The sequence below is a fragment of the Hyphomicrobium facile genome (genome assembly GCF_900116175.1).
Lineage (GTDB): Bacteria > Pseudomonadota > Alphaproteobacteria > Rhizobiales > Hyphomicrobiaceae > Hyphomicrobium_B > Hyphomicrobium_B facile.
Window position 1 is genome coordinate 338667 of sequence record NZ_FPCH01000002.1, and the last position, 57671, is coordinate 396337.

The 57671-nt window shown below is 57.4% G+C and carries 50 protein-coding genes and 1 tRNA gene (2 of these 51 cut by a window edge); 16 read left to right on the forward strand and 35 right to left on the reverse strand.

The window, feature by feature from the left end:
- Positions 1–1243, reverse strand: partial view of a DUF262 domain-containing protein gene (locus BM399_RS08660; protein WP_177228095.1) — the 5' portion only. Its footprint begins 476 nt before the window's first position; the window shows 1243 of its 1719 coding nt (coding positions 1–1243); the start codon lies at positions 1241–1243; its stop codon lies off the left edge, out of view.
- A 235-nt stretch (positions 1244–1478) separates the two neighbouring features.
- On the reverse strand, positions 1479–5519 hold the full coding sequence (locus BM399_RS08665) for a CHAT domain-containing protein (RefSeq protein ID WP_092867125.1): 4041 nt from the start codon (positions 5517–5519) through the stop codon (positions 1479–1481).
- Between the two features lie 245 nt (positions 5520–5764).
- On the opposite strand from BM399_RS08665, the gene BM399_RS08670 reads away from it, so the two are divergent.
- Positions 5765–6817 carry a tyrosine-type recombinase/integrase gene (locus BM399_RS08670; protein WP_092867127.1) on the forward strand — a complete coding sequence of 351 codons (1053 nt, stop codon included), beginning with the start codon at positions 5765–5767 and terminating at the stop codon, positions 6815–6817.
- Between the two features lie 192 nt (positions 6818–7009).
- Here the strand turns inward: BM399_RS08670 and BM399_RS21355 are convergent, their stop codons facing one another.
- On the reverse strand, positions 7010–7273 hold the full coding sequence (locus BM399_RS21355) for a hypothetical protein (protein ID WP_092867129.1): 264 nt from the start codon (positions 7271–7273) through the stop codon (positions 7010–7012).
- Positions 7274–8399: 1126 nt separating this feature from the next.
- Entirely contained in the window at positions 8400–9395 is a 996-nt protein-coding gene (locus tag BM399_RS08685) for a hypothetical protein (protein ID WP_092867133.1), read from the reverse strand.
- A gap of 410 nt (positions 9396–9805) precedes the next feature.
- Here BM399_RS08685 and BM399_RS08690 point away from each other — a divergent pair, with 410 nt between their 5' ends.
- The 7 genes from BM399_RS08690 (at position 9806) to BM399_RS08725 (ending at position 17955) form a co-directional block, all read left to right on the forward strand.
- A complete protein-coding gene (locus BM399_RS08690) occupies positions 9806–10087 on the forward strand; it encodes a hypothetical protein (RefSeq protein WP_143111385.1) in 282 nt (93 codons plus the stop codon).
- 34 nt (positions 10088–10121) lie between these two features.
- The gene (locus BM399_RS08695; RefSeq protein WP_177228096.1) at positions 10122–11183 is read left to right on the forward strand and encodes a tyrosine-type recombinase/integrase; all 1062 of its coding nucleotides are present in this window, start codon (positions 10122–10124) and stop codon (positions 11181–11183) included.
- A 333-nt stretch (positions 11184–11516) separates the two neighbouring features.
- The gene (locus tag BM399_RS08705; protein ID WP_092867139.1) at positions 11517–12854 is read left to right on the forward strand and encodes a tyrosine-type recombinase/integrase; all 1338 of its coding nucleotides are present in this window, start codon (positions 11517–11519) and stop codon (positions 12852–12854) included.
- 247 nt (positions 12855–13101) lie between these two features.
- Positions 13102–13950 (forward strand): DNA adenine methylase, encoded by an 849-nt coding sequence (locus BM399_RS08710; RefSeq protein WP_092867141.1) that lies wholly within the window; start codon positions 13102–13104, stop codon positions 13948–13950.
- Entirely contained in the window at positions 13937–15217 is a 1281-nt protein-coding gene (locus BM399_RS08715) for a metallophosphoesterase family protein (protein WP_092867143.1), read from the forward strand. Before BM399_RS08710 ends, BM399_RS08715 begins: the two co-directional genes overlap by 14 nt.
- The gene (locus tag BM399_RS08720; protein ID WP_092867145.1) at positions 15195–17018 is read left to right on the forward strand and encodes an ORC-CDC6 family AAA ATPase; all 1824 of its coding nucleotides are present in this window, start codon (positions 15195–15197) and stop codon (positions 17016–17018) included. Before BM399_RS08715 ends, BM399_RS08720 begins: the two co-directional genes overlap by 23 nt.
- 1 nt (position 17019) lies before the next feature.
- Positions 17020–17955 (forward strand): hypothetical protein, encoded by a 936-nt coding sequence (locus BM399_RS08725; protein WP_092867147.1) that lies wholly within the window; start codon positions 17020–17022, stop codon positions 17953–17955.
- Here the strand turns inward: BM399_RS08725 and BM399_RS08730 are convergent.
- The 5 genes from BM399_RS08730 to BM399_RS08740 all read right to left on the reverse strand — a co-directional run bounded on the left by BM399_RS08730 (position 17927) and on the right by BM399_RS08740 (position 20519).
- Positions 17927–18421: a hypothetical protein gene (locus tag BM399_RS08730; protein ID WP_092867149.1), complete on the reverse strand. Its 495-nt coding sequence runs from the start codon at positions 18419–18421 to the stop codon at positions 17927–17929. The two genes, BM399_RS08725 and BM399_RS08730, sit on opposite strands and share 29 nt — an antisense overlap.
- Positions 18418–18588, reverse strand: coding sequence for a hypothetical protein (locus BM399_RS21130; protein ID WP_177228097.1), 171 nt, complete (start codon positions 18586–18588; stop codon positions 18418–18420). Before BM399_RS21130 ends, BM399_RS08730 begins: the two co-directional genes overlap by 4 nt.
- Positions 18589–18756: 168 nt before the next feature.
- Entirely contained in the window at positions 18757–18924 is a 168-nt protein-coding gene (locus BM399_RS21135) for a hypothetical protein (protein ID WP_177228098.1), read from the reverse strand.
- Positions 18908–19411: a hypothetical protein gene (locus BM399_RS08735; RefSeq protein ID WP_143111386.1), complete on the reverse strand. Its 504-nt coding sequence runs from the start codon at positions 19409–19411 to the stop codon at positions 18908–18910. Before BM399_RS08735 ends, BM399_RS21135 begins: the two co-directional genes overlap by 17 nt.
- A 358-nt stretch (positions 19412–19769) precedes the next feature.
- Positions 19770–20519, reverse strand: coding sequence for a recombinase family protein (locus BM399_RS08740; RefSeq protein ID WP_092867153.1), 750 nt, complete (start codon positions 20517–20519; stop codon positions 19770–19772).
- A gap of 179 nt (positions 20520–20698) precedes the next feature.
- On the opposite strand from BM399_RS08740, the gene BM399_RS20910 reads away from it, so the two are divergent.
- Positions 20699–21181 carry a transposase gene (locus BM399_RS20910; protein ID WP_143111387.1) on the forward strand — a complete coding sequence of 161 codons (483 nt, stop codon included), beginning with the start codon at positions 20699–20701 and terminating at the stop codon, positions 21179–21181.
- Positions 21182–21377: 196 nt separating this feature from the next.
- Here BM399_RS20910 and BM399_RS08745 read toward each other — a convergent pair whose 3' ends face one another.
- The 7 genes from BM399_RS08745 to BM399_RS08775 all read right to left on the reverse strand — a co-directional run bounded on the left by BM399_RS08745 (position 21378) and on the right by BM399_RS08775 (position 31920).
- Positions 21378–22868, reverse strand: coding sequence for a VapE domain-containing protein (locus BM399_RS08745; RefSeq protein ID WP_092867155.1), 1491 nt, complete (start codon positions 22866–22868; stop codon positions 21378–21380).
- Positions 22865–24211, reverse strand: coding sequence for a PriCT-2 domain-containing protein (locus tag BM399_RS08750; RefSeq protein WP_092867157.1), 1347 nt, complete (start codon positions 24209–24211; stop codon positions 22865–22867). The genes BM399_RS08745 and BM399_RS08750 overlap by 4 nt, the downstream gene beginning before the upstream one ends.
- Positions 24212–24532: 321 nt before the next feature.
- Positions 24533–24748, reverse strand: coding sequence for a hypothetical protein (locus BM399_RS08755; RefSeq protein ID WP_143111388.1), 216 nt, complete (start codon positions 24746–24748; stop codon positions 24533–24535).
- Positions 24749–25285: 537 nt separating this feature from the next.
- Complete coding sequence (locus BM399_RS08760; RefSeq protein ID WP_092867161.1) at positions 25286–26347, reverse strand: RNA-binding domain-containing protein; 1062 nt, start codon at positions 26345–26347, stop codon at positions 25286–25288.
- 12 nt (positions 26348–26359) lie between these two features.
- Entirely contained in the window at positions 26360–30379 is a 4020-nt protein-coding gene (locus tag BM399_RS08765) for an XRE family transcriptional regulator (protein ID WP_092867163.1), read from the reverse strand.
- 221 nt (positions 30380–30600) lie between these two features.
- Positions 30601–30678 (reverse strand) — tRNA-Pro (locus BM399_RS08770).
- A 210-nt stretch (positions 30679–30888) separates the two neighbouring features.
- On the reverse strand, positions 30889–31920 hold the full coding sequence (locus BM399_RS08775; RefSeq protein ID WP_244531167.1) for an alpha/beta fold hydrolase: 1032 nt from the start codon (positions 31918–31920) through the stop codon (positions 30889–30891).
- Positions 31921–32222: 302 nt separating this feature from the next.
- Here BM399_RS08775 and BM399_RS08780 point away from each other — a divergent pair, with 302 nt between their 5' ends.
- A complete protein-coding gene (locus tag BM399_RS08780) occupies positions 32223–33581 on the forward strand; it encodes an APC family permease (protein WP_092867165.1) in 1359 nt (452 codons plus the stop codon).
- An 8-nt stretch (positions 33582–33589) separates the two neighbouring features.
- Positions 33590–34879: a hypothetical protein gene (locus tag BM399_RS08785; RefSeq protein WP_092867167.1), complete on the forward strand. Its 1290-nt coding sequence runs from the start codon at positions 33590–33592 to the stop codon at positions 34877–34879.
- 28 nt (positions 34880–34907) lie between these two features.
- Here the strand turns inward: BM399_RS08785 and BM399_RS08790 are convergent, their stop codons facing one another.
- The 7 genes from BM399_RS08790 to BM399_RS08820 form a co-directional block, all read right to left on the reverse strand.
- Positions 34908–35684, reverse strand: coding sequence for a 4'-phosphopantetheinyl transferase family protein (locus BM399_RS08790; protein WP_244531168.1), 777 nt, complete (start codon positions 35682–35684; stop codon positions 34908–34910).
- A complete protein-coding gene (locus BM399_RS08795; RefSeq protein ID WP_092867169.1) occupies positions 35668–36195 on the reverse strand; it encodes a MerR family transcriptional regulator in 528 nt (175 codons plus the stop codon). Before BM399_RS08795 ends, BM399_RS08790 begins: the two co-directional genes overlap by 17 nt.
- A gap of 73 nt (positions 36196–36268) precedes the next feature.
- Positions 36269–36574, reverse strand: coding sequence for an integration host factor subunit alpha (locus tag BM399_RS08800; RefSeq protein WP_092868132.1), 306 nt, complete (start codon positions 36572–36574; stop codon positions 36269–36271).
- Positions 36575–36701: 127 nt separating this feature from the next.
- The gene (locus BM399_RS08805) at positions 36702–37679 is read right to left on the reverse strand and encodes a beta-ketoacyl-ACP synthase III (RefSeq protein WP_092867171.1); all 978 of its coding nucleotides are present in this window, start codon (positions 37677–37679) and stop codon (positions 36702–36704) included.
- Positions 37680–37681: 2 nt separating this feature from the next.
- Entirely contained in the window at positions 37682–38767 is a 1086-nt protein-coding gene (plsX, locus tag BM399_RS08810; protein WP_092867173.1) for a phosphate acyltransferase PlsX, read from the reverse strand.
- Between the two features lie 209 nt (positions 38768–38976).
- Positions 38977–39495, reverse strand: a complete 519-nt coding sequence (locus tag BM399_RS08815) for a YceD family protein (protein WP_092867175.1) — start codon at positions 39493–39495, stop codon at positions 38977–38979.
- On the reverse strand, positions 39492–40100 hold the full coding sequence (locus BM399_RS08820; RefSeq protein WP_092867177.1) for a ubiquinol-cytochrome C chaperone family protein: 609 nt from the start codon (positions 40098–40100) through the stop codon (positions 39492–39494). The genes BM399_RS08815 and BM399_RS08820 overlap by 4 nt, the downstream gene beginning before the upstream one ends.
- Before the next feature lie 152 nt (positions 40101–40252).
- Here BM399_RS08820 and BM399_RS08825 point away from each other — a divergent pair, with 152 nt between their 5' ends.
- Complete coding sequence (locus BM399_RS08825; RefSeq protein ID WP_092868133.1) at positions 40253–40729, forward strand: outer membrane protein assembly factor BamE; 477 nt, start codon at positions 40253–40255, stop codon at positions 40727–40729.
- Positions 40730–40928: 199 nt separating this feature from the next.
- A complete protein-coding gene (locus BM399_RS08830; RefSeq protein ID WP_092867179.1) occupies positions 40929–41183 on the forward strand; it encodes a hypothetical protein in 255 nt (84 codons plus the stop codon).
- A gap of 89 nt (positions 41184–41272) precedes the next feature.
- On the opposite strand, the gene BM399_RS08835 is transcribed toward BM399_RS08830, so the two are convergent.
- Both BM399_RS08835 and BM399_RS08840 read right to left on the reverse strand, forming a co-directional pair.
- A complete protein-coding gene (locus BM399_RS08835) occupies positions 41273–43429 on the reverse strand; it encodes a sodium-translocating pyrophosphatase (protein WP_092867181.1) in 2157 nt (718 codons plus the stop codon).
- Positions 43430–43702: 273 nt separating this feature from the next.
- On the reverse strand, positions 43703–44182 hold the full coding sequence (locus BM399_RS08840) for a VrrB protein (protein ID WP_092867183.1): 480 nt from the start codon (positions 44180–44182) through the stop codon (positions 43703–43705).
- Positions 44183–44449: 267 nt separating this feature from the next.
- On the opposite strand from BM399_RS08840, the gene BM399_RS08845 reads away from it, so the two are divergent.
- A complete protein-coding gene (locus BM399_RS08845) occupies positions 44450–45349 on the forward strand; it encodes a DUF937 domain-containing protein (protein WP_092867185.1) in 900 nt (299 codons plus the stop codon).
- 121 nt (positions 45350–45470) lie between these two features.
- Here BM399_RS08845 and BM399_RS08850 read toward each other — a convergent pair whose 3' ends face one another.
- The 4 genes from BM399_RS08850 to BM399_RS08865 all read right to left on the reverse strand — a co-directional run bounded on the left by BM399_RS08850 (position 45471) and on the right by BM399_RS08865 (position 48137).
- On the reverse strand, positions 45471–45818 hold the full coding sequence (locus tag BM399_RS08850; protein ID WP_092867187.1) for a hypothetical protein: 348 nt from the start codon (positions 45816–45818) through the stop codon (positions 45471–45473).
- Between the two features lie 205 nt (positions 45819–46023).
- Positions 46024–46371 carry a RidA family protein gene (locus tag BM399_RS08855; protein ID WP_092868134.1) on the reverse strand — a complete coding sequence of 116 codons (348 nt, stop codon included), beginning with the start codon at positions 46369–46371 and terminating at the stop codon, positions 46024–46026.
- Positions 46372–46449: 78 nt separating this feature from the next.
- The gene (locus BM399_RS08860) at positions 46450–47037 is read right to left on the reverse strand and encodes a GDYXXLXY domain-containing protein (RefSeq protein WP_092867189.1); all 588 of its coding nucleotides are present in this window, start codon (positions 47035–47037) and stop codon (positions 46450–46452) included.
- Positions 47034–48137, reverse strand: coding sequence for a DUF2157 domain-containing protein (locus tag BM399_RS08865; RefSeq protein WP_092867191.1), 1104 nt, complete (start codon positions 48135–48137; stop codon positions 47034–47036). The genes BM399_RS08860 and BM399_RS08865 overlap by 4 nt, the downstream gene beginning before the upstream one ends.
- A 239-nt stretch (positions 48138–48376) precedes the next feature.
- Here BM399_RS08865 and BM399_RS08870 point away from each other — a divergent pair, with 239 nt between their 5' ends.
- The gene (locus tag BM399_RS08870) at positions 48377–49747 is read left to right on the forward strand and encodes an Nramp family divalent metal transporter (protein WP_092867193.1); all 1371 of its coding nucleotides are present in this window, start codon (positions 48377–48379) and stop codon (positions 49745–49747) included.
- Between the two features lie 22 nt (positions 49748–49769).
- On the opposite strand, the gene BM399_RS08875 is transcribed toward BM399_RS08870, so the two are convergent.
- Positions 49770–50483 (reverse strand): hypothetical protein, encoded by a 714-nt coding sequence (locus tag BM399_RS08875; RefSeq protein ID WP_092867195.1) that lies wholly within the window; start codon positions 50481–50483, stop codon positions 49770–49772.
- Positions 50484–50542: 59 nt separating this feature from the next.
- Here BM399_RS08875 and trmFO point away from each other — a divergent pair, with 59 nt between their 5' ends.
- Positions 50543–51976 carry a methylenetetrahydrofolate--tRNA-(uracil(54)-C(5))-methyltransferase (FADH(2)-oxidizing) TrmFO gene (gene trmFO / locus BM399_RS08880; RefSeq protein WP_425284069.1) on the forward strand — a complete coding sequence of 478 codons (1434 nt, stop codon included), beginning with the start codon at positions 50543–50545 and terminating at the stop codon, positions 51974–51976.
- Positions 51977–51988: 12 nt separating this feature from the next.
- Here trmFO and BM399_RS08885 read toward each other — a convergent pair whose 3' ends face one another.
- The 5 genes in view from BM399_RS08885 to secD are tightly spaced (at most 37 nt apart) and all read right to left on the reverse strand, a layout consistent with a single transcriptional unit that may run on beyond the window.
- A complete protein-coding gene (locus BM399_RS08885) occupies positions 51989–54439 on the reverse strand; it encodes an SGNH/GDSL hydrolase family protein (protein WP_092867197.1) in 2451 nt (816 codons plus the stop codon).
- Positions 54440–54459: 20 nt separating this feature from the next.
- Complete coding sequence (locus tag BM399_RS08890; RefSeq protein WP_092867199.1) at positions 54460–55293, reverse strand: squalene/phytoene synthase family protein; 834 nt, start codon at positions 55291–55293, stop codon at positions 54460–54462.
- A gap of 37 nt (positions 55294–55330) precedes the next feature.
- A complete protein-coding gene (locus tag BM399_RS08895; protein ID WP_092867201.1) occupies positions 55331–55708 on the reverse strand; it encodes an Mth938-like domain-containing protein in 378 nt (125 codons plus the stop codon).
- 30 nt (positions 55709–55738) lie between these two features.
- On the reverse strand, positions 55739–56710 hold the full coding sequence (gene secF, locus BM399_RS08900; RefSeq protein ID WP_244531169.1) for a protein translocase subunit SecF: 972 nt from the start codon (positions 56708–56710) through the stop codon (positions 55739–55741).
- Between the two features lie 18 nt (positions 56711–56728).
- Positions 56729–57671 carry the 3' portion of a protein translocase subunit SecD gene (secD, locus tag BM399_RS08905; RefSeq protein ID WP_092867205.1) on the reverse strand. It continues 677 nt past the right edge of the window, so only the last 943 of its 1620 coding nucleotides appear in the window; the start codon falls outside the window, past its right edge — the gene reads right to left on this strand; its stop codon occupies positions 56729–56731.

Genomic DNA, 57671 nt, shown 5'->3' on the forward strand with positions numbered 1-57671 from the left:
GCGCAAACACATCGCGATTCTGAGCTATGTGTTCGTTGATTCTCTGAAAACGCTTGACCCGCTTGCTCTTGGGGACGCCGAGAATGACGAAGCCCAAACACAATGCATTGAGAGCACGAAAGAAGTCCTCCGACTTTTTTGCGGAAGGACTGTTGGCGTAAATGCTGCTCGTGGGACCACTCGATAGCCACAACAATGCTGTTGGCCGCCAATCGTCGAAAGGCAGGCCTTGGAAGCATGCCACTATTCGATTGATGGACGCGCTACTTGGCCCAAAATCCAGTGTGGCAGAGTCGAACGCCGAATAATTTTGGATGAACCCTTCAAGCCGGCTTCGGAACGCGACCAGTCGGCGTGAGTCCGCAAGCACCTCTTTGAGGCCGACCTTTAGATCGCGCCCGTCGTAATTTGGCATGACCAAGCGCAGGATCGTGTTCACATACTCTTCGAGCCTGTCATCCCCGAGTTCCTCTTGAGCGCGCATCCATGCCAACGAAAGCGCATGAGTCTGCTCGTCGCTCGGATTTAGCTTCCCCATGAGCTCCACCTTGACCAGGTCAAGGCTCGATAACGGCTGCCCTGGTGTATTGACACTGCGGAACAGCAGATACGCGTCATCCAATGTCGTCGCCGTCATCACCACGACGAATGTTTGCCGAAGGATAACGGCAATGAGTTTTTCGACGGTGGCTATGGGATGCTCCGCCGCTTCCTTGCTCAGCCGCCGTATGACGTTGAGCAGGCGATCCATACCATCGGTTTTCGCGTCGGGTGGTAGATGCCGTGTGCTTCCCAGCCGCAATGTGAACTGTTCGAATTCTGTACGATAAGGGGTATGAAGGACGATGCGAGGAGAATGACTATGACCGAGCAACGCATGCTCGGGACGTTCAAAGTGGCTCTGCAAATCGGACTGAGACCGCCCCGCCGGCAATGCATCACGCAATACCGCTAACATTGCCGTCAATGTCACCAAGCGTTGCTGACCGTCCACGACCTCGTGGGGGTCACTCGCTCTCGCTTGGGCTACAACAATTGGCCCTAGGAAATAATGCCCGCTCGCATCTTTGAGTTCGGGATAGTAACTCTCCCGCTCGACCACTGCATAAAGATCGTCGAAAAGTTGGAGCGCCCTGCCCTCGTCCCAGGAGTAAGGTCGTTGGAAAGGTGGCATGCGGAACGTATTCGATCCGCTTAGCATCTGCCCAATTGTTTGGATCTGCGTTTGAAATAATGATTGCATGGAATTGACGCGACTGAGAACCCCCAACTGTACGTAGGTAATATGCCTTCTGACAACGGAGCAATCCAGGAGAAAATATCGACGAGTGAGTGCAGCTGCACGATAGCATGCTAATATCGTCATTGACCTTGCGGACGAAAAGATAAAGTTCGCCCAAGCGGACGACGTTCATGAGACCGCTTAGTCGCCTAAAGCCTCACTTCGACAACGGAGAACAGCTTGACCCTCCGGATCTCTACCGGCTTCCAAAAAAATCGGTAATCCAGGTGCTGATCGGGTGTGTCGGTGTCGTTCCAGCTACGTCGGCATTGGATGCAAGGCCAGGCACACCGCCAAGACTCCCGTAAGCGAGCACACGGTCATCCTTCTCTGTTAGTCCGTGAACGAAAATGTTCAATCCGGCGGACATATCGTCTCGATCAAGTACAATGCCTTTCTTCGAGAGCTTGAGGATGACCCCCTCGTTCTTGCCCGTGGACTCGCTCCAGTGTTTATAGCCGTAATCTAGGACGTGACTGGCATCCATAAGCCCCAATCCTATAGTCCGCATGCGCTGCACGGCGACCCAAATGTGTTTTGGCTCAATTACCAAGCCGGAAACCGAACTCGAAAACAGATCGTCGTCCTTCCAGATGACCGAGATATCGCCGGACTTCTCGAGCGTGGCAACTGCAGCAACGCCGGTCACGCCGCACGGCTCCGACAGTTCGCCACCGAGAAACAAATTGCTAGTATCGCCAGCTATAGCCTTTGACTTGAATCCCTCGATTATTCTTGAACGCCGCACATCCAGACTCACGGGATCAATCTCGTAGACTGTGGTGCGTAGTCCTTGCCAGCAAAAGCGGGGCAAACCGGAAATATCTTTCTTGTCAAAGTCGAAGCTTCTGGATGGGTTGGCGGTAATTGCGGCCACAAGACCCCCGTTCCACATAGCAAGGACACCAGCGCCCCCAAAACCACCCGTTGACTGCGTCTCTAGCGTGACTCGTTTTCCAACTTGGCCATTCGCACTCACAGAGACAACGATGACGTCGTGAGGTACGTTTGATGCGAGAACGGGCATCATCAGGACCCTAGCGCCATCGGTCGTCGCGACGACATCTGCTGGAATGAAGCCGCTCAGATCGGGAAACTCAGTCTTCCACTGCTCCCGCCCATTGGTATCAAAGGATCGCAACACTGGTATCGGCGGTTGGGTTGATGCATAGCCAGTGACGTAGATGCTTGTGCCCCCTATTGCGAACCGCCCCATCCCGACATCGCGCGAGTCTGCACGCCAACGCTCAGTACCGTCTCGCGCGTGGCGACTGAGAATGCCATTCATATTCTTGCCGTTCCACTCCCCGATCAAAGCGATCAGCAGGTCATCACCCTGCGCCGTAGCTTGCAGGATTTCACCTGTGTCCGAATAACCGGAAAGGTATTCAAACGAAGAAGAGGCTACCGACGTTAATGGCGATTGTTCACGCCGAGCAATCGCACCATTGCCGACCACGGTGAAGGCCGCCCAATAATATGGGTGCTGGTGGAGCGCATCGCCTCTGGACAGGAATGACCGGACCGCGAGACCAAAGGCGGGGGCTGCACCTTCTGATTTATCCGCATGCCAGTTCTTGATGAAGGACGTTACGAGTTCCTGCGTGGCAATAGAATCGACGGACCAAAGTGAGGCCAGGGCCGTAGGTGCACCGGCGACCGTAAAGGCCGCTTGCAGGTCCTGCACATTGCGGCTTGCTTGCGCCACATCATACTTGGCGGTGTTGCACGCGGATAAGATGACGAGCCTCGCATTCAGCCTAAATTGAGAAATTTCCGATGCCGACAACAGTCCGTCATCGAATGGATCTTTCGGGTTGCCCGGCGTCAGCACCAGCGCGCCTTCCGTCATGCCTTTGGCGTCCCCCATTGTCAGGCCATGCGTGGCGAAATGCAGAACATCGTACTCAGCTAGCGGCTTCGACCTGAAGCTCTCTTCCGTCGCTTTGTTGCCGAGTAAGACACTAGAAGCGGGCGCGCCTAATTCCGCAGCTGCGGATTTCAACTCGTCGGCGGTTTCGGGAAGTGGCTGAAAGTTCAGGATGCCGTTTGGCGTTTTCAGACTTCCCCTGAAAAACTCAGTTGATTCGAGGGCACGTGCATGATCACCGAAGTCTGGATCGCCGATTCCGAGGTAGGGGCGGGCGGAATTGCCCGCCAGCTTGGCGCGCGTCGCAAGCATGTGGCGGGCGGAAACAACGACTGAGAACGTCAGGTCTCGCGCCAGCCAGTGGGCCGTCCTAAGGTCATAGCCTTCGCCGATACGCTTGGGTTCTTCGGCGAGGAGTGCGCCGAGCGGCACACTCGCGAAGTTGGGAGGTAGCGCCACCGTGACGTGCGTTCCGGAAGCGAGGCAGCTGTCCAGTCCACCAAACAGATAGTTGCGTACGCGGATCGCTGACGCCACGGGAAATCTTGAAGCCGCATCCAAGTTTTTTGGACGTTTCGAGGAAGCATCACTGACGGATTTCACGTCCTTCGCAATCGCTGAGTCAAAAGCGGCGGTTGAGAAGGTCGCGAAATTTCGCCGTATGCAAAACCTTCCGTACCCAGCCAGAAAGTTGAAATATCCAACATACGCTTCACCTTCACCGAGGGATTTCTGAACCGCTTCCAACGAAGGCAGTCCTGCCGTTGGACCTTGGCGCTGGTTTTGGAACTTCTGCTTCAGTTTCGACAGTCGCGTGATGGCGGCGCTGTAGTCCGTGAGTACGTCGCCGTTTTGATTTGGAAGTGATGCTCCATTCAATAGCTTATAAAGTTTTTGGAGCTCCCAGGCCTGCTTTCTTTCTGCCAGTTGGAGATAAGCTTGAGCGTCCCTACGCGATTCCTGATTTGGCTGCGCCGCAAGCATCGCGGCGGTATCGACCAAACGATGCCGTAAATTGCGCCCGAGCACCTCGCTGCCCTTTATCATCAGATCAATGTTGTCGTTGCCGGCCCGGTTAGCGGCAGCGGTGAGGCCGCTGGCGATGACAATCTTGTCGACCATACTGGCGATCTGAAATCCCTCGAAGCTGGCGCGCAAAACCTTATCGAAGTTGTCGAGGCGGTCTTTGGCCGCCGAGATCACGCGGGTGCGTCCGCTTTCCACGTTGCCGTCAGAAAGATCGAGCAATCCTAGTGTGAAGTTGCGATATGAACGCATATCGGCAATTTCGATGCCGGATACATTCCAGGTGGTCTCCTTCTCGAAAATTTTTCGCCAGCGCGCATCCGGCTTGGCTTTTGTTGCAACAGCGACCAATACTTCCGACACACCGAAGAAGAACTCGGTGTTTGTGCGAAATTCGCCACGCTGCAAAAGGTCCTCCCGATGTGCGTGCATTGGATGACGCTGGTGGATCGCCTGTGCTTCATCAAGATTGCCGTCGAGAACCATCGCTGCGGAGGCCATGCTGTTAGCAATAGACATACGATGCAACTTCACGCCTTCGTCAATGTCGAGCATTTGCCAAGCGTCCGCCGCTTGCACGAAGGCCAAGGCGGTCGGTCCAAAGCTGTTCGTGAACGACAGCGCATGCGCCGCAATATCCACGTAACGAGTTCTCAAGACACTGCCGGGCGCAAGAACGCGAGAGAGAAACGGGTTCGCTTCGGCAAGAAGCGCAAACGCGCCTACAATGTCTTGCCCTTCGAACTCTGCTTCGAGAAGCTCCACAAGCACCTTAGCGATCGCATACTTACTATCGGGGTCGGCCAATAGAAGACCGAATAGAGCCATGGAGCGCGACTGTTCCGCAGCCGCGCCGTCAATTCGTTGGAGAAAATAGTCATGCAGCGCAAGCTCGAGTTCGGAATATAGAGTGCGATGTGGAATAGGACTTGCTACTGAACCGGCACCGCCCCTCTCGATCAAACCTCTCAGGTAGTCATCCTTCTGGTACCAGTGATTGAGCTTCGTTTCGTAAAGGACAAAATCCGGCCAAAAGATCGACATCCGCTTATCGGCACTGAGGAGAGGACGAGCCTGCTGCAAGCTTCGGCCCACGCAATCCCAATCATAGGCGATGGCACAAATCTGCACGAGATCGCGCAGAAGAACTCCCTTTCGAATGGGATCTGCAGTCTGAGATATCTCCTCGGTTAGTCGAGCTTTTGCTTGCCTCAGTTGTCCTTGCTGCAAAAGGGCGAAAGCCGTGTCATCCTGAATATCAAATGGACTCTTTGCTTCGGCATCCGCGCCGAAAAGCAATGCGATCACGAAAAGCAGAGTGCCAAAATGCCGTTCGATCATTGAACTTAGCCCTGTAGCGCTGGCGGTTCAAAAAGGTCCTAATCCTCGTGTTGGACTGCAGCGAAGGTAACTTGATCCATTCGTCCCCTCATTCCGCTTTCTATTGGATACACAAAAAATGCTGGGCGGGCGGCAATGTATTTGTGTCGGCTACTCCAGCTTCTTTTCGCGTGCAGAACCCAAATTCAAATTGAAAATTTCTCTTTTCGATAGTAATATATCTAAATGATTTCAATTAGTTATGAATGCCAGACGCCGTGCAGTCCGAGATCTCTCATTTCAACTCCGCCCTACTTTCGGAGAACGCACGTCGGTACGCAGCGAGTTCGTTTCGGCCTGGCACGCGCCGCCAATATGCGACGGCCCTCAAACAGTGGCTCCAATGGCGGGGCCTAATCGACCTCGAGCCTGCCGACACAATCGACGTTGCCAACTACCTCGCGGAGCTTGCCTCTGCGGGCAAAAGCATTTCAACATTGAGGACCGCTATTGCGGCGATTAGAGCCGGGCATACCGCAAAGAGCTGGTTATTCGATACAACGGCGCCACCGATCAGCCTTGTGATGCGCGGCATCGCCAATGCGCACTATCAACTGCCCCGGCAAGCCGAACCGTTACGCGGCAGCGTCCTCTCAGATATCCTGACCACACTTGCTGAAGGCCGTCCTTCCCTGCGCGATCGCCGTGACGCGGCAGTTCTCGCGCTCGGATACGCTTTCGCCCTGCGACGTGCGGAGCTGGCCGGTCTCGACTTCGAGCGACTCGGCCACGGAGAACGAGGCGGGACCGGCGTGCTCCGACTGACTCTGACGACGATCGAAGTCATGTTCGCGATCTCCAAGACGTCACGCGGGATGCCAGAAGTTGTATCGGTTCCGCGAGACGAGCTAACCTTGGCCGCGACGGCCATCGAAGCCTGGTTAGGCGCTGCCGACATCAAACCCGGGCAACCTGTATTTCAGCGCATAACAAAAAGCAGCAAGATCCGAGGTCGGCTTTCAGGTCAGACCGTCGCGGCAATCGTGAAGACCCGCGTCGCTGAGCACGGCCGTATGAGGCATGGCACGGAGAATTGCTTTGCGGAGTTTGATGCTGCACGTTTTTCCGGTCATTCGCTTCGGGTTGGCTTTTGCGTGTCGGCAGCGGAGGCAGGTGCCGACATCCGATCGATCGCTAGCGTGACCCGACATCGATCCATGGTCATGCCGGCGCGATATTCCCAGCGCGCAGACCAACTCCGCACATCTCCGCATCGGCTCGTAGGAGTCGGGCTTAAGTCGCTAGAGGTCAACGAATGACAACAGTCATCAAGTTTCCTCGACCTCAACGTCACCAGGAACCAGACGAGGAAATTATCGAGCTACTCGCAGAGCTTTTGGAGAAGGCGAAGTCTGGCGAGCTGCAAAGTCTCGTCACCTTGAATCGGATCAAGTGGAACGAACCAAGACGAAGTTACAATCCTCGGGGTCGAGGAAGAGATGAGCGCAAGGTCATTGTTTTTCCTCGTTGTCGAACCCGTTCGGCTCGTCTTCGAGAGCTACGTCCAGCATTCTTGTTATTGTTGACGAGGCTACATGCAGTCCACCGATCAGACTTGCCGCGTGCCCCTTGTCCATCTTCATCGCGAGCTCGGGCGCACCGTTGCCGACTCGAGTATTGCCGCGTTGGAATTTCGCGAGGGTCACCTCGTCGACAAGCTGGTTTTCGCCGCTACTGTGCTTTAGCGCCTGGAAGTTGGTTTCGAGATCTGTCACCGGATGAATTTCGGCGCCGTTACTACGATGAGGTATTGAACCGGCTCGACCCCAAGCGCGTCATCGCCGACCTCGAAGGGATGGCCGATGGAAGGACCGTGGCCCTGTTATGTTTCGAGCCGCCGACGCCGGAGTCTCCGTGGTGCCATCGAGGTCTCGTGGCTCTTTGGCTCTATGAGACGCTCGCACTTCGAGTGAGCGAGTTTGGACAGAAGGGTTGTTGCGCCGCGCATCCGAAACTACACCCACAATTTCGTCGAGATGCATCGGCCCAGTACGACCTATTCGACATCTAGCTGAGGTCTTCAGATTTCTCGTCCCATGACGCGTGAGAGCGGTTGGGAGAATTAGAAGAAAGACCCGACCGATACGTAATGCAGAAATCACCTTCGTCGATCGACGGAGCTCCTGCTGCTGCCAAGCCCTACCGGGAGGCCTTCATGCCGACGAAACGAGCGGTACGACATGCCTTTCGCTTCCCGGTTCAAAGAACGGCCCGTAGCGGGCAGAGGATGGGTCAGGAGCGGCTTCCTTTATATCTCCGCTACTGGCCTAGCGGGGACAAGGATCGTCCGCCAGCGGTGTCGTCGAAGCCCGCAATGCGCGAAGTTTGAGCGGGCGATAGATGCGACGGCGATGAAGACGTACGTGCGCGAGCAAAGCCGCTCAAGACTCGCCATCGAACACGCGCGTCTCAGGACGGCGTCGCGATTCATCTCGATGCTGCGAAGGAGCGTGGCGCGCCCGACGAAGGCGACGGCTTGCCGGAGCCATAGGCGGGCTAAGCTGTTCAATTGACGGAGCTGGAAGGGTAGCAGCGGATTGTGACGACGATGTGCGTTTCTGTCTTCCTGCGGTTGAAAGCCTTCGAGCGATTCAACACCACTTCTCGATGTTCGATCACTTCTTGCAGTTCAGATAGGCCTGCATACTGTTCTACGGGTTGGCTTCTCGGTACGAAAGCCGGGTTAGGCTCTCGTGTTAGAGCCGGGTTAGGCGCCACTATCCGCACTGGGTGAGGTTCTCGGGAAACCTGGGTTGGGTTCTCGGCGGCGCCGGGTTGGGCTTCCGGGCCGACTGCCGGGTTAGCGGTCCGGGCGATCAAATTCGCTCAAATATCGCCGGATTAGGTTTCAGGAGCGACCCATATTTTCGAACCGTCAATAGCGTTGAAATGTCCCTCTTCGGTCACCTCGGGCAGCGTGACCCGCCCGTAGCCGATAGCGACGAAAATCCCGCGCTTCACGCATCTGCCGTCGCCGTCGTATTGGCTGAGAAGCCGTTTCAATCCCTTGTCAGCCCACGCCAACGACTTGAGGCCTGACGTCCTCAGATCGTTGCGGGAAAACTCAGCGAATCCTCTCGCGAGGTGAAACTTTCTCAGGATCAACGTCGCCACCGGAATTTCGGCGGACAACCGAAATTTTCCCGAGTGAATGTGCCGCTCGACCTCGCTGAGCAGGTCATCAGGGAATTCGTACTGATTGGGCCTTTGCCGTTTCGATCGAGGCTGATTGCACTTTTTCACGGTCAGAAGCTCGGCATCTCCCCTCTTCTTGTTCAGGACATAGACCATCCACGGCGTGAGGCCAGCTCGGACCGCCAGCGGTCCCGGAAGCTTTGTATCCGTCTTTTTGCCATCGGCGCCTCGTGGGACCACACCCTTTGGCCGCTTTGAGGTTCGCACCTCGCACCGCTCCGTCAGGTTCGGGTCCTTCGGTCTGTTCTTGAACGAACGCTCCGCGAGCATCAATCGCAGAAGGCCTGCTCCATACAATCCCGCATCGAACGACGACAGCGAGATGTACACGCGCTCGATCTGAGGACGCCATGCTCTCGGATTGATCAGCGTGCTCGCGCCCGAGTTCGACACCAAACCACCTCCGGCGGCAATTTGCCGGAGCAGATCAGCATCCCGACCGCGATGCCAATCGGCCCATGGCACATCACCATTCGCGCTCCGCGAAGTGAGCTCGTCCGGCAAACAACGAAGCTCCGTGCCGAAATGCAAATCAGGGCCGGTGGTCTCCAGGAACCTATCAGGTCCGGACGCAACAACTTCACGGTCCAATTGTGTCGAGCCTTTAACGACGTCTTCGGCGTCGCTTGGCGTATCCCTCATGTGGCGGAACTCCCATTCGAATGCTCACGCGTTCGCTGCCGTGCGGCATCGCCCAATACGGATATCGCGAAAAGCGACGAATGCCATTCCGACGAGAATGACAACTCAAAAATACGCAGCCGATGAACAAATTGGACCGGAATTAGAATTCCGCAGCGAATTCAGCGCATCGAGAATTTGGAAAGTACAATAAATCTGTACTATACTGTTTTTACAGGCGCTTTCCCGTGAATTTTATTCACAGATTTATTCCGATTTTCGATATAGGATATTTGCCAATTCGACGCCGCGAGCGCTATTTGTCGGAACAAGGGACGACGATAAAAATCCCGAGGAGAGAAGGTCGATCGACTGAGCAAGAGGAACGAGAGGACGGAGTCGGAATCAAAAAATGACGAATGGAGTCTCTCTTGAAAAAGCGGAACGTCTTCCGACCCTACATCCCTGAGATCGTAGATGCCGACACAGCTGCCTATTTGCTCTGCATTTCGAGATCGACGTACGACAATTACGTCGATCTCGGGTTCCTTCCGGAAGCAGACGTCGTCTTCGGCAATTTGAAGCGATGGCGTTGGTCGACGATCGTTGATCATATTACTCGTCACCCCAGCGTAGCGCTTATCGGCGCTGACGTGGGGCAAGTGGACCCTTACCTGAAGGCTATCTGGGATGGGGCGAAAGCGACTCGCTAGACAATCTCTTCCCGCGCATGTGCACACGACCCGCATGCGCGGGAAAGAATACTACGCCCTTCACCCGCATCGCGGCACCAAGCGAGCGGGGAAGCGAGTTCCGCTGCCCGGATGTCCATATCTTCCGGATGGCACGCCCAATCCAGAATGGTGGTCGAGCTATCGAAGCGCTGCTGAAGCAATAGGACTACTGCATCGGAGTTCGACTCCTCGGCCTGGCACGATTGCGGCGGCCATCGCCGGCTACATGGAAAGCCCCGATTGGCGTATCTCGCTTAAACCCGGCCCGCGTAAAGAATATGCGCGCCACCTAAGATACGTGTCTGCTGTCTGGGGCGAACTTGCCCTCGCCGGAATTGAAACCAAACACGTCATGGAGCTGCGCGACTCGCGTGCCGACACTCCTCCGGACGCAAACAACCTCGTCATTGCTCTCTCGAGCTTGATGAAGTGGAGTGTCCTTCGCGGACTGCGAGCAACCAATCCTTGCCGCGATGTGCCGAAATTCAAAGGCGGTGAGGGATATGCGCCGTGGCCCTGGGAGGCGATCGAGCATTTTCGTCAACATGCTCGTCGCGAACTGGCTGATGCCGCCGATTTGGCTCTGTACACGGGACAACGCCAGGGCGACGTGCTCGCGATGTCATGGCGCGACTACACTGGCGATCTGATTTGCGTTAAGCAGGCGAAGACATCGAAGTCTCTCAGGCTAGCCGTCCATCGTGACCTGCAGGCCGTACTCGAACGCCTGCTGGAGAGAACAGGTTCGACTTTAGCCGAACTCCGGTTGAGCAATGCGCGCATTCTCCTGAACAGTCGGGGCCTACCCTGGAAGACAGGCTTTAAGGCGTCCTGGCAGGCCCAGTTCAACAGACCAATCATGGCGTCGCTGAGAGAACGGGAACTCGTCTTTCACGGACTGCGCAAGTCGGCGGTTGTCTTTCTGCTCGAGGCGGGAGCCACGACCGCCGAGGTGCAAGCCATTACCGGGCAATCGATGCAGATGGTGGAGCACTACGCGCGACAGGTGAACCAGAAGAAACTGGCGCGCTCGGCAATCCTCAAGTGGGAATCGGCGTCGAGGGACGAAGCGTGAATAGATTGACCACGATTTGTACAACGCGTGCGCCGAATTGTACAACGGAAGCCCGGTTCGGTGCGTAAGCCTTTGAAAAATGGTCGGAGCGAGAGGATTTGAACCTCCGACCCCCAGTCCCCCAGACTGGTGCGCTGTAGCGGCGGTTGTACGACCACTTCCGGCGCGGTTAGCTTAACATGTTAGGTAAACGCCTGTATTTCCTCGCGCTTTTAGAAGAAGTCTGGCTGGATGGCACACGGCAAGAGTGTGTTGACTGCGCTCTTCAGTGGTTTCTGATGAGGAAAGTGTGTCCCCGGCGTGTCCCCGGCGGACTACAGGGAACAGTGCGCGATGAAGCAAAGGCTCACCGACGAAACGATTGCGACTATCGATGTGGCGCCACCGGCGAAGCGACTGGAAGTTTTTGACACTGTACTCCCCGGTCTTGTTCTGAGGGTCACTGAGCGTGGCATCAAGAGCTTCGCGGTCCGCTATCGGCACCAGGGCAAAACTCTCAGGTGCACGATTGGCAAAACGCCTCCCCTCAAGCTCAAGAAGGCGCGCGAGATCGGATACGGGCTCCTTGCAGCCGCGCGAGAGGGTCTGAACCCGATGGCCGAAAAGCGCGCTGCGCAGAAAGCCAAAGATACTTCGCCCCCGTGCGAAAAGGTTGTTGAACGCTTCATCGAGAAAGGGCTTTCGGGAGCCAAACCCGACCATGCCAAGGAAGTCGCGCGCCTTCTGCGAAAGGAAGTCGCAAATAGGTGGAAGGGGCGCACACTCGCAAGTGTCGAAGCGGCCGATGTCGCAAAGCTTCTGGAAGGCATCTCCGCTCCCAGCACACAGCGCCACGCCTACTATGCGCTTCGCCTGCTTTTCAAATGGTCAAAAGGCGTCGGAATCATTTCGGCTTCGCCAATCGGCAAAGACTTTCCCAATCCAAGCAAACCGAGAAGCCGCGAGCGAGTGCTTGAAACGGAGGAACTGAAGGCAATCTGGACAACCGTGATCGGTACCTACTCCACATTCAACGCCATCGTCCAGCTACTCCTAGTAACCGGCCAGCGTCGGGATGAGGTTGCTGAGGCAATGTGGAAAGAGTTCGATTTCTCGAAGAACGTCTGGACCATCCCAGCGCACCGAACGAAGACCGGCGACAAGCCCCATCGGCTTCCTCTGACCGATCTTATGATTCAAATTCTCAACAACATCCCTCGGGGAGCATCTACTTATGTCTTTCCAGGTCAAGGGGCGAAGAGAGGTACGTTTTCGGGATGGTCGCGGTCGAAGCGCCGCCTCGACGAAAAATGCCATATCAGCGATTGGCGGCTTCACGATTTGCGGCGCACGATGAGTACCCGATTGGCGGAAAAGGGCGTCGCGCCACATGTCGTCGAGCGCATTATCAATCACAGGGACGGACAAGTTTCAGGCGTCGCCGCAATCTACAACCGGGCTACCTACGAGAAGGAGATGCTGGAGGCGTTGGAACGCTGGTCTCGCCACTTAGAGAACCTTTATCGGTCAACTATGTGGGTATTGAAGGATACGCCGCAGAATCGCGCAGCACTTGAAATGCTCGGCCCCTTAGCCGAATCGAATGGAATGGAGAAGCCATCGCGCCGAATCAGGATCGCGCCGCCGAACGATTGCGCGACCAGCAAACGCGAGTATTCTAGTAGCTTGTAAGATTGCTTTTGCTATATATGGCCGATGCTTGGGGTTGTGTCGTGGCTGCGAATCGCCGCCGTTATTCGCGCTTTGATGCCACTCAAGCACGCTATCCTCGCCATTCCCGTCTCTCTCTCAGAAACCGTCCCGGCAGGGTGACTTGACAACTATTGCTCTGACGGACTGACTATTCGTCTTCGCAAGTCGCGATTGCCAATTCTTCCTCGTCTCGCAGACGCGTGACAATTTCAAATTGGGGTGCACGATGCCGTTGAGCGCGAACGCTTCTATTCACGGCGAGAACCGTGCGCGGGGTGCTAGCGTTTTACGGTGGGCGGGAAGCAAGAACAAAAGCCTCGGTGCCCTCAGTAGATTTTGGTCTAACGGGCAAACTTACGTTGAGCCATTCTGTGGCTCAGCGGCGCTTTTCTTTCACCTCAAGCCCCATAGAGCGTATTTGTCGGACCTCAATTCCGATCTCATAAATACGTTTGAGCGGGTGCGTGATCATCCCGAGTCATTGTGGAACGACCTCTCCGCGCTTCCCAACGATCCGAGCACCTACTACGCGCTGCGCGAGCAGTTCAATTCTCGCAAATTGAGCGAATATCAGTCCGCAAAGATATTTCTCTATCTAAATCGGAGATGTTTCAACGGCCTTTGGCGCACCAATAAACGCGGGCAGTTCAATGTACCCTACGGAGGCGAGAAGACCGGGTCACTTCCCTCACTCGAACACTTCAAAAGAGCAAGCGCTCAACTTTCACTTGCTTCGATGAAGGTAAAAGATTTTCGCGTTGCTCTTTCTCGGAAGTGGAGCCCCCGACACTTTATCTATGTTGACCCTCCGTACCTCTCCGCCAGAAAACGAATCTTCGTTGATTACAACGCCAGCATATTTAGAGAGAGGGATTTTGACGATCTAATCGATCTTCTCTCTATCGCTGACAAGGGTGGCGCTAAATTCGTTCTGACTTACAAGGACACATCAAAACTTCGAAAAGCTTGCCTCCAATGGAATAAGCATCGAATTAGCGTGACTCGGAACGTCGGAGGATTTGCCTCCTCCCGCAAGGTCGATAAGGAGATGATCGTGACAAATGTCGAAGGCTAAGAAGACTGTTGCACTGCCGACGGCCGACAAATTTGCCGCTTTGGTAGTAAGCGACATTCACGCAATCGATACGGATCCCACAAGTTCCAGCGCGGCGTCCTACGTGAGCGCCAGGCAAATTGCTGCTGACACGATAAAAGATCCGCTAGGTGAGCTACGGAACACCATTAATTCGGGTGTTCCAAAGCCTGATTGCATAATCTGCCCCGGCGATCTTGCCGACAAGTCAAACCCTTCAGCACTCAGTTACGTTTGGAATGAACTCTCAGCCATAGCAAAATCTCTGGGCGACGTGCCCTTGATCGCAACGCCGGGAAACCACGATCTTGATTCCCGGTTTAAAATTTCCGATTACGACGCTCGCGGACAAATAATGGCCGTTCGCCCCAGGGTTCCTTGGGACGACCATCGGAACTATTTGGAATTCTGGGCTGAGCATTTCAGCATTCGGCGCGTTGGACCTGCTCGTATAGTTGCTTTGAACAGTGCCGCGTATCATGGATACGGCAAATCAGAAAAAAGCGAGTACGAGCATGGTCGAGTTACTCAACGAACCGTTCAAAACATCGAACAGCGTCTAAAAGAAGGTGCTTCTGATTGCGGGTTCAACATTCTCGTTTGTCACCATCACCTCGTCCGCAACAATGAGATTTCTGAAGTCGATTATAGTCAAATGGTCGGTGGCGACGAACTCCTGGCCATGATTGGATGCGGCTCGTATGGGACCTGGCTCGTAATCCATGGTCACAAACATCGACCTCGGTTGTTCTACGCGGGCGGAGGTGGTAGCGCACCTGTGATTCTGGGGGCAGCGAGTTTCAGCTTCAATGTCAATCAAGATGCGACCAACAAATCCCCTAACCAGTTTCATTTGGTAACGCTCGACAGCCGCAAGGCAGAAGCTATCGGTCAGGGTATCGCGGGCGAAGTTCGAAGTTGGGATTGGGACTACGGACGTGGGTGGAGGCGCGCACAGCAGAACAGGGGCTTGCCCACACGCGCTGGCTTTGGGCACCGAGGTGACGCCGCGTCCGTTGCTCTCGCCATCGATAAACTGCTGAGAGAAAAAAATCTCTCAAGCATTAATTGGCCGGAACTCGTATCATACATACCCACGGTTGATTGCTTGCTTCCTCAAGACGCTGAGCTACTTCGTCAAACACTTAAGTCAAGGTTTGGGCTCAACATCATTGATCCTGAGGGCGTGCCGCTCCAAGTTGGGCGCGAATTTTCAGGGGTGGCCAATGCCTACAAAACTAGCGCTTGAGTTCAACGCCCGTTTCGTTCCGCCCGCGAAGGTCGCTGCATCCTTCGTTGAGCCGAACCAATTTGATGACGTGGCGTCGATGAATCACAACATAATAATAGGTCCGCGCGGTAGCGGTAAAACAACATTACTCAAGATGCTAACTATCAGCGCCTTGGAGAATTGGCGCGCACCGGGAACTGATCAAAAGATTAGAGAAATCGAATTCAACTCCGCTTTCATAGCGTCCGATCAAGTTTGGAGCGAGCAGCTTGCTAACGCGTCGACAGAGGAAGATGAGTGGGGAAGGGCCGCTTTTTATACGCACACCGTACTCGCCTTAATAAATGCGATACACGAAGCGGCCAATTTAGGAAGGAAAGGCTCTCCTGATTACTTATCTCACCTTGCGTTCCAGGTTGATAGCGAGCTTGAGGCCACGTTTGTCCAGATGGTTGCGCAGGGCCTTCGTATTGATGTGCCCGCAACGACTTTCCTCGGATTAGAGGTAGCCCTTCGTAGCTATCTCGGCCTGATGGATCCTCGAAACGCAAAAACGAGGAACTTGTCAGCAATTCCATTCTCCAACACTAGCGACTTTTTCAATTCTCTTTCTTTGATCCTCGACGTGATCAATGGTCTCATAGGACAACCCCACCGACGCTGGGGGCTTTTGTTCGATGAAATCGAGATCGCTCCTCAGCACATCGGCAAACTTCTCTTCAAGTCTCTGCGAAGTTTTGACCCGAGATTTATAATCAAGATGGCCTTCTGGCCGTACATGAGTGAACTATCGAAAATTCTTCAGTCGAGCACGATAGCGAAAGCCAACCACGATTACAAAGTTGTCAGCCTCAGTTACGCCCACAAGAACGACACGGATGCGTTTTCGGCAACGTTCGCAGAACATATTCTTCGAAAACTGAACGTCACTCGGAGCGAGTTTCACGAGATATTCGGCACATCAGTATTTGAAAAGGGACGCACACGTTATTCGGCCTCCACAGGGGCAACGCCTCAAACCGCTCCCGACATTTTCGAGGAGCTAGCTTCGAAAGATCCATCGTTCAAAGCTTATTATAACTCTAAGCGACTAGGCCGAAAAAGTCGCCTGACCGAGAATGAATCCGCGGCGCTGGTGCGGAAGGTGTTGCCCGTCGTTGTTATGCGGAATTTTTATCTCCAGCATTGGGATAAATCGTCGAACGACGATCTCGGAAGAGCAAAACAGAGATCCCGAAAAAGTCCATCCCTGTACGCAGGCTATCCGTCGATAATTCAATTGGCTGACGGAAATCCCCGGACCCTGCTTATATTGCTAACGCCGCTCGCAAAGGCCCTCGAACAAGCGCGTGAAAGTAATGCCAAAGCTAGGCTCTCCGTACCGTTGCAGAACATCGCTATCGAGACGGCGTCTAGCCATGTTCAATCGCTTCTTCTTGCGACGCCGGTCTCTTTACAAGGGCCGCTTGCTCGTAAAGGTTTACCGGGGCTTGTGGACGTTATTGGAGATAGACTAGCAGCGCGTTTGCTAGGTGAACATTTCGACCCAGACTACGTAGGATCTTTTATGTTCGACAAGAGCCTGCCTCCGACAGCGGAAGAGGCAATTGGCGAAGCGTTGAATGCGGGAGCTATAATCTATGTTCCAGAAACTGGTGTCTCTCCCGACAGTATATTAGAGGGACTTACAAACAAGCGCTTTAGAATATCCTATACGTTATGTCCCCGATATAAACTGCCTCTGATTTTGGGAAGACAAATTGCTCTTTCCAACCTCCTATCTGAAGCAGCGCAAGAAGAGCTATTTGCGGAGAGATAGGATGAGATCGGTGGAGGTGATTGGAGAAAAAGGATTGGAAAGCGCCGATTTGTTTATCGGGGCAATTGGATACGAACGCCGTGCACGATTTGCGCTGGAAAAATTCTCAAAGAAATCCGAAACGAAAATCGGTGCATTCATCGGCCTTGAGTTCCCGTTCCATCAAGTTCTCGATTATTCAGAGAATCTTGAACTGTTTCGAAGCATGAACGCATCGACGATACCGGGCTGCGAACACGGGACTACCGAGGAACTTGTAAAGCGCTTCTCGGCTACCGCAGGCTTGGATAGTCATCCTCTGACGCTGATCGTGGACATCAGTGTTATGTCACGGCAAATGATGGCAAATGTCATATGCGCAATCGACCGATTTTCGATGGATCGAGAAATTGCGATACATGCCGTATATGCACCCGCCACCTTCGAGAAACCCCCAATTACGCCGCCCATGCGATTTGCCGGTCCGGTTCGGGCCGAGTTCGCTGGATGGTCCTCTCGCCCGGATAGTCCACTGTGCCTGATTATGGGATTAGGATATGAGGAAAACTTGGCGCTCGGTGCTATATCGTATCTTGAGCCGGGAAGGACGGTACTTTTTTTACCGAGGGGGCTGGACCGGCGCTACATACCGCTTGTTCGAGAAGAATCTAAAAAAATCTCGTCACACATTCCTGCAATCAATCTTGAATATAATCTTACTGAGTGGGGGAGCTCCCTAAACCTTCTCAGAAGGGTTTGCGAGCAACTACTAGTTGACGGACGTGTCGTGATCGTACCGTTCGGACCAAAAGTGTTTGCCTGGAACGCGATGCTTCTTTCGTTGATCGATGGATTTCGAGAGGTCTCTGTCTGGAGGTTCAGCGCGGAGGATGATGCGGAACCGCAGAACCGACATCCTGCTGGGGAAATTATTCGCGTTGATCTATCGGTTGCATAGTGGCGCGAATGGAAGAAGAAGCGACAAGCGACGAGCCGAGGTTCTCATCGATCTCGGAGAGCGCAGGAAATTCCGAACACCAATGCGTTTCCAATTCGGCAACAGATTTGTTCGATGCAGCGGCATTTATGTTTAGGAAAAAGGGAGTGGGTTCCGCCCGAAATTCGGCAGCGAGGAAAGCGGAGCAGTATTGCTCCCAGTTGCCCAGCAGAAGATCATATCGGCCACGCGCCATCGCCAGCCAGGGCACTTGTGGCGCTAAATCGTACATGGCTAGAATCATTACTGTAGCCGTGGTGACTTCTGAGAACAGTAGACAGGGCTTATTGGAATAGCGGTGCAGAACTACGAATGCCCGGTCTGTTGCTGCTTTGACCACTTCCGACATCGCAAAATTTGCAAGCGACTGCTCCCAGCCCAAGAGCCGTCCGTCATGAGCCTCCGAGCGAATGTATAGCTCGTTCATTTCGAAGATATCCGCTGAAAGAACACGGTGTTCGCGATGGCCAGCTGCCGATCCGGGCGAAGCGCGTCGAACTCGCGTTGCGACATTCCCATCTCCGCCTCGGTAAGAGACTGTTCGGTGATGCGACCCTCATAGGTCCCCGCATTCGCTCGTCGAAGCATTTCCATACTGGTTTCCGGACCTCGACCCGTGCGGGGATAACTGGGTTTCAAATCCTCCGCAGGCATTTCCAGCGGCGAGGTATCGCGCTCGCAAGTTTGCTGCTGTGAGCGAGCGCCTCTTCCTTGCGTTTAGATTCGGCACGTAGCCAGTTTTCGGTTAACTGACGATCTTCTTCAGCGGTCCACATACTTTCCCTCATCAAGTTTGTCGAAGTCCTCCTTCGACCAGCCATAAATCTTCTGCGGCGGTGGGATTTTGCGATCAAGGACGAGACGCAACAGACGATGCTTGCTGACGCCGAGCCGCGCGGCAGCGTCCTTCGCCTCAATTACAAATTTCATGACGGATCTTTTCATTGGCCTGCTCAAGACTTGATGCGACCAAATCGAGCGAAGTTGAGAGTGCCGAGTCGATCTCGCTCAGACTCGGGGTTCGGAGGCAATTGGTTCGGAGAAGCTCATTTGCGGCTCGCAGCGTAGCGTCGTGATTTACGCCTTCGAGTTGGCCGAACATGCCAACTTGCACGTGAACGAATGCCCGCGAAAATCGCTTCCAATCGTGTTCAAGAGTTTTGCCAGCCCCAGACGCGGTCAATAAGGTCGGCGCGAGGGCAGCGCGCTTCAGCCCGTAAAATACCAGCAGCGAAAGCTCTTCCGGTTTAATCGTTGGAACAATCAGGCATACCGGGCCGTGATCGTGCAGTCGCATAAACGGCACGTGAGACCGCGACTGCACAATCTCGCGCAGGCCCCAATTGGCCAATTGGAGGGCCCAGGGACTCAATGCCCCGCCGAAATGGGGCAAATTGGATTTCGAACGGTACGCCATAACGATTTTCCCTATGCGGCGGACGCATTCGCTTGGCCTTTTTCCGGGTCGCAGAAATAAGTCGATATACGCCCGCCGCGTTATCCATATATGGGAAAACAGAAAAATAATTCAATAGGTGCAGTCCGTTAATGCCTGAAATCGTCTGCCCCATTTCAGCAGCGAGGGCGCCGCTTTTTAGGGGGGATCAAAAATATCCCATGGGGTCCCCATACGGCCATTCCCATTTCATTTTCGCTTTTCCCAATATCCATTAAATCGGGGCGGTCCCACATGATTCTATTTATAGAACATGCAATAAGGCTTGCCGCGACACCGAAATTGCAACTCAAAATTCGATTGCAATCTAATGGCTTGCCTAGGTGGAGGACTGCCGGACGCCGCTCCCCGCGCAGGCAGCCGTCGGTGGCAACGGTTCCACAAGCTGCTGCCAAAGCCTGAGCACCGACTTGTGTGATGCGGCGTAGCCCTGAGCCTTCAGTGAACCAGCGGCGAGGCGTGCTGAGTAGCCCTGCTCCTTGAGCTTTCTTGCCTCAGCTTGCAGTTCAGCATCGACCATGAGCATGAGCTTTCCCGTTGACGGATCAGTTTCGAGGGCAAAGCCGAGCGGCACGCCGCCGCCCATGTACCTGCCTGACGAGCGTTGGCTCTTCTTCACGTCGCGAATTCTCTCAGCGATGCGGCTTCGTTCGAACTCCGCGACGTTACTCAGAAGTCCGAAAACCAGCGACGACACGTTGGACATGGTGACATCCCCGCCAAGGTCACGGAGGTAAAGGCCAACGTTTCGCTTTTTGAGAATCTTCAGTGTTCCACTTGCGTCATGGGCGTCGCGGAAGACGCGATCTAGCTTCGTGCTGACAATGATGTTTTCCGCGTCGGCCACCGAAAGCAACTGAGCGCCGCCGGGACGACTGGCAAATGGCACTGAACCCGAGATGGCTGGATCACTATAGATTTCCACGAGTTCGAAGCCTTCCAACTCGCAGACAAGTTGTATTGCCCTCTTTTGGGCTTCCAGCGTGTCGCCTCTCTCGCTTTGCGCCTCAGTAGAGCAGCGGCAATAGCCAAACGCTTTGCGTTTTATGGCGGCATTCCCAGACCGCATGGCTTTACCTCCTCTTTTCTTGGGGAGGCACTACAGCAGCTCCCCAACTGAGGTAAAATCTATAATGTCCGCGATGTTTTTCAAGTATTACCTCGGATCAAGGTGAACCTAATTCTTGATATTACTACTCATGGACCCCATTATTAATCATAATAAACACGTTCGGAAGAATTAAGCCTATGATAGAACAAATCACACTTGTAAAATCTGCAGAAGATTTCGATCAGATAGCTTTGGCGCTCGGAGTTCCGCGCTACACCCTTCCCACCAAGATCGAGCAACGGCAGGTTCAACCACCAACGCCATGGGAAGTCGCGTTGACCGGATACGAGCTAGACGAGGAAGAGTGGCGGATAGTTGGGCCGCTGGTCCCGCGAGGAATTGCCCATCACGCACGGTGCGACCGTTCTTACGTCAACGCCTGTTTGGCCCGCCAGCGCCTTGCGCGTTACGGCAAGTCCTGGTGGTACTTGGACCCGTCACTTGGACCCGTATCTTCATTACGCGGTCGCTATTTGCGATGGGTGTCGCTTCGCTGGTTCCAGAAACTGTTCGAGGATCTGACGCGGTTTGGAGGACTTTCCTCCGCCCGAATGGCAGAATTCGAAAATTTGGCTACCGAGGCAGAAAACCGCTTGCGCCGGAAAGGCGCTCACTCCTGAATGAACGATCAGAGAGACGGGCAAGAGTTGGTCGCAATAAGCGCTCTAAATCGTGAGCAGGCTTATTACGCAACCGAGAAACGCTGAAACAGCAACTTCGTGCAAACCTACAGACAGGTATCGAGTACTGTTCAACAAGATATAAATTCAATTGCCTGTGTTTCAGAGTTTCACTGTTTCAAAGCAAGCGAACGACTCAAACCTCGCGATACGTCACATCCGCACGGGCTTCGCCGACCTTCTTACCTTCGAGCAACTGCGTCTTAAGGCAAATCTCGTTCGAATTTGCCATGAGCAGCAACCAATCATCGCTCAGGTCTCCGGTCGGCAGTTCACCGAACATGTAACCGCGTGTCATCTTCCCCGCGACACGACGATTCGCCGGGATAAATCCCAACTTTGTCATTGCCTGTTTGATTGCGCTGGAAATCGCCGAATTCAACTCGGCGTCCCCGGGCAAACATGCGGCCGCGCAGACCTGTTTGAACGGGATGAATACGCCTGAGCGAGAAAATCGAGCCATGAGGGCCCGAATTTGGACGGGGTCAAGATTCTCAAGCAGGCGCTCGTAAATTTCACCGCCCGTAAACCGCTCATCTTGTTGTGCGCGAGCAAGAGCAAGAATATCAGCAGTCGGATAGATGACAGTCAGATCGTTTTCCTTTCGCGCTTTCGTTTCCATCGCGGCAGCTTCCCCCCACAATTGCAGCAACACGTCCTTCAATCCATCCACATCGATGGGGTTTTCCGCATCCGCTGCGCATTTCAAAGGCCAGAATCGAACACTCCCAGTCGGGTCCGAAAGGTATTTGTGGTCATTTGTTGTGCCCCAACAGACGAATTGGCGTGGGACTGTCGAAACAGTCCGGTCATAAGCACGACGCGCCCGGTCGATCGCGCGAGACACAAACGACTTAATTTTTTCGATTTCCGAACGCTTTTTTTGAGCCATTTCTCCGAACTCGGCGATGAGAATGCCTCCCATCAGTTCAATGACTTCCTTGGAGCTTGCGCCGATTTCGAGGTTGTCATCAAAGTACTTGTCAAAAGCCAGGGCTCGTAGAAAGCTTGATTTTCGTGCATCTTGACCACCTTCGAGCACGGGAACGTACTTATAAGGTGTTCCCGGAAATCGAACGCGACGAACAGCAGCTATCATCGCGCTCTTCCCGACGAAGCTTGTAAATTCGTTTTGTTCGACCCGCGCGTAGTCGGAGAGAAACGTTGCAAGACGAGGCTGTCCATCCCACGCGACTTCGAGCCGATTGAAAAGTTCATGAAGCGGATTATAGGCCAGTTCCTCCGCGATGACGAAGAGATGCTGGATGAGGACGGCTTGCGAAACCTGGTATCGTGCCTGCTCGAACGCCGACCAGATGGCTCGGAGCGATGCGTCCGTCAGTTCGCTATGCCCTGCGACGCCGCGCAACTCGTAGATGTTCGCGAAAGAATTATAAGCAATCGCTATGCGAAAAAGCATAAGCCCTTCGCGCGTATTTTGGATTGTCTTCAATGGCAATCCCTTGCGGCTCAACTCAGTAAACGGCGTAGAGAAATTGAAGCCGCCGTTACCATCGGGCACGAGCAAGGTCGCGACAATCGTTTCTACTTTTTCTCGAAACGACTCAGTATCTATTGAACCTTCGCAAGCCGTCTCTTCCTCAAAAGCGGGTGTATTCAAAATCATGGACTAACTCCCATCTCGCGGACCATTTTGGCGTACGCGGCTGCATTAGATTTTTTATATTTTGCGCCGGTTCGCCCGGGGCAAAATTCGGGACAGTTCTCGCGCGCAAGGAAGATGAGGGTACCCATGCTCGCTTTGCGATCCGCACGTTGATCGCGCTCAAGGCCGTCCCAAATTTTATCTACTCGGCTCTCGTCATAGAGTTCTGGCGCGCGCATGGACCATTCGTGCGCTAAAGACCGACCGGCGTCGCTTCCATCCGTCTCGTTATGGATTGCGGCTAATGCTGAAAACCACTTCTTGTACTCGATGCTTGCCGGTATGTGATCCAGGCACTGGGCGACTTGGGCTGCAACACCTTCCGCACCTGCCATTTCTCGTGCTTGTCGCCGCGCTTCCGATAGCTTGATCGTTTCGAGGCGGCGCTTTTCAATATCCGTCTTAATTTCGTTCCAGATGACCTCCCAATCGAAAAGCTCGCCTTTGAAAACTTCGACGCTATGTCCGACTGATGACCGGAGAGGCTTTGCGGGCGTCCAATGAATTCGAGAGGGGTTCTCGCAACTCTTATCGTAGGAAATGGTATCCAAGATGGTGGTGCCCACGGCGTGGTAGATCGCACGGAAACCGTCCTGCCCCACAACAGCAAGCGGTATGGGCTTTTTCAAAAAGAGAATGCTTCGTGATTTCTCTTCAGGATCGTGTTGCATCTCAAAATGAGGGTTTTCGACCGCATCTTGAATTTTACCCTCGTGAAGGACGGTTACGTTCTTCAGTTCCGAATATTTCGAGATGGATGCGCAGAATTCTGCCACTTCCTCGTCTGAAACAGGAACGCTCGGGAATTTCTTGCGCCGAGCTAGTAACGCGGCGAATTCTTTGTCCTGAAGTTTCTGACGTGAGCGCCCGTGATTGAAGGTCGTGTAGACGACACTGGCGCAGCCGAACTCCTTAAACGCATCGCAAACGGCGTTATATTTCCCAGTGTTGTCGATGTCATAAGTTAGGGCGTCTACGGTTTCGAAACAAACGTCGGTACGATACCCGAGACCGTTCCCATAGATTAATCCGTGCAGGTCTTTCTTGCTCTGTTCCCGATGCTCCGACAGGAACGCCTGAAAAATTCCTCCCAAAGGAACATTTCGTAGCGGCTGAAAACCGTCAAACTTGTTTCGAACATAACCGATGCTCATAGGATGATACGCGAGGCTGTGGCCAAGCTTTGGCACGGATAGAGCAGCCGAGGCTCGAATGCGATCTACAGCATCGGGATCGGGCTCAAGCTCCACGCTTGGTTTCTTGCGACCAGCATTTGGCCGCGAATTATCATTCACCGCTTTCATGTGCGATGTTCCTTTCGCTTAATTTTCGTTTGTGCGCGATGAGGCGCCTTATTTTTTAGGAATTCAGGCGCTGTTTCAAAGCTTCCTGCTCGGCCACTAGCGCTTCCACTTCGGAGCGAAGCCAGAAGACCTTTCGGGGGCTTGCGCGATACGGTGGGCTTAACTTGGTCCCCACCAGGGTCCAAAGCCGAGTGCTGTAGGTTGCGAGCAGATCGCAAGCTTCAGCGGTTGAGACGTAGCGAGAATTTTGCACGTGTAGCTCCTGTTTCAGTTACAGGAGACAAATATAAATATAGCAACAAACTCAGTCGATCACGTCGGCTAGTTGGGACGGCGATTTGCAGCGACTCGTCGAGCAAGCTCCGCAAACATTCGCTCTTCGGCTTTTATCGCTCGCTTTTCATCTCGCTTCGCTTTCGCAGGCTTGCACGCTTCCACTATTTGCTTTGGATCGAGCTTGAGATAGCGATGCGTCTCTGATGTCGCGATTTCGAGCGCGATATCGATGCTCTTCCGGCGAGGAGCTGCGGCCTTCATTTCTTGAAAGACTTCCACAATCTGTGCGCCAATCTCTCTCGCGCGCGCCCTTCTCATTCCTCTACAGGTTCCTGGCAGTGATCCGGGAGGACCCCCGCTACGATTGGCCCGCAATTTTTTAAAGCCTGGAACGCGCAATACCGCGAGGGCTAAGAGCGCCGCACCGTCGTCTGTGACTTCAAGAAACTTGTAGAGTTCCGAAATTCTAGCTTCAGCACTGACGCCTTTGGGCGCCCCCCGAAGACCGATGGGGACGTTCCTCAGGTTTCGTCCAATGACATCGGTCACTAGGAGTTCGATCAAGGCGTCACGATCTGCCGAGACGCCGAAGTGTCGCTTTAGTTCTGGGATTTTAGTTTGAGGTGACTCACCGGGCCGCAGTGGGCGCGAGAGTGTACCAGGATATACCACACGCTTTAACTTGCTCACGGTAAGGCACTCAATACTGAACATTCAGATCGGCCTGAGCGCTAACCCAAAATCCGTCCGGTTCAAATTGAATTAAGGATTTAACCTAACATGTTGAGGTTATTTCTTTTACCCGGTCGTGTCGGATTCCCCGTACCGATGCTTTGACTGAAACGGCTGACGGGAGTTTATCACCCATTTAGCCATTTGTTCCATCTCGCTCCGCTTGAGCATGAATTCCGCTTCGGTGAGAGGTACGTTCTCGCAACCAAATGCGGCCTTCACAGTTACGGGAGGCAGGTCGCGCCATCGCACGAGTTCTCCTCCCTCGTTGAACCTAATAAAAACTTCGTTCTGCTTCATCTTCACGTGAAAAATAAAACGCACCACAGCAATTTCGACACTCGGATGAATTGCAAAGCCTGAACCAGCTTGAACGCCAATCTTGCAGTTGCTCGCAGCATCGATGGCGTCGAATTGCATTGACGCTCCATGAACGGGAATGAGAGATGTTTCGGGCCGGACCAGCAGGTACGCCTGCTTGGCCGAGACTGTACCGTCATTGCCCAAGGTAAGAAATAACGAGGAAAGGTGCTCCGCTCCATCGCTTGATCCTGCTATGCCTCCGGGCCGGAGTATATAACCGAGAGAAAGCCTCGGTGATCGTTGGACACGGATCATGTCGCGCACTTGAAAATCAACCATCACACGATTGGAGGCACCGGCTCTCTGAAAGTATTTCTGATGACCGGGAGCCATGCTCATGTGTGGTCGAAATTTCGATTCGGGAACCTGAATTGCGACCACGCCTGAATTCGATCCCTCAGCCTGCAATATGGCCATTACTTTGATACCGCCGTGCGGGGGACTCAGTATCTCCGGCACGATTGATTTTATCTTGCTCGCAAACGACACAGCATCATTAAGAGGTTGGGGTTTGTCCGCTCGGTCGATATCGGATTCGCCTTTCTTATCTTCGATGCCGAAGATCAAGACGCCCCCAACGGCATTTGACAGCGCCGATAAACTTTCTCCCAGGCTCTTTCTATCATCGCGGGTTGCCTCCGCGTTTTCGGGGTCTCTCCTTCCTCTTGAATTCGAGCGTTTGACCTTCCTCCACGCCATCGACGCAGATTCGCTCGACGGCTGCCCAGCCCTGTTGCACCAAAACGTCCCAAATCTCCATTTCATCCACCTGTCGAATCAAATGTCGTCGAGTCTTTCATCCTCGCGCCGTTTGAGATCGATGGCATCGCGAGCGTATTTTGCCAGACCCTCGTAAAACTCGTAACCAGCGGAGAAGCGTGAGATCGTGCTCAATGCTTTTTCAGCATCCTCAAGCATATCAACATCGCGCTTAAATGGCTGGCCGGGCGATCCAGATCGCATCCCTGAAATTGCTGCCCCATACAGATAGCTGATCACACGCCGATAACATTCCTCGCCGAATTGACGAGATCGAGTGAGCAAGTGAATTACGAACTCTTGGTCTTTCAACACGACCGAGGCCGGTCCTTCACCTATGATACGACCTATGGCCTCAAGCTCATGTTGGTTAGCGGTGTTGGATAAATGCCGGAGAACGCCAACGAGCTGATCGTCGAAAGGCGTAAATATTGTTCCGAACAGCTCGGCCGACCGAGTACGAAAAATCAAATCGTCCGTAGTCCGCTCAAAAAGCCAAGTAACAACGCGAGACAGGATTTTTGGAAAATCGTCGGATTGACGAAACTTCAGAGGTATATGCCCGTAAGGTCCATGATTGCACGGTCGAAAATCCCAACTAACAACCTTCGCCGCATGATCGACTCTTCTGATGAAGAATTCGACGCATTCCAACCCGTGCTGCTTCGACGCTTCGGCAAGGAATTCTTCGATCCAATGTCCCTCTAGCTCTTTCAAGACTTCCAATTTACTGAGAAGCCTTTTCACATCCTCGTCAGTTAAGCTCTCGAACATGTTGACTCGATCAAAGCGGAGAAGCATCAGCGCCTGATCGGCAATGTTCGCAGTGACCGAGATATTTCCACTTACCACCAAGTCTAAAACCGTTCTGGGTTCGTGGATCATTCCACGCAGGGCGGCTATTCCACTTGCGACCACATGCGGCTGTTCAGACGCCAATAGCTTGCGGACATGTTCCACCGCCTCGTTGCCAAAGGACCGCGTCGCGGGCGAAAAACAGTAAGCATAACCGACTGCCGATTGTTTTTTGGGGTCGTCAGAAGCCAGAAAATTTTCTACAGCATCCCTGGCCTTTGCAGGCTCTTCAACCATGAGCTCACTGAGCGCGATATCAACGTGGCGGTCGATAACATCTTCGCTGGGCGCCGACGCGACGTGCCGCACGATGGCTTCAGCGAATTTCGGGTTTTTTCGACAGAGTACGACCAAAAAAGGTCGGGGCGCCGAGTCAACATCGTCGGAGTGGCGCGCAATGTCTTGCAACATTGTATTCACGAATGCTCGCAGCTCATCTCCCGAAGGGTACGCTTCGGTCAATTCGATTGATAAATTCTCTTGCTCTTTGGAATTGCTCTCGTGGTCATCGGAAACGTTATCCGACATCTTTTTGAGCAGATGGCCGTAGCCATCCACGAGAACTCTCGTTGTTCGAAATTCTATGGTGCTGGGGAGGACCGAGAAGAGTTTTTTTGCTCCAATCGCGGGCGTCCCGTCCCCGTAGTGAGCGTGCCAAGAAACCGCGTCCGCAATTTCTAGCAAGACGACGGGCGAGAGGTTTTTTGTTCGTATCAAAGCCGCTAATTTCGCCATTGTCTCGGAGAATTCTCTATCCCACTCAACGCGGCTCAACGAATTTCGCGGGTAACGCAATGCTTCGTGCAGAAGGCGTGCTGCCAGAAATCCGGCCCGAGGCAGATCGGACCGAGCCAATAGCGAAAGCGTTGCCCTTATCAGCTTTGAACGGATTGGCCTAACAAAGGTAAGATTGACGCTGAATTGTTCGAGTGTCATGGAGCGACCGCCCCACGATGTAACGTGCCCGTCCGGTTCAAAAATAGATTTCAAAAAATCAAAGGGCGTATACTTGTGAGACCAGGAGTCAGGCTTTTCGAGTAGGGAAAAACCAAATTTGGCGACTGCTTCGATGAAAGCACGAGGCTTGTCTGGCTTTACTTCACAGAGTTCGCTGAGAATTCTTATTGGATGTTCGGGATGCGGATTAGTCTCGCGATCATCGCGCGTCGCGAGTTCCCATAAGCATTCGCAAGCTGGTGTGACATGTTCGAGGTTGTATGCGACGAAGCGGAGTATTTCCGCTACGTGCCGACTGAAACGGCGCTCTCTTATTAATTTTGTGGCAAGAGAAAGAGCCCGCATCGGCTGATAGAAAGCGACAGCTTCCACGGCCTTCAAATGCGGATCGTGATATTCGTACTGGGGCTTGAGCTTATCCCATACTCCATCAAGCAATTTACTCTGCGACGGATTCCCATCGCTCCGCCGCCAGTCCAATCGCCCCAAATTCACGATTAGTCGCTCAAGCGAAGGCGAATTGTCCACCGCGTCGAAAACCCGTTCAGCATAGCCCGTTGAGCGACCCTCTGCCGCCACGCATTCTCTTTCGATTATAGCGTCCGCAAGCAGATCGGGTGACAGTCGATATAGACCGCCGCGTTTGAAGAGCACTCCTCCATCTATTATTACGCGGATCAATCTCGCGGTCTCATTCCTTTCGATGCCTTCCAAGTTTTCGACGGTTTCGAGAAGACGCGTGTCTTCAATATTGAGCGGCTGAACGAGAGCAAATACCCGCAATAACTTCCTGATGGCCGCCTCGTCGCTCTTGGCCCCGATTGAGCCAGCAGCGACTTTGTAAAAACTTGCCACCAAAGTATCGCGAAATGCCTTGGCGTTCTTCACCAACTCGACATGACGATGATCGCTGGATACGACCAGAGAGGCCATGACTGTCGAGAGCGGACAGTCGAGAGTGATCTTCGCTATAGGTTCTGCGGCGGTCGCTGGGCCGTTTCGGTCGCGCAAGACCTGATGCGCCAAGGCAATCGAGTCTTTCAATCCGAGAGGCTGCAAGTGAACATCGACAGTCTTTTTATCAACAATCCCAAAACGGCTCGCTTGATGTTGGATAAGGTCTGCGCCATACGGACGAGACGCGAGTAGTAGTCGGGTTCGATGTTGAGGATCAGCCGCGTACTGGAGAACCAGACTCAGATCGCTTCGGTCATGACAATCGTCAATTATGAGAAGTTTTTCGTCATCACCTAAAGAATCTAGGCTTTTGGAAGTCGGCTCTTCGGCAACGGATAGAAAGCGAATTAGAACACCCTTCCGGCGCGCTTTAAACTTTTTGACCGCCTCGCGTAACAACCGCGTTTTACCGAAACCACCCGCGCCGATGAGACGGATGATCTTGACTTCGGGCTGCTCTAAGTAGTCGCAGAGTTGATGAAACTCTTGTTCACGGCCGACCAACTCCCAGTCGTGCCCGAACGCTCCCTTTTTTCCAAGAAATGGCGCAAAAAATTCTTCCGTGCTCATCCAGGGACTTGGATCGGTTTCGCCGAGCAAAGCGAAACGAAGGTGCGGAAAAAAAATATCGACGATGCGACGCTGGTTGTCTTTTGTTAGCTGGCGGACATGACGGGAAATGTCGTCCTTGTCCCAAATCTCCCAATCGTTGTGACAATCGATGGCTTGGCGAGCCTGCGGACTCGCGATACGTGCCAGCAGAATTATTTTTTTCCCAGCGGTGCGCTTGTACTTGCCCACCGCCGTGTGGACCTTTTGGGGTCCAAATTCTTGCTCTCGCTTGCATTGAAAATCCCAGACGTGGCCCTCAGGAAATTTTACCTCGACATCTGCACCTTCTTGAGTGTGCCCTTTGCTTCCTAGCCGATGAACTGTCGCGTCAGGATAACGATGCTCTAGCAGCGTAGCGCTGAATTTCTCAAAGCTCTCTTCGTCCAACGCTTCGAGCGGAAACGGCTTGTCGAAGGAAACGGTGACAAGCTTTTGCGGCGCATAGCCCGCTGCGGCTAAAACTTCGTCGCTATCGACACCCAGCGCCGATGCCAAAGCTGGGATTTGGGTCACGCGCGGGCGGGACTCACCGCGTTCCCACCGACTAATCGTCTGTTGTGCGGCTCCAATTCGTTGAGCGAGATCAGCTTGTTGCGGAAACCCCGCAGAGGTGCGCCAACCCGCCAAGGACCGTCCGAATTCGACGTAAGTCGCCATAACATACCCAAAAAAAGATTCTCTGATCTCATACTCTAATTATGAGTACGTCTTTTTTATGATATGGTTAACTGTTCGCCTGCGGTTCAATTTGCAACCGTCCCAGCGTCACTACGAGGAGAAGTTTGGAGCGAAAAAAGCGTGTCCCCGGCGTGTCCCCGGCGCACGACGTCATTGCGCCGATTTTACCACACAACAAATCATTGATTTTAATTTAAAAATGGTCGGAGCGAGAGGATTTGAACCTCCGACCCCCAGTCCCCCAGACTGGTGCGCTAACCAGGCTGCGCTACGCTCCGATTTGGAAATCTCGATGGCTCCAGCCTGAACTTCGCGTCAGGAGGGCCACCCGGTCGATCTGGCCGGTCGATCTCGGCGTTGGGTACCCGGAACACTCCCCCCCGTCAAGGAGGATGTACCGCGCGGGCGCGTATCTTGGCTAATCGGGCCCGTGATCACGTTGTGCAGATCGGTTGCACAGGGCGGCGGACCGCGTGAAACCTCGGCTCTCAACGCCGGTATTCGGGCAATCGCTTCAAGATATCGATGATCGGGTTCTCGACCCAGGCATGGGTCACGAGATCGCGGTGGCGGACGTCGCCTCCCGGAACCACGGCAACGCCGCCGGTTGCGAGGCGGTTGTTTATCTCGGGGCTGACGTCGACGTCGTGGGCCGCGAGAATGTTTTCGAACCGGGCGTTCTGGTTGCGCGTCGAGCCGAGATAGACGCTGACGAAGAAGGCCGACGGATCCGCCTCTATCCAACGCGCGAACTTGTCGAGATCGCCATAGAGTGAATCGAGAAGAACGACGCCGCGAACGCGCTTCTTCAAACCGCCGCGCTCGATCGCGGAAGCCGCCGCCACGTATCCCCCGCTATAGGCGACGATGATGACCGGCATGCTCGCAAAGGTGCGGAGCGATTTGCGATCGCCGTGCATGCGCGCAAGCTGCTGTCCGGCCTCGCCGATGAAACGCCCGAAGACGCCGGGCTGCCAGAATTTGCCGGCGCTCGAATCCGCCGCATCGACCGCAAGCTGAGGGGCAACAAGAACGACATTGGCGTTGGATGCCGAGATCTGATCCGGAACTTTCTGGCGCTCGAGAACGTCGCGTTGAAGCGTTGCCCCGTGGCCGTGAAAGAAGACCATCATCAATGCGGGGCGGCGAATATCGAAGCCCTTCGGAATGTGCAGCAGCACACGATTATCGTTGTAGGTCTGGTCTTCCCAATAGACGCGCCCCGATCCCGTGCGATGACCTTTGCGGCCGCCTTCATCGACATTCAGAAACGGTGCAGCGGAGCCCGGCATCGTTCCATGATATGGAAAGGGCGCGGTATCGAACGGCACAAGGCTCGTCTTTGCGGCCTTGGTCGGGCCGCTTCTCGATTTCACTTCAGTCTTGGAAGGCGCGACTGGATGCTTGCCCGTCTTGCTCGCTGCGCCAGCATCCGAAACATTCAGCGTCCAAGCGACGCTTGCGCCGAGAGCTTGCGCAAGAAATTTCCGTCGCCCGTCGTTTATTGCCGCCGGCGCCATGCGCTCGACACTCCGTCGTCGTTCATTAGAGTTGCGTTTACCCTCGCACAGAAGAGTCAGCCACGATTCGCCCACGAATTGACGTGTGGCTGTAAAGTCCAAAGTTGTTCAATTCGTGGGATGCGCCCGCCCGAATGCCATAGGGATGACGTTATGCTGCACTTGGCGAATCCACGAACAGGTTCTTACGCGCAACGCGCTAGATGTATTTTAGCAACGCGGATTCAACATGTTCTGTCAGCAGTTGTTGCTGTGCATCCGAGTCAATACTGTCCACGAGTCGGCCACGGTTAAGCTCTTTCATGACATCTGCCGCCAGCATCCGCGCACCGTCCTCGATGGGTTCCGGTCTCGATATCCGGACAGTCTCCACGGTCACCGCCACCGCCCTCGCCGTTGCCGATATGATCGGCATCGGTGTTTTCACTAGCCTTGGCTTTCAGGTCGCAAGCATTCCCTCGGCGTTCTCGGTGCTGTTGCTCTGGATCGTCGGCGGCGTTGCGGCGCTTTGTGGCGCCCTCGCCTACGCGGAATTGGCTGCGGCGTTTCCGCGGTCAGGCGGGGAATACAATTTCCTCTCGCGCATCTATCATCCGGCTGTCGGCTTTCTCGCAGGATGGATATCCGCGACAGTCGGGTTCTCGGCCCCGATCGCGCTCGCGGCGATGGCTTTCGGCGTCTACTTCAAAGCGATCTCGCCCGATATTCCGCCGCTTTTTCTCGGGCTCGCCGTCGTCTGGATCGTGACCGCCGTGCATCTCAGCGGCATCAAGCACTCCAGCAAATTCCAGAACATCTCGACGCTGATCAAAATCGCGCTCATCGTTGCGCTGATCATCGCCGGGCTCGCCTACGGAACGCCACAGCCCATTTCCTTCGCCCCCTCGGCCGACGACTGGACCTATGTTGCGAGCGCGCCGTTCGCGGTCAGCCTCGTCTTCGTCATGTATGCCTACTCCGGCTGGAACGCTGCGACCTATATCGCTGGCGAGATTCGCGAGCCTTCCGTCAGTTTGCCGCGCTCGATCGTTGCCGCGACTTTGATCGTCATCGCAGGCTATGTCGCTCTCAATGCGGTGTTCCTCTACACGACGCCGATTTCGGCCATGGCCGGGCAGATCGACGTCGCGCTGGTCGCCGGCAAACACATTTTCGGCGAGTTCGGCGGCCGGATCGTCGGAGGGCTGATCTGCATCGGCCTCATTTCTTCGATCAGCGCCATGACGTGGATCGGACCTCGCGTCACGATGGCGATGGGCAAAGACCATGGGCTGCTGCAGGCGCTTTCGCGCACGACGAGCGATGGCGTTCCCAAAACCGCAATTCTGTTGCAGCTCGGCATCGTCACTGTGCTGCTCATGACGCAGAGCTTTGAGGCGGTTCTCGACACGATCCAGTTCAGCCTCACGCTTTGCTCTTTCCTGGCCGTGCTCGGCGTCATCGTGCTGCGCTGGACCGAGCCCGGTCTACCCCGCCCCTACCGGACCTGGGGTTATCCGGTGACGCCGTTTATCTTCCTCGGTGTGACCGCTTTCATGATGTACTACCTCGTTGTCGAGCGTCCTCTGCAGTCGCTGGCAGGTCTTGCCATCATGCTGACGGGTTTGGCCGTTTATGCCTTTTCGCAACGGCGTTCGTTGATTGGTGCAAGACCTCAATAGGACCAAACATGGCTAGAATGCGCGTCTCCGTTGCGATCGCCGCCGTCATGGCTGTTGCCTTCGCAATCCTTCCCGTTTCCGCGCAGGCCGAGCCGAGCGCCAGTATCAACGATACGGCCCGTTTCATCGCCGGGTTGCAGCCGTCGGAGGGCTCGCCCCTTACGGCGTACACGAACGAAGGGTACTGGAAGCAGTACGCTCGCAGTTTCGACGAGGCTTGGGCCGGACTCGAGCGGCGCCAGCTGTCGAAGATCCGCACCATGGTTGCGCGCGATTTCAACAACCCTCAGCCGGTGCTGTTCTATCTCTTCAGCGGGCCGGACTTTCTCTATGCGGACGCATTCTTTCCGTCGGCCGACACTTATGTGATGGCGGGTCTGGAGCCTCCGGGCCAGATCCCGGATCTGCGCAAGTTTTCCCGCGGCGAGATCGCGAGCTCGCTCCGGGACCTTCGCTCGTCGTTGAGCTCGGTGCTGAGCTACAGCTTCTTCCAGACGAAATTCATGCGCGTCGATTTCAGCCGCGCCAAGCTCAACGGCACGCTGCCTGTGCTGATGACCTTCCTGGCGCGCTCCGGCAAGACGATCTACGACATCTCGCTGTTCGATCTGCAGAGCGACGGCACGCTGCATCCCGTCGAAGAGAACATCGCGAACGCCACGGGCCGCGGCGCGAAAATCGTATTCTCGGACGCCAATGTCGGCAAGAAGCGCACGATCTACTACTTCAGCACGGACTTGTCCGACGGCGGCATCAAGAACAGCGGGTTTCTCACCTTCTGTGACACGCTCGGACATGGCGACAGCTTCTTGAAGAGCGCGTCGTATCTGATGCACTCGGATAATTTCTCGACGGTGCGCGACTTCCTGCTTTCGCACAGCGTTTCGCTGCTCGAAGATGACTCAGGCATCCCCATACGTTTCTTCGCGCAAGGCTGGCAGCTTCATCCGTACGGCCGTTACGTGGGGCCCATCAGCCTCTTCGGCGGCCAATATCAGGCGAAGCTCAAGGACGTTTTCGCAAAGGGGAACGCGAAGCCGATCGATTTCAGCCTCGGCTACCGCTGGAGGCCGACGGAGTCGAACATCCTGCTCGCCGTCAAAGATCCGTCCGCAACGGCTTTCGAGGTTGCTCCGGCGACGGGCAAGCAGAGCGCGTCGGATTCCGAGACCGGTTCGGTAACGAAGGCGAAGGCTGAGTCCAAGTCCGATACTCCCGCCCGGCAACGCAGCCGGCACAACCGGGAGCAGAAGACGGTCAGCAATCCGTGGCCGAAGCTATTCGGCTACGCTCCCTGATCGCGGATCACGTTCCGGACGCTGGCCGTCATTTGCCTCTTATGAACCCGACGAGGTTATCGGCGGGGAACGCAAGCACGTCTATTCTTTCAGGAAGACGTTGGGCTGCGACTGCCGCAACGAAGTGATCTCCGACGACGAGATCCCTGATCTCGAGATCAAATCCTGAACCTTGCGCGCGGGCCGTACGACTGCCTCCAACGACGCCCTGCTCCGTCAGCAATCGGCCGATACCCGAGCCAAGAGCCTTGGCGGCAGCTTCAAGGCGGACCCACGCCACGATCACGTCGGTGTTGGATGCCGGCGACAATGCCTGTTCAGCTCCCATGCGTTGGGCGGCACTCACGATCCGCTGGCGCCGGTCATCTGACATACGGATGCGGCGTTCCTTTCGCTCGAGGTCGACGCCGGGCTGCATGTCTTTCGAGACGACGATGAGTGCGGCTCCGCCGGTGTGCGAGACGTTGAAATGTGGAGCTCCGGCAAGCCTCGGACGGCCGCCGGTCTCGATCTCGAAATTCAATCTCCGGAGGGCTTGGCCCCCAGCGCGCTCAAGCGCGATGCGGGTGGCAATGCGCGTTGCACGCCAGAGCCGCGCTGCCTCGCGATCGGCCATGGCGCTCGCGCGCTCGTTGTCGGATGGGGAAAGCCGGGGCGTCGCCTCTTCCTCGGCTTCGAGGAGCGCCGCCGATTTGACGAGGTCGACGAAGAATACCTCGAGATCGTAGAGGGCCTCGTGGGGGCCCTCGTGATGAGCGGGCATGTCCGTTTGCACCGCGGGGCGAAGCTTATGAACGTCCTGCACGCGGCTTCTTCAGATCGTCGGCACTATCCGTTGCGTTGAGCGGCTGGCCGAGGAGAATGGCGCGCGCGATTTCGAGTTCGCGCATTGCAGCCAGAATCTGAACTTTGACCGGCACGACGGTTTTCTCGGGTCCTTTGTTTTCGGGTTGTGCGGCCGTTGCCGTCGCTCGCGCTACGGGCTTCCTTCCGCGCTTGCGGCTCGCCGGTTCGGCCGGAGCCGCCGCGGCCTGCGCCGCCGCAACCCGGTGAGCCGCGGCCTTGACCTGCTCGACGCCGTGTTCGCGGAGGATCTTCTGGACGCCGCGTATCGTGTATCCTTCAGCATGAAGCAGCGCGCGGATGCCCCGCAGCAGCTCCATATCCTCAGGCCGATAGTAACGCCGGCCGCCGCCGCGCTTCATCGGGCGGATTTGTGGGAAACGTCCTTCCCAAAAGCGCAGAACATGCTTCGGAATCTGCAGCTCGTCGGCCACTTCTCCGATCGTGCGAAACGCCTCCGCAGACTTGTTCATGGAATCGTGCCCTCGCGAGTACCGTAGCTACGAACGATTGAACGCTCAGTTGCGTCGCGATGCAATCGGATCTCTAGCGCTTCGCGTGACCCTTGTTGATACGGTCCTTCATGATGTTCGATGGACGGAACACCAAGACGCGCCGCGGCGTGATCGGAACTTCCTCGCCGGTTTTGGGATTGCGTCCGACCCGTTCGCCTTTTTGGCGAATGCCGAAGGATCCGAAGGACGAAAGCTTAACCGCATCGCCTTCCGCCAAGCTTCCCGAAATCTCATCCAGCACACGCTCAACGAGATCCTGGCTCTCGTTGCGCGGCAACCCCACTTTCTCGACGACGGCTTCAGCAAGATCTGCCCGCGTCAAAGTCTTGCCCGCCATTTTGTTCTCCCAGCCGAACATTCGTTCTGACCGGTTATGGTAGCGGCGGTTGGTCGCGGGGTCAACGGGAGGGGCTAACAAGCGACTGAAAAATCACGACTTTCTACGCTGCAACGCAGCATTTTCATTACCAGCGGGCAAGCACGGCGCCCCAGGTAAAGCCGCCACCCATGGCTTCCATCAGGACCAGGCTGCCTTCCTTAACCCTGTGGGCTTCGAAGGCGTCATTGAGAGCCAATGGGATGGATGCCGCCGACGTATTGCCGTGCTTGTCGAGCGTAATCACGATCTTCTCGGGCGCGACGCCCAGCTTTTTCGCGATACCGTCGAGAATGCGCTTGTTGGCCTGGTGGGGAATGTAGAGATCGATCTCGTCGGCGGCGTAGCCTGTTTCGACGAGCGTTTCTTCGATGACGCCCGAGATCTTCTGGACTGCGTGCCGGAAAACCTCGCGGCCATTCATGCGGAGGTGGCCAACGGTTTTCGTCGATCCGGGGCCGCCGTCGACGTAGAGCAAATCCTCGAAGCGGCCGTCCGACCGAATTCTCGTCGAAAGAATACCCCTGTCGTCGTTGGTTCCGTGCTGCGGCTGCGCCTCGAGCACGACCGCGCCGGCGCCGTCGCCGAATAGAACGCACGTTGAACGATCTGACCAATCGAGAATGCGCGAGAACGTTTCGGCGCCGATGACGAGCGCGCGCTTCGATTGCCCGAGTTTCAGAAAGTTGTCGGCAACGGTCATAGCGTAGACGAAGCCCGAGCACACCGCCTGTACGTCGAAGGCGGCGCCCTTCGTGACGCCGAGCATTGATTGGATTCGGACTGCCGTTGCCGGGAAGGTGCGGTCGGGGGTCGCCGTTGCGCAGACGATGAGGTCGATGTCGACGGGATCGATCCCTGCCCGGACCAATGCCTGCTTGGCCGCGGCCGCGCCGAGGTCGGACGTCAACTCATTTTCATCGGCGATGTGGCGGCAGACGATGCCGGATCGTTCCTGTATCCAGCTGTCGCTCGTATCGACGATTTTTGCGAGGTCGTCATTGGTCACGATGCGCTTCGGCAAATGTGCACCGACGCCGCGAATGACAGAACGAAGGACTGCCAAATCTATGCCTTTCCGAGTGGGCTGCCTGTTGCGCTCTGCGGCTGCGAACCGCCGGCAGCGCCCGAAAGCCTATGATGAAAAACGTCGATATCCGCCGTGAGGCGCGCGATCAAACCGGAATCGGCCATCTCGTAAGCAAGATCCACCGCGCTCGCAAATCCAAAGGCGTCCGTGCCGCCATGGCTCTTCACCGCAATACCGTTGAGGCCCAGGAACGTGCCGCCGTTGACGCGCCTCGGGTCCATCTTTTCTTTCAGCACGCGGAAGCCGCCTTGCGCCAGAAAGGCGCCAATCTTGCTCAGCACCGAACTCGTCATGGCGGCGCGGAGATAGCTGCTGATCTGCTTTGCCGTGCCTTCCGCGGTTTTCAAGGCGATGTTGCCTGCAAAGCCTTCCACGACAATGACATCGACCGTGCCGCGGCCGATCTGATCGCCTTCGACAAAGCCCTTGTATTCGAGCGGCAGGGCATCGATCGACTTCAGCAGCGCGTGCGCGGCCTTGACGTCCTCGTTACCCTTCATCTCTTCGGTGCCGACGTTCAAGAGGCCGACGGACGGCCGCTCGATATGGAATACGGCGCGCGCCATCGCGGCGCCCATCAGCGAAAAATCGGCAAGCTGGCCGGCTGTCGCGCCGATATTGGCGCCGACATCGAGGACGATGCATTCTGATTTGATGGTCGGCCAAATGGCGGCGATTGCCGGGCGTTCAATGCCGGCGATCGGCCGAAGCACGAGCTTCGCGATGGCCATCAGGGCGCCGGTGTTGCCTGCCGAGACCGCAGCATCCGCCTCGCCGGTCTTCACGGCTTCGAGCGGCAGCCACATGCTGGAGCCCTTGCCACGCCGCAAGGCTTGGCTCGGCTTCTCGTGCATCGCGATCACATGATCCGTGTGCACGATACGCGCCTTTGCCCTGAGCGCGGGATGTCGCGCGATCGCTGCTTCGATGCGCGGCTGGTCGCCATAGAAGATGAAGCTCAGCGCAGGCTGGCGCTCCAGGGACAATGCCGCCCCGGGGACAACAACCTCCGGACCGTGATCGCCACCCATTGCGTCCAGCGCGATAGTCTTTGGACTCGCCATTCTTGATTGCCGTTGAAGCCGTATTGGCACTGAGGAGGTGCCAGACCCGGCATTGGTCTTATATTTCCCCGAAATCCGGCGAGACCATAGCCTTTTGGAGCCCGCCCACAAGGCGAAATCGCGCCTCGTGACAGAAGCACTCATATCCCCCGGTTTTGGCTTGACTTTTTATCCACTTCGGCTGTCTCCCGCGCCGAAGCAGGGATACTTCAGCCGGGTGGCTTCAGCTTGGACAAAGCCGCGAAGGGGCTCACCTTTTCGGGGTCCTTGGCCTTCGGGTCCTCCCAATTGAACTCGGCGTCCGGACGGCGCGGATAGGGGTCGAGTGACGCGGACAATGTCTCGTAGACGATCCGGCCTACCGGAATGATGCCGTGCTCCAGCACTTCGATGTCGGTGCCTTCGAGGATCGAAGCTTCCTCTTCGTCATCCTTGACGTCGACGGCCGGAAAGAACTCGACCTCGTAGTCCGCGTTCACCTTGCCGCTCACGGGCTCGAGCGACACAACGCACGCCTGCTCGACGTTCGCCGTGATCCTGCCGCGCAGCCGGTAGCCGTTTCCGGCTATCGCATTGATGCGATAGTTCGTGGAAAGGCTGGCGACCTTCAGGATATCGAGAGCCTGCGCAACGGCCTGAAGCTCGGCCGCCGTCGCCTCGCGGTCGCGTTCCAATCCGCTGGCCGGAATATCCGTCGCCTTTTCGATCCAATTCAGTTGGTCAGTCACGTCATCGATACCTTGTGTTTTGATGTGGCGGCCGCAAGCAGCCGGCTCGCCATTCCTGCATTGACGAATTCGCCGAATGCGTGATCGGCGAGAGCGGATGAAGCGGCTTGCATGTAGTGCGCAAGTCCGGCTGCGCCCTCTCCCCGCTCGACGGAATTCGCAAAGACATAGCCGCGGAGGCTCTTGGTCAGTCGCGGAGCGCCTGGCTCAGCCTGGGCTAGATTCTGGGCCAGATCCTGGGCCAGATCCTCAATCAGATCTTGGCGATAGATCGAAGCGCGCTCGTAGAAGGCCGCCGCTGCCCGCTTAACCTTCTTCGGCACCGTTAGATCCCCGACCCCCATCTCGCGCATGCAGTCGTCCATATCAATGACGAAAGTTTCTATCGTGCGCCGCGCGAGCGCTTCGGCGTCGGCCCCCTTCCCGCGCAGAACCTCGAGCGCCAGAAAAAGGTGGAGCGCGACCAGCTCGAACCTGCCTTCTGGTGTGTCCGGAACACCGAGGGCACCGTAAAAATCCGGCTGCCGCGCCGCGGCCACGACGTTGCCATAAAGCTCTTCTGCTTTGCGGCTGGTTTCGGCCCGTTGCCTTAGCCATCGCAACATAATCGGATTCCTTGGTTAGCAGCACGAGCAGAGCAAATGTCTGGGGATCATGCCGTGCGGCCACGTGGGCGCGCAGTTGCCGGCTTTTGACGCACAATCTAAACACACGGCGGCGAGAGGGCGAAGAGATTCGCGCCAGAATGAAAGTTCAAATGAAAAAGCACGGCCATTCAAGTGAGCTACTCAAGGCGATCCTTCGCTCAGGCTTACTGGCGTCAACCGTCATCCTGGCGGCGTGTGGCAGTCCGACGATCACCAAGCACGGCCAGCAGTTCCGTGCCACAGACTTGCAGTCCGTTCAGCCCGGAATGAGCCAGGACCAAGTGCGCACATCGCTCGGCACTCCGGCGACCACGGCGGTCGTCGGCGACGGGCGCGCCTTCTACTATATATCGAGCACCGACAGCCAGAAGTCGTTTTTCCTTCCGACCGAGACCGACCGGCAAGTCGTCGCGGTCTATTTCAACCAGGGCGGCACCGTCGACAGTATTGCGAATTACGGCCTGAAAGACGGAAAGATCTTCGATTTCGTCAGCCGCAAAACACCGGCTCCTGGCGGCAAAGACGAAGGCATCCTGAAGCAATTGTTCCGGAACCTCGGCAAGCAACAGCTCTTCGGCGGCGGCTAACCGGATATTTACTCTACCTGATCTCGCGATCGGATGATCTCGCCCATCGTCGCCTATCGTTCCGGGCGCGGCGACTGCTATATATTCTTTCCTCACAGCGGCGGTGCGCTTGCAACGGCACCGCGGAAGACGCAGATCAACCGTGGTTCGGGCGGCTCGTTCCAGGTCGGCCCTCAACGCAACAGCGCAGGGATAACACATGACCGAACACATCGAAGTTGGCTTCATGGCTTTCCTGGTTGACGGCAAGGACGGCATCGGCGCCGTCCGCGAAGTCACCCCCACATCGCTCGTCATCTACGTGGAGAACGCAGGCGAGTTCGTCATACCGCGCTCGGCGGTGAAGGATGTCCACTCGGGAAAGGTGCTTCTGAAGCCTTCGCTTCTCGACAAGCGCTTTCTCAAAGCCATCGGGCACGTGCACGACAGCGAAGACCCGAAGCTGGTCGGCTGATCTCCGCTTAAGCGACGGCCGGCGAACGGATACGAAAAAGGCCCCGAAGCGAGCTCCGGGGCCTTCATCATTTCAAAGCGCTTTGCCGATTACCAGTGCGCGAGCACGGCGAGCAGCAGGAGCGCCACGATGTTGGTGATCTTGATCGCCGGGTTGACGGCTGGACCGGCGGTATCCTTGTAGGGATCGCCGACCGTATCGCCGGTAACGGATGCCTTGTGGGCTTCCGAACCCTTCATGTGCTTGACCCCGTCCTTGTCGACGAAGCCGTCTTCGAAGCTCTTCTTCGCGTTGTCCCAGGCGCCGCCGCCCGACGTCATCGAGATGGCGACGAAGATGCCGGTCACGATGACGCCCAACAGCATCGCACCGACCGCGGAGAACGCCGCGCCCTTACCCGCAATCGCGTTGACGACGACGAACAGCACTATCGGCGAGAGCACAGGCAGCAACGACGGTACGACCATTTCCTTGATCGCCGCACGCGTCAGCAAGTCGACGGCGCGTGCGTAGTCGGGCTTCGAGGTACCTTTCATGATCCCCGGGTTCGCCTTGAACTGGCGGCGTACCTCTTCGACGATCGAGCCCGCTGCGCGGCCAACGGCCGTCATCGCGAGGCCGCCGAACAGGAAGGGGATGAGACCGCCGAGCAGAAGACCCGCGACGACGTAGGGATTGTCGAGGCCGAAGTTCACCTGCACGTCCTTGAAGAACTGATAGCTCGTCGCGCCGGGAGCGTTGCCCTCGGCGATGAAGTGCTGCAGGTCGTAGTTGTAGGCCGCGAAGAGCACGAGAGCGCCGAGACCGGCCGAGCCGATCGCGTAGCCTTTCGTAACGGCCTTCGTGGTGTTGCCGACGGCGTCGAGCGCGTCGGTCGAACGGCGCACTTCCTTCGGCAGACCGGCCATCTCGGCGATGCCGCCGGCGTTGTCCGTTACGGGACCGAAGGCGTCGAGCGCAACGATCATGCCGGCAAGGCCGAGCATCGTCGTCGTCGCGATCGCCGTGCCGAACAGGCCGCCGAGCTTGTAGGTCGCGATGATGGCCGCCACGATTGCGATCGTCGGCAGTGCGCAGGCTTCGAGAGAGACCGCAAGGCCCTGGATGACGTTCGTGCCGTGGCCGGTGACGGACGCCTGACTGATCGACCGAACCGGTCGATAACCGATGCCCGTGTAGTATTCCGTGATCCAGACGATGAGGCCCGTGAGGCCCAAGCCGACGATACCGCAGAGGAACAGGTTCCAGCCGGAGATCGTCTGACCGGCCGCGGTGCCGACGTCTCCGAAGCCGCCGAGCACGTATTCGGTCGCTGCCCAGAGTCCGGCGATCGACAAGACCGCCGAGGCAATGACGCCGCGATAGAGGGCACCCATGATCGAGCCATTGGTGCCGAGCTTCACGAAGTAGGTACCGATGATCGAGGTCACGATGCAGGCCGCGCAAATAGCGAGCGGGTAAAGCATCAACACCGCGAGATTCTGCTGGCCGGCAAAGAAGATCGCTGCCAACACCATCGTGGCGACGACGGTCACGGCGTAGGTCTCGAAGAGGTCCGCCGCCATGCCTGCGCAGTCACCCACGTTGTCACCGACGTTGTCGGCAATGGTTGCGGGATTGCGCGGGTCGTCTTCCGGAATGCCGGCCTCGACCTTGCCGACGAGATCGCCGCCGACGTCAGCGCCTTTTGTAAAGATGCCGCCGCCGAGACGTGCGAAGATCGAAATGAGCGATGCGCCGAAGCCCAGCGAGACAAGCGCGTCGACGACGTCGCGGCTACCTGGCTCCTTGCCGAGACCGGCTGTGAGGAACGCGTAGTAGACGGCAACACCCAGCAACGCCAAGCCCGCAACCAAAAGGCCGGTGATCGCACCGGCCTTGAAGGCGATGTCGAGGCCCTTGGCGAGCGAGACCGTCGCCGCCTGGGCGGTTCGAACGTTGGCCCGCACAGAAACGTTCATGCCGATGAAGCCCGCGAGGCCCGACAGGACCGCGCCAATCAAAAATCCAAATGCCTGAAGCGGCCCGAGAAGCAGCCACGCCAATACGAAGATGGCCACGCCGACGATGCCAATCGTGCGGTACTGTCTATTGAGATAGGCTTGTGCACCTTCGCGCACGGCTGCAGCGATTTCCTGCATCCGGGCATTGCCCTGGTCGGCGCTCATCACCGTGCGGGCTGTTATGAATGCATAGAGGATCGACAGCGCCCCGCAGGCGATGATCCCCCAAAGTATATTGCTCATTGAGTGGTCCCTTTTAGCACGCTTCCATCGAGGTCCGTTTGCTCGGACCTATATTCCAGGTGCTTTCAGGCGCTGCCGAAACAGCTGTCCCGCCCCCGGCATTTTTCGCACTCTCACATTTGAGTCGTCGGCTGAGAGCCGCGGCGGACCATGCCAAAAGTGTCGCAGTGTTGCAACTCGGACAGTCGGAGAATACGGACAAAAAAAGCGACCCGGGCGGATGAACCCACGCGGATCGCTCAAAAGTCGCCTTCTGGCTTGGGCTATCGGGCGCTAGCGGCGATGATGGCCTCCGTGCCCACGGTGGCCCCAGCCGCGGTGATGGCCCCAACCGCGGTGGCCGCCCCATCCATGATGGCGCCAGCCACGATGCCATCCGTGATGATGCCAGCGGCGATGTCCCCAGCGATAGCGATAGTAGGGGCCACCATAATAGTAGTCGTCATAGTAGTAATGACGTCGAGGATAGTAGCCGTAATAGTAAGGCCAGCCGATGCCGTAGTAGAGGCCGCCGCCCCACCAACGGCGATGGTGCCGCCAACCCCAACCGCGATGGCCCCAACCGCCGTGCCAGCCGCGGTGACCCCATCCACCATGGCCCCATCCACCGTGCCAACGGGCCTCAGTCACGAGGCCCGCAGATTTCTCCACTTGCATTGCTGTCAGACCGGCCGCCGCGTTAGCGGAAGCTGGGAGTGTTCCCGCAAAAATGAGTCCGGCGAGAACGGACATCGAGATTACGAGCTTTCGCATTGGTCTCTCCACAGGGGCATTCGCCCTCGGACTTTTTTTCCGGGCGCGAGCCCGGCGCACTTTAACGCACGCCATCGCGAAACGGGTCCCCTGACGTGTGATGTACATCAGTGTACCTTCTTCGCATCAGTGAGGTTGATTCCGGCTGGTTCACAGGTGAACGACCATCACTCTCGCCCTCTCCATCCGACGAACAGGCGAGTTGCTGTCAGCCGGAGTTCGCCATGATAGGTAAGCGGACAAGTTCGACCATCACCGGAGTTCAGCGTGACCATCGACGAGAGCCTTCGGAGCGCGGCGGGCCAAGAACTCATTGGAAGAGTTGCTGACGCATTCGCCATTGACGAGCAGAGCGCACGCAGTGCGGTTTACGCGCTCGGTGATGAATTGGCGGCTCGCATCCAACGCACGATGCTGTCGCGCGGCGGCGTTGCGGACGTGGTCTCTCTCGTCACGGCGCCCGGAGCGTCTCGTGCGCTATCAGATTCCGACGGGCTCTCCTCGCCTGAGATGATTGCGAACGGCGATCAGATCCTCGATGTGCTGATCGGCAACAAGCATGTGAGCCGCAAAATTGCGGCGCGAGCGGCATCCAGAAGCGGCATCGATGCTGCGACCGCTCAAAAGATGCTGCCAGTGGTCGCGACTTTGTTGATCGGCGAACTGCAAAAACAATCGGGCCCGGCGATCGCCAAGGTCGCGAGCCTCATTCCGGCGTTTTCGGGCGCGGGCGGCAGTCCGTTGCCGATGCCGGGCGATACGTTTCCGCCTGCTAGGCGAGACGTTAATTCGACGCCCGACGATCAGCCTCCGATCGGCGCGCCGGGCCGTCCGGCCGACATTCCAAGAGGGCCCATCGACGCCGGCAATCCTTTGCCCATCCCAGGCGACAATATTCCCGGCGTCGGACGCAGAAACCGCTATCCGGGGCCAGCATCCGAGCCCGAAGACAATCCTTACAGCCGGCTTCCCGATATCGTCCGCCGTGGCGGTGAGCAGGTTCCGGGACCCGACGGCGGCTCACTGGAAAATGTCATCCGGTCGATCCTCGGAAATCTTCTCGGCTCGAACAGCGGCGTCGTCGGCACGATGATAAAGCTGTTCCTGATCCGCTGGATCGCTTCGATCGTGCGCCGGGTGCTGTCGCAAGTGCTGGTGCGCCGCTAGCCGTGCGACCGGCATTCGCGCGCTCGAGCCCAAAGAAAAAGGCCGGCTCGAAAGCGCGGCCTTCTTAGATCCCAAGACAACAAGCCTTAAGCGGCAGGGTCCATTCAGCGGCAGGGTCTCGTTAGCGACAGGGTCTGGCGCTGATATCGCAGCCCCAGGAACCGCCGATACCGGATTGCGAGCACTTCGCGCTCTTCTCCGCTGCACGGCCCCAGCGCGCCCAGTCTGAGCCGTATTCGAAATCGGTGAAATCGGCCCAGGACTTAATTCCGGCAGCAAGAGCCGCCTTCTTCGACGACAGCCCCGCGCTCGAACCGTAATGGTAATGGTCGACGAAGCAGGTGCGGCCGCCCTCGCGCCGCTGTTCGTGAATTGCGGCCACGCCGGTATCGTCAGCGAGCGCCGGTGCGGCGCAGGCGAAAAGCGCGGCCATGGCGAACGCCGGCCTCATCCATCCGAAGCGAATCATTTTTTACCGTCTCCGAAGACAATCGAGGGCCAGATCCCCCCATCGCGTATTTCGCAGATTCAGCGATGCTCTCATTGGCTTTTCGAGCGGCGGCGAAAGAATTTCTACGTGAGAGGTAATCGGGGCACAGATTGTTGCCGAAGCGCAAACTCCTCGATCGCGCTTCGGCAAACGTTGGTCTTCCAGCACTCTGGATGTGAGCGTCCTACTTGACGGCGACGACCGAGATCTCGACGAGCATTTTCGGATCGATGACCTTGGCTTCGACACACGCGCGGGCCGGTGCGCCCTTGCCATCGAGCCAAACGCCCCATGCTTTGTTCATTCCATCGCGATGGCGGATGTCGTTGAGCCAGACGGTTGCCTGGACGACTTTCGACTTGTCGGTACCGGCCAGCGCCAGCAGGCGGTCGATCTCGGTCAGGACTTCGGCAGTCTGGCCTTCGACGTCCTTGGAAAGATCGGTCGGGATAACGCCTGCTGTGAATACGAAGCCGTTGGCCTCCGTGACCTTCGAATAGACGGGTGATGTTTCATAGCGGGTGACGGTCACTTGAGGTCTCCATTTCCGGTTTTGCCATTTCGCGTTTTGCGGCCGCCTCATAGCAGGTGGCCGGGCGCGCCTGAAGCCTCAAAGAAGCGGTGGGTCCTCGTGCCGCTCACCATCGACGATAAGACCCTTGAGGGCGGCCGTTCCGTCGGCGGCGACCGCTACGACTGCCTCGATCTTGTGGGAGCGCACCTTGTCTTCCAGCGCGCGGCCCGTGCCTTCCGGGACGAAGTAGTTTTCGATGCCGTAGCGCACCTGGATTGTCATTTCCGGGTCGTTGCCGGCATTCCAGACGTACTTTACGCGGCCTTTGAGGACGACCTCATCCGATGCAACCTCAGATGGATATCGACTGCCGACGTGCGTCACCGTCCAATCGCCGCCGGGCGCGCCCTTCAGGGTGACGTAAGCGACAGAGCCCGGTGAGACACCATTGAAATCCGGGTCCGTTTCGGTCGACGACTTCTTGAGCGTGCTGATGTCGTAGCCCAGCGTCACGTAATCGCCGCGGAAGATGTCGCGCGGATCGAGCGGCCGCACGGCCAGCGTAATTTCGCGTCCCGTCTTCAGCAGCCGATCACGCGCATAGACCATATCGAAGAGCGCTGCCGACTGGGCCAACGCCACAGCGCCGAGCAGCGGCCAGATCAATGTCCGCTTCGTGATCATGTCAGACCTCCTCCCGTCGCCCGGCGCGCCAAATTCAAAGCCGCGTAGGCGAGAAGCGAGACGATGATCGCGGCGATCAGGAAGAACAGAGACGTTCCGAGGATGGTGCCGACCGTGACGCCGTAGAGCGTGAGTATTTCGGCCGAGAAGCCCAAATAGCCGACCCAGAGCGCGCCCCGGTTCCCCGCCGACAGGGCGTAGGCGATGGCTCCGAGGATCAAAACGAGAGACGCCGCGGCGAGGACGATGAGCGTTCCCATCCGCGGAACTTCCAAAAATTGCTGCGCAAACAGGCCCGAGAATGCGACGGCGAGCGCGTACGCAAAAAGCGGAGCCGCGATATGATCGTAAGCGGCATCAAGGTCCGGCCGCAGCTTTTCCGCCGCGATCGCGGCGACGGCGGTAAGAAGCCCAATCATGGCGACGAGACCATGCTGGTGCCCTCCGTCCAACTGGTACCCGAGCGAGACCACGAACGCCGACAATGTCAGGGCCGAGAGATGGAGGCCGGGGCGCCAGCGCTGCCAGATGAAGGCGGCGGTGACCAGAGCCCAGCCGATAAGAAACGGCCAGTGGACTTCGTTGCGTTCCGATGTTTCCATGAACGACCAAACGCAGACGAGGATCATCGCCAAAGCAAGCGCAGGGTTCGACCGCAGCACTGCTCCCGCAAGGAGCGTCCCGACCCACCACATCAGAACGCCGTCCGACGGATTGCCGCCGATGTTGTACATCTGGCTGATCAGCATGATGCTGGCGCCGAACATTCCGCAAGCGAACAGAACCCCTGCATCGGCCAACACAGTGTGACCGCGCGTTGCGAGCCAACCGGCCGCTCCGTAACCGGACCAAACGCAGGCGAGCAGCAGGGCGAGGCGGCCCAATCGCGGCATGTCTTCCCAGTGCGCGGCGACGAATGAAATCGCTGCGAACCCGAACAGGATGCTCGCGAGAATTCCGAGCGCCGGTGCGAGGCCGAATTCGCGTCCGCTGCTGTCGACGTCGGCGGCAATCGCCGCCCGCCCCTCGGCGCTGACCCAGCCGTTCGATTGCCAGCGCTCGAGGTCGCGCTTGATACGTCTTTTATAGGGGGACCACATCGCGAGGCTTCACCGCCTGTATTGTTGCTTGTTCTGTGACAATTGCAGACCACGACGGCGGGGCGTTGGCTAGACCGCGGCGGTGGTATGATGGCGGCAAACTCCACTTTCTCCGGCCATTTATCCTCACTTCTCCCCTCCGAATTTGTCACAGCGGGCCGGGTCGCGCCGGTTCTTGACGGCCGCGCGCCCATGGGCCACTCTAGTTGCAAATGATTGTCATTTGCGAAAAGTGATCCATGGACGCCCGTACTGAAGTTGCCGCTCCCCCAACTGAGACTGCCGAGCAGGCTCGCGGAAGCTGGCGGAAGCCTATTTCGGAGCGTTCTCTGAGCGACGTTTTCCGCACCGTGAAGGTCTCCGGGCATGCGAGCTCATGGCGGCGTCTCGCTGCGTTTTTCGGCCCCGGCTACCTGGTGGCGGTCGGCTACATGGACCCCGGCAACTGGGCGACGTCGATCGCGGGTGGCTCGAAATTCGGCTACGCGCTGCTGTTCGTTGCTCTTCTCTCGAACATCATGGCGATCATTCTGCAATCGCTGTGCGCACGCCTCGCCATCGGATCGGGGCGCGATCTCGCGCAGGCGTGCCGCGACGGTTATCCTCAGTGGGCTTCCTTTCCTTTATGGCTTCTGGCTGAGCTTGCGATCATCGCGACTGACGTCGCCGAAGTGATCGGCACGGCCATCGGCCTCAATCTTCTCTTCGGCATCCCGCTCGAGATCGGCGTTCTACTGACCGCGCTCGACGTGTTCGTCGTTCTGCTTTTGCAGCGGGCGGGCTTCCGGTACCTCGAAGCTTTCATCATCACGATGCTCATCGTCATCGCGATTTGCTTCGGCGTTCAGATCGCGCTTGCGGATCCCGAATGGGGCGCCGTCATCCGCGGCTTCGCGCCGACGACGGAACTCGTGCGCAATCCCGAAATGCTCTATCTGGCGCTCGGGATCATCGGTGCGACCGTGATGCCGCATAATCTCTATCTGCATTCGGCAATCGTTCAGACGCGCGCGTTCGGCACATCGACCAAAGAGAAGCGCGAGGCGCTGAAATTCGCGACGATCGACTCGACGGTCGCGTTGTGCCTGGCGCTGCTCGTCAATGCGTCGATCCTGATCCTCGCCGCCGCCACGTTCTACAAATCCGGAAACACCGAGGTCGTGGAACTTGGCCAAGCGCAATCGTTGCTGCATCCGCTGCTCGGGTCGGCCATTGCGCCGACGCTCTTCGGCATCGCTCTCTTATGCTGCGGCTTGAACTCAACCGTTACGGCCACGCTCGCGGGCCAGACCGTTATGGAGGGCTTCCTGCAAATCGGGCTGGCGCCTTGGCTGCGGCGGCTCATTACACGTTCCGTCGCGCTCATACCGGCAGCGGGCGTGACCCTTCTCTATGGTGAAGCGGAAACGGCGAAGCTGTTGATCCTGTCGCAAGTGGTGCTGAGCCTGCAGCTTCCTTTCGCGATCGTGCCGCTGGTGCAGTTCACGGCGAGCCGAAGCAAGCTCGGCGATCTCGTGTCGCCCCGCTGGCTGACCTTCGTCGCCGTCCTCATTGCGCTGTTGATCATCGTGCTCAACGCGAAGCTGACGTGGGATTATTTCGTGGGCTAACCGCAGCGGCTGCGAACGGCCGCTACTTCTGCGCGACCGGAAGGCTCCCCAGGTCTTCGATGTACCACTTCTCGACCTCGACCACTGCCGGGTTCACGCCGTTGGCGTAGATCCAGCTATCGATGGCCCAACGCTGGCCGTTCGAATTCTCCTTCAGCACCGCGGTCCAATGCGTCCAACCGGAGACGCCTTTCCAGAGCTGATCTTTCGAGAACGGCGTGCCGACGGTGTGATATTTGAGAAGGCCATTGTTCTGCATGACGAGCATATAGCTCGTCGTGTTCGTCGATTCATCGACACAGTCCATCTGGCTCGGATCGCCCGACGCCGCGAAGTCCATGCCGGCGCGGTCGGTCGATGTGCCGATTGCGGCGCCGACGCGCGTTTCGATCCAGCCGATCGAATAGGCGACCGCGCGGCGCTCTTCCTCCGCCGTATCGGCCTTCTTGATCTTCTTGAAAATTGCTCGAAGCTCGTCGATGTCCGCGTCGGTGAAGCGGAACTTCGTCATCATCTTGCACGTGTAGGCGTGACAGACGGTAACCGTGTTTTTGTTGGGCGGATCGACCTGGAAATCCTGATAATGGCCCTCCACGGGGCCCAGACGGTCATGCGTACATCCCGCGATCGCTATCGAAAGCAGCGCAGACCACACAACACGTTGCAAGCCCATGCCGCCCCGCTTAAGTAATGCGACAGGCCGCTCCGGTGCTTCCTGCGCAACGTCGCTTAGCACTCGGCCGATTCGCTTCAAAATGACTCAATGGAACTTCGTTCCTCCGCTGTGGAGCCGCTGTGCATATCGCTAAATCATCCTCCGTCCACGTCATTGGTGCAGGGCTCGCAGGCTCGGAAGCAGCACATCAGATTGCTGCTACGGGTACGCCCGTCGTGCTGCACGAGATGCGGCCGGTGCGCTCGACCGAAGCTCACAAGACTGACGGTTTTGCCGAACTCGTCTGCTCGAATTCATTTCGTTCCGACGATTGGGAGAATAACGCCGTCGGACTTCTGCATGAGGAACTTCGCCGTGCAGGGTCGCTCATCATGGCGGCGGCCGATGAGCACAAGTTGCCGGCGGGCGGCGCTCTCGCCGTCGATCGCGATGCGTTCTCGGCGGAAGTGACTGCGCGGATTTCCGCAAACCCGCTGATCACGATCGTGCGCGGCGAACTCGACGGCCTTCCGCCGGAAGACTGGAGCAACGTGATCATTGCGACGGGACCGTTGACGTCTCCGGCGTTGAGCGCTGCGCTCGCGACGCTGACGGGAGAAGATTCTCTCGCGTTCTTCGATGCGATTGCGCCTGTCATTCATCGCGATTCAATCGATACCGAGATAGCGTGGTTTCAGTCGCGTTATGACAAAGCCGGCCCTGCGGGAACCGGCGCGGACTATCTCAACTGCCCGATGTCGAAAGACGAATATGAAGCGTTCATTGATGCGCTTCTCGCGGGCGAGAAGACGTCCTTCAAGGAATGGGAAGCGTCCACGCCCTACTTCGACGGCTGTCTGCCAGTCGAGGTGATGGCCGAGCGCGGCCGCGAAACGCTTCGGTTTGGGCCGATGAAGCCGGTTGGCCTCGATGATCCGCGGACAGGACGTTGGCCGTATGCGGTCGTTCAGCTTCGCCAGGACAATGCGCTCGGGACACTATGGAACATGGTCGGCTTCCAGACGAAGCTGAAGCATGCCGAACAGGTGCGTATTTTCCGGATGATCCCGGGTTTAGAGAACGCGGAATTCGCGCGTCTTGGCGGTCTCCATCGCAACACGTATCTCAATTCGCCAAAGCTTTTGGATCGCTCGCTGCGGCTCAAGGCAATGCCGCGGCTGCGCTTCGCGGGACAGATTACGGGTGTGGAAGGCTATATCGAGAGCGCCGCCATCGGCTTGCTTGCCGGTCGCTTCGCTGCGGCGGATGCGATGGGGGTTGTGAGCGATGCGCCGCCTGCCACGACTGCGCTCGGCGCACTGCTCGATCACATCACGGGCGGCCATCTCGTCAGCGACGACAGCGAGCGCGGTGCGGCCCGCTCATTCCAGCCGATGAACATCAACTACGGTCTGCTTCCTGATCTCGACGCCAATCCGACCCACGGTCAGGACGGCAAGAAGCTCAAGGGCCCGGAGCGTGGTCGCGAAAAGAAGCGGGCGATGTCGCGCCGCGCGCTTGCCGATCTCGCGGGTTGGCTCGGCGAGACGGCGCCTGTGAAGCAATCGGCTTGAGACGGCAGCCAGCTAGGGCGCCGCGTTCGTCGTTCCACCGGAAGCCGGAGCGAAACGTTGCGGCGTGAACTGCTCGCTGGCCGGTGGTGACGCTGCTGGCGGCGGCGCTGGTTCCGTCGACGTCTGCTGTGGTTCCCGGTTGAGCGGGCGGATTTCTATGGGTGTCGCTGGAGGCGCATCAGTTGGAGGTGGTGCCGGTGATGGAACGACCGCTGTCTCCGTCGCAGGCGGCCCGACAACGGCTTCCGGCGGCTGCTCATCCGAGGGCGCGCCGGAGGTAACTCCCACGGTCGCGCCGGACGTCGAGCTGTCGTCATCCGTGACGGGCGCCGTTGCGGCGGGCACGGCGGCGGCGGGCAATGCGCCGGTTACACCTTTTTCGCCACCCGACTTTGAAAGCACCGAATTGATGTCTGGAATTTGCGCATCGGGCTCGTCCGCTGGCGGTGCCGGCATATCCTCAGGAGAAGGCACCGTGTAGCCCGTGGGATCGGCGTCGGGGCCCGCCCCATACTTCGCCAGAACGGACCGTGCCTTATCGACGACGGCATCGGCGATGGCCGCTTGGCCTTCCGCCGTCGGGTGGAACGCGCCGGAGTACGTCGACGCCAAGATGAGCTGGAACGGCGCGAAGGGCTCGATGCGCAGAACCTTCGTCAACAGCCCGGCTTCGACGTGGAAGTTACCCGTCATGAAGGCATCGTTCGGCGTTCTGAACCATCGCTGACGCGGCGCGTAGGCCCGATAATCGGCGGGATTATAGGGAGTCCATATTCCATCGATCTTGCGGGGAAGCCGGAGGTCATCGACCTCGCTCACGCCTTCGACGCTGAGGCCCGCGCATATTCCGCGTCCGATGAAGGCACGCCTGTGCGTTTCAACGAACGTCCAGCCGAATTCGTAAGAGGTCTCACGCATCAGACGATGCAGCTTGTCGGCGAACCATGTGCCGAGCTTCAGCTTGGTGCGGTCCAACTGGAAGTCAGGCACGACTTCCATGCCGGAGTTGCCGTCGCCGCACATCTGGCTGCCGTCGCCTTCGAGGGCGAGGCCCGGATAGGCGACGAGCAAAATGCGATCGCTTTCCTGCCAGGGCACGTAGAGGATGCTGTGAATGGCGCGGTTGAGCGACTTATAGCGTGCGCCCAACGTCGCGAGTTCGGCGGAAGCTTCGGCCTCGCCGTGGACCTGACCCAACCAGCCGCCGAGTTCACGCAACAGGGATACATTCGAGAGGACCGCATTCGCCAGAAGCCGCGAGAAGCCGATGTCGTTGCCGCCGATGGAGAGCAGCACGAGGTCGATCTTGCGTGCGTCATCCTGCGGACACTTACGAAGGACGATGTTCTGCAACTGGGGAATTTGGCCATTCATGTGAAAGGCCTCGGGTAGATCGAGTGGCTGCGTTTTATTGTTTCCGCATTGCGCTTCGGCGACCGCCGAGATTTGCGAGAGGCGCGGAGGGTTCGGAACCCATTCGTTGCCTTTGTACCGGAGAAAAAGTCCGTCTGTGATCTCTGCGCCTGCGCATGAGACGCCGACGAACGTGACGGCGCGGTGCGGATCTTCGACGGCGAGCTGCAATGCTGTCCGCAATTGTTCGGAATAGAGCGAACGATGGCAGGCCTGATCGAGCCAGCGTGCGTTCTCCTTGATGAAGGTTTTATCGCCGAGATCCCGCCACGGCCCGATGCGCGCGGGATATCCGGTGAGACCGCTGTAAAGTCCGATGGTGCTGTAGTCGGACGTCCGTTCGCGCGAAAAACGGACGGCGCGGTCGGGGTTGCCTTCGCCCGACGCGAAGCTGTCTCCCATTCCGGCGATGAGGACGTCGCGAACCTTGATCAGCGTCTTGGAAACTTCCCGGCCGCCTATTTGGACGGTGACCATCGCGCCGCCCGGATAGGGTACGACGAAGCGCGCCGACTCGCTGCAGGGTTGCGTGATCGCATCGCCGCGAGGATTCTTGGAATCGCCGCGCGGCGCCGTGAGCCACGTGCACGTCAGCGTCGACGCGTCGTCCACGCCCTTGACCTCAACGATGACGGCGTGGTTCGAGGGGTTGATGTAGTCATCGTACGCATCGCACTTGAAGCGGTTGTTTTTCCAGCACGTCTTTTGGAACATGGATGCGGCCCAGCCGTCGCGGTCGCCGCTCTGGAGCGCGCGCTCTGCGGCTAAAACGGGCGTTGCCCGTTCTGTCGGCCCGAGCGCCCGATACGTTGCGCGGTGAGCTTCCGTATCGTGAGGGTCGACGAAGAAGCGGAACGGGTTTTCGAGCTTCCAGGTAATGACAGGCGAAGCAGCTTCAGCGCGGTCCGGCGTGATCAAGCTCGTCGCGACGAAGGCAAGCGAAAGGACCAGTGCCGCCGCATGCGACCACACTTTGCGGCTGGCTCGCGGGACATCCTGCGCCGCGCGCAAACGTACGCCTTTCAGCCCCCGTCTTGAAATTGATGCCATCTGCCCTCTTCGCCTGGCCGTCAGACGCGACCTGACCAATGCGCGCGTGCAATACGCCACAATCGAGCGATAGGCGCGATTTCCAATATGTCGCGCGCCGGCTCGTGCCGAGGGTTCTGCAAAGCGCGAAAATAGGGCTCAACGAGGGCAAGCGGTAACAAAGGCGTTGTGAACGTTGCCGGTTTGCCCCTGAGATGACGCCGCAGCTCAGCGAGAGCGCTGAGCCCTTCGCTCGCAAGCCACGCCGTTTGCGGGCGCCAATCTTCAGCTTCGTCAGCCGCAAACGGGTTCGGAGACCTCGCCTTCGGCAGCAGTGCGCGCCCGCGCATCAGAGCATATGGCAGCTCCATTCCGATGCGGGCGAAGCCCGATGCGCGAGCTGCCGCGTCGATGATGGGCTCGTCCAATTCGAGACCCAGGATCGCGCCTGCAAAAGCGAACGGCGTGCCATCGATGATGCGCAATGTTTCGCCGAGTTCCGCATCATCGGCCGGCGGTTCGCCATAGAGAGCGTGTGCGTGGGCTGCGAGATAATCTTCGATGACGCCGAGAGAGAGTTCGCGGCGCCGGATGACTTCTGCAAAGGCATCGAGCGTCGGATTGCCGGAGCGGCCGCTTTCGCCTCGGCTCAAAGACGCGTCCCGCCACCATGCGACGCGGATTTCGCCGAGCGCCGCCTCGCTGACTTGGCGCGATATCCGTTCGATTTCGCCGGTAAATGCCGCGAGCGCGATGAGATCGTCACGGGCCTCGACGGGGGCGAAGAGCGCGGCGTAGTAACGATCCGGCGCTGAGGCGCGAGCGGCCAGCCGTACCGCATCGTAATCGATCGCTCGCGTGCCGGAGTTGCTCACACGTCACTCGTGGATTGAAGGCGGTTCCTCGCAGGCGTCACGGCACTGCGATCAGCGCCGCTGCGATCGGTCGCTTTTCTGCGATCAGGATGTTGTACGTGCGCGCCGCGGCTCCTGTCGACATCGGTTCGAGGCCGATGCCGGCTTTCGCGAATGCGGAATAGACTTCGGGTGAAGGCCAGAGTTGCTTCTCGCCCGTGCCGAGCAGCACCGTGATCGGTGGATCGAGGCGGCTCAGAAGAAAGTCGATGTCCTCGGCATCGAGTTCCTCGGCGTTGGTCGCGCCCCATGCGTAGACGCCGCTCGGCAGACAGATAATCGAGCCGCGATGGCTCATCTCGGCAAAACGGAAGCCGCCGTTGCCGTAGGCCGTGATCGCCGTTTCATAGGGATAGCGGGCGACCTCGGGCGTCATTACGGCGGCGTTCCTCGTTCGCGCCGAGCATCAGGCCTTGGCGCGGCTCGTCTTGGTCTCGGCAACCGCCTTCGCAGCCGCGTCGCTCCAATCGCGCTTGACGCCGAGGTAGCCCAGCAGCGGGGCTGCGATGAAGATCGACGAATAGGTGCCGATCACAACGCCCAAGAGCATCGCGAGGTTGAAGCTGCGGATGACTTCGCCGCCGAAGATATAGAGCGAAATCAGCACGGCGATCGCCGTCACACCGGTCAGGATCGTGCGCGACAGCGTCTCGTTGATCGACAGGTTCAGAAGCTGATTGAGCTCCATTTTCTTGAACTTGCGCAAGTTCTCGCGAATTCGGTCCGACACGACGACGGTGTCGTTGACCGAGTATCCGAGAATGGTCAGCAGCGCCGCGACGGTCGAGAGATCGAATTCAAGCCGGAAAAAAGAGAAGATACCGGCGGTCAACAGGACGTCGTGGGTCAACGCCACGACGGCGCCTAAAGCGAACTGCCATTCAAAGCGGAACCAGACGTAGGCCACGATCGCCAAGATACCTGCAGCGACCGCGATGAAGCCGGTCATGCGCAACTCGCTCGACACGGCCGGGCCGACCACTTCGACACGACGCTGGACATAGTCGGCGCTCGTTGCGTCAATCACCTTCTGGACGGCGGGCTGTTGAGCGGATTCCCCGCCTGGCTGCTCCTCAAGCCGCACAAGCACGTCGTTGGGCGTGCCGAACTCCTGAATCTGCACGTTACCGAGGCCTAGAGCGTTGAGCTTCTCACGCAGCGACGAGATGTCGGCATTGCCGCTCTTCGTCTGCAACTCGATCAACGACCCGCCCTTGAAGTCGACGCCGTAGTTCAGGCCGAGCGTCATGCAGAGCGCAATGGATACCGCCATCGCGACGATAGAGGCGATGAGCGCCTGCCCCTTGAACCTCATGAAAGGCAAGTTCAAGTCGTGCGGGAAGAAGTCGAACCCCTTGAAGACCGGAATGTATTTCATCAACACGGAAGTGGTCTCCTAGACCGGCACGGTTTGGATACGGCCCTTCGGCTGAGCCTTGAGCCAGAACGAGATGAGCAGCCTGACGACCGTCACGGACGCGAAGATCGACGTCAGAATGCCGATTGTCAGCGTCACGGCGAAGCCGCGGATCGGACCGGAGCCCAGCCAGAACATGATGATGGCGCAAGCCAGGGTCGTGAGCTGACTGTCGGCGATCGTCACGAAGGCGCGCTGGAAGCCAGCATCGATGCCGGAGATCGCCGTTTTGCCGGCCCTTAATTCTTCACGTATGCGTTCGTAGATCAGCACGTTCGCGTCGACGGCCATCGCGACACCCAGGACCAAGCCCGCGATGCCCGGCAGCGTCAACGTGGAGCCGATGAGCGTCATGAGGGCGAGCGTCAAGATCAAGTGCACGACGAGGCCGACGCAGGCAAAAATACCGAACGTGCCATAGGCGAGGACCGTCAGAATGACGACCGCGATGCCGCCGATGATGCCGGCACGCTTGCCGTCGGCGATCGAGTCGGCGCCGAGGGATGGACCGACGGTGCGCTCTTCGACGATCGTCAGCTTCGCCGGCAGCGAGCCGGACCGCAGCTGAACGGCAAGCCGGTTCGAGCTGTCGATGTCGAAGCTGCCCGAGATCTGGCCGGAACCTCCGAGGATCGGCTCGCGGATGACCGGCGCCGAAAGCACCTTGTTATCGAGCACGATCGCAAAAGGCTTGCCGACGTTATCTTTGGTGAAGTTGCCGAACTTGCGCGCGCCGCTTTGATTGAAGCGGAAGTTGATCACCGCCTCGTTCGTGCGGTTGTCAAAGCCCGGCTGCGCGTCGGCGAGGTCATCGCCCTGCACGACCGGCTGCTCACGCAGCAGATACTCCGACGGTCCCTCGCTCTTGTCGCCCGGATAGATCTTGTAGCCCGCGGGGATGGTCGTCTGCTTGGCCTCTTCG

Excerpts from the sequence above, each read along its gene's own strand:
- BM399_RS08665 (WP_092867125.1), bottom strand. The coding sequence starts at position 5,519 with ATGATCGAACGGCATTTTGGCACTCTGCTTTTCGTGATCGCATTGCTT.
- BM399_RS08670 (WP_092867127.1), top strand. The coding sequence starts at position 5,765 with ATGCCAGACGCCGTGCAGTCCGAGATCTCTCATTTCAACTCCGCCCTA.
- BM399_RS08685 (WP_092867133.1), bottom strand. The coding sequence starts at position 9,395 with ATGAGGGATACGCCAAGCGACGCCGAAGACGTCGTTAAAGGCTCGACA.
- BM399_RS08695 (WP_177228096.1), top strand. The coding sequence starts at position 10,122 with ATGCGCGGGAAAGAATACTACGCCCTTCACCCGCATCGCGGCACCAAG.
- BM399_RS08705 (WP_092867139.1), top strand. The coding sequence starts at position 11,517 with ATGAAGCAAAGGCTCACCGACGAAACGATTGCGACTATCGATGTGGCG.
- BM399_RS08710 (WP_092867141.1), top strand. The coding sequence starts at position 13,102 with ATGCCGTTGAGCGCGAACGCTTCTATTCACGGCGAGAACCGTGCGCGG.
- BM399_RS08715 (WP_092867143.1), top strand. The coding sequence starts at position 13,937 with ATGTCGAAGGCTAAGAAGACTGTTGCACTGCCGACGGCCGACAAATTT.
- BM399_RS08720 (WP_092867145.1), top strand. The coding sequence starts at position 15,195 with ATGCCTACAAAACTAGCGCTTGAGTTCAACGCCCGTTTCGTTCCGCCC.
- BM399_RS08725 (WP_092867147.1), top strand. The coding sequence starts at position 17,020 with ATGAGATCGGTGGAGGTGATTGGAGAAAAAGGATTGGAAAGCGCCGAT.
- BM399_RS08730 (WP_092867149.1), bottom strand. The coding sequence starts at position 18,421 with ATGAACGAGCTATACATTCGCTCGGAGGCTCATGACGGACGGCTCTTG.
- BM399_RS21130 (WP_177228097.1), bottom strand. The coding sequence starts at position 18,588 with ATGGAAATGCTTCGACGAGCGAATGCGGGGACCTATGAGGGTCGCATC.
- BM399_RS21135 (WP_177228098.1), bottom strand. The coding sequence starts at position 18,924 with ATGAAATTTGTAATTGAGGCGAAGGACGCTGCCGCGCGGCTCGGCGTC.
- BM399_RS08735 (WP_143111386.1), bottom strand. The coding sequence starts at position 19,411 with ATGGCGTACCGTTCGAAATCCAATTTGCCCCATTTCGGCGGGGCATTG.
- BM399_RS08740 (WP_092867153.1), bottom strand. The coding sequence starts at position 20,519 with ATGCGGTCTGGGAATGCCGCCATAAAACGCAAAGCGTTTGGCTATTGC.
- BM399_RS20910 (WP_143111387.1), top strand. The coding sequence starts at position 20,699 with ATGATAGAACAAATCACACTTGTAAAATCTGCAGAAGATTTCGATCAG.
- BM399_RS08745 (WP_092867155.1), bottom strand. The coding sequence starts at position 22,868 with ATGATTTTGAATACACCCGCTTTTGAGGAAGAGACGGCTTGCGAAGGT.
- BM399_RS08750 (WP_092867157.1), bottom strand. The coding sequence starts at position 24,211 with ATGAAAGCGGTGAATGATAATTCGCGGCCAAATGCTGGTCGCAAGAAA.
- BM399_RS08755 (WP_143111388.1), bottom strand. The coding sequence starts at position 24,748 with ATGAAGGCCGCAGCTCCTCGCCGGAAGAGCATCGATATCGCGCTCGAA.
- BM399_RS08760 (WP_092867161.1), bottom strand. The coding sequence starts at position 26,347 with ATGAAATGGAGATTTGGGACGTTTTGGTGCAACAGGGCTGGGCAGCCG.
- BM399_RS08765 (WP_092867163.1), bottom strand. The coding sequence starts at position 30,379 with ATGGCGACTTACGTCGAATTCGGACGGTCCTTGGCGGGTTGGCGCACC.
- BM399_RS08775 (WP_244531167.1), bottom strand. The coding sequence starts at position 31,920 with ATGGCGCCGGCGGCAATAAACGACGGGCGACGGAAATTTCTTGCGCAA.
- BM399_RS08780 (WP_092867165.1), top strand. The coding sequence starts at position 32,223 with ATGACATCTGCCGCCAGCATCCGCGCACCGTCCTCGATGGGTTCCGGT.
- BM399_RS08785 (WP_092867167.1), top strand. The coding sequence starts at position 33,590 with ATGGCTAGAATGCGCGTCTCCGTTGCGATCGCCGCCGTCATGGCTGTT.
- BM399_RS08795 (WP_092867169.1), bottom strand. The coding sequence starts at position 36,195 with ATGAACAAGTCTGCGGAGGCGTTTCGCACGATCGGAGAAGTGGCCGAC.
- BM399_RS08800 (WP_092868132.1), bottom strand. The coding sequence starts at position 36,574 with ATGGCGGGCAAGACTTTGACGCGGGCAGATCTTGCTGAAGCCGTCGTC.
- plsX (WP_092867173.1), bottom strand. The coding sequence starts at position 38,767 with ATGGCGAGTCCAAAGACTATCGCGCTGGACGCAATGGGTGGCGATCAC.
- BM399_RS08820 (WP_092867177.1), bottom strand. The coding sequence starts at position 40,100 with ATGTTGCGATGGCTAAGGCAACGGGCCGAAACCAGCCGCAAAGCAGAA.
- BM399_RS08825 (WP_092868133.1), top strand. The coding sequence starts at position 40,253 with ATGAAAAAGCACGGCCATTCAAGTGAGCTACTCAAGGCGATCCTTCGC.
- BM399_RS08830 (WP_092867179.1), top strand. The coding sequence starts at position 40,929 with ATGACCGAACACATCGAAGTTGGCTTCATGGCTTTCCTGGTTGACGGC.
- BM399_RS08835 (WP_092867181.1), bottom strand. The coding sequence starts at position 43,429 with ATGAGCAATATACTTTGGGGGATCATCGCCTGCGGGGCGCTGTCGATC.
- BM399_RS08840 (WP_092867183.1), bottom strand. The coding sequence starts at position 44,182 with ATGCGAAAGCTCGTAATCTCGATGTCCGTTCTCGCCGGACTCATTTTT.
- BM399_RS08850 (WP_092867187.1), bottom strand. The coding sequence starts at position 45,818 with ATGATTCGCTTCGGATGGATGAGGCCGGCGTTCGCCATGGCCGCGCTT.
- BM399_RS08860 (WP_092867189.1), bottom strand. The coding sequence starts at position 47,037 with ATGATCACGAAGCGGACATTGATCTGGCCGCTGCTCGGCGCTGTGGCG.
- BM399_RS08865 (WP_092867191.1), bottom strand. The coding sequence starts at position 48,137 with ATGTGGTCCCCCTATAAAAGACGTATCAAGCGCGACCTCGAGCGCTGG.
- BM399_RS08870 (WP_092867193.1), top strand. The coding sequence starts at position 48,377 with ATGGACGCCCGTACTGAAGTTGCCGCTCCCCCAACTGAGACTGCCGAG.
- BM399_RS08885 (WP_092867197.1), bottom strand. The coding sequence starts at position 54,439 with ATGGCATCAATTTCAAGACGGGGGCTGAAAGGCGTACGTTTGCGCGCG.
- BM399_RS08895 (WP_092867201.1), bottom strand. The coding sequence starts at position 55,708 with ATGACGCCCGAGGTCGCCCGCTATCCCTATGAAACGGCGATCACGGCC.
- secF (WP_244531169.1), bottom strand. The coding sequence starts at position 56,710 with ATGAAATACATTCCGGTCTTCAAGGGGTTCGACTTCTTCCCGCACGAC.